This window comes from Microlunatus ginsengisoli (assembly GCF_039537205.1).
GTDB classification, from domain to species: Bacteria; Actinomycetota; Actinomycetes; order Propionibacteriales; family Propionibacteriaceae; genus Microlunatus; species Microlunatus ginsengisoli.
This window is the reverse complement of sequence record NZ_BAABAB010000050.1, coordinates 144,904-201,461: the sequence shown is the minus strand read 5'-3', so window position 1 is coordinate 201,461 and position 56,558 is coordinate 144,904. Positions and strand designations below refer to the sequence as shown.

The following is a 56,558-nucleotide window of genomic DNA, read 5'->3' as shown; positions in this document are numbered from 1 at the left end:
GACTTCGTCGTGCTCGATCGGGAGGCGGACGGTTCGATCGAGATCGGGCCGCGAGAAGGGTTCGGTGGCCCGCAGCCGACCATCATCCTCAGCCGTCGCGAGGAGCCGGAGCCGGGCAAGTCACGGCTGCACCTCGACGTGAACGCCACCGATCGCGATCAGGACGCCGAGCTCGAGCGGCTGCTGTCCCTCGGAGCGCGTCCGGCCGACATCGGTCAGACCGGCGAGGAGCAGTGGCACGTCCTTGCCGACCCCGAGGGCAACGAGTTCTGCCTGTTGCGGGCCAGGCTCAGCCCGCTGTGAGGCGTACCCGATGACCTCATGGATCCTCGGATCCTCTATGGGTCGTCGGATTCCGGACAGGGGATCCGAACTGCTCCAAATCCGAAATCCGGGGGATCGGGAGTGCCGAGGGGGGCACCTGAGCGCTAGGAGCGCTGAAGCCGGGGAATCCTGCGTACCGGCGGCTAGCCGGACTTCGGATCCTAGCCGGAGTTCGGATCCCTTGGGGGCCGTCGGATCCGGTGGACCGGATCCGACGACTCACAGGGGATCCGAGATCTGAGGGGAGGGCGACGCGGTCACGACCCGCGGGGGCCCGGGGGTTCGAGGACGAGTGATTGGCGGCGCGGGTGGACGGTCAGGTAGCGCAGCCCCGCGCGACCGGCGGTGATCTGACGCTGCGAGCGGCGGGGGAGCCAGATCAAGTCACCGGGGTTGAGGTCGACGTAGCCGGATTCGGTCGTCAGCCGGCCGGAGCCGGCGATCACGTGCATCATCACGTCCAGGTCGGGCCCCCAGTGCTTCTGGATGATCGTGCCGGCCGGCAACGCGATCACGTTCGCGTCCAGGTGGCGTTCGGCCGTTTCGAGCTTCCAGATCGCACCGGCCGCGTCGTCGCGGGCGGCTTCGGCCGCTCGGCCGGTGTTGATCAACAACCTCGGCTCGCTCTCGGCGGGAACCGCCATCTCTGCCTCCCGGTCCATTGTCACGATGTCAAACTGTATGAAGTCTCGCCCCGACCGGACGAAGGCTCGAGGCACTCGATCCGGAGCGCGCACCCGGACACCGTGCGGTAGGTCGTGGCGCTCGCGGTCGGCGGGACCGGGTCTGCTGGACTCGCGGCTGACCCCGCGGTCCGGTCACGGACGCCCCGGTGGAGACTCTGGGCAGCGATCGCACGTCCATCCGGCGTACGTGCTGATCGACCGAGGATCCGAAGGAGACCACGATGCAGTCGGTATCGCTGTCCACTCTCGCCGACGAACAGCTGGCCGTTGCCCGGGATGCCCCGGCGAGGCGCGCGGCGCACACTGTTCACGGCGGTCAGGGGTGCGACCTGAGGCAGGCGGTCCTCGCCCTGCTGGCCGGTTGTGAGTTGCGCGACCACGAGAGTCCGGGCGAGGCCACCCTGCAGGTCCTGCGGGGCCAGGTGAAGCTCTCGACCGCCACCGAGACGTGGGAGGGCGGCGCCGGTGACCTCGTCACGATTCCCGCGGGGCGGCACTCGCTGGCCGCGATCGAGGACGCGGCGGTCGTTCTGACCGTAGTCCGGGCGCACTAACCGGCTAAGCCACGGGTCCGGCGCGGGGATCCCTGATTTCGTCCCTCCAGTGCCGGCCACCTCGGCGAATCCGAGGGGGCAGGCGGCGCTGAGGGGAGAGAATCAGGGTCGGCCATCCACGGCCCGGTTCACTGACCAGATATGCCGGCCGGGAGGGGCACGGTCGGGTCACCGCCGGTCGGGTGGTCGCCCGCCGGGCCGCCCCGATCGACCGGGTCGACCTGATCGGCCGACGTAGCCGTGGGTGGGCGCTCCACCAGGCTGAGGACGATCAGCACGATCAGCGCAACGACCAGCGTGGCGATGATCTCGCCGATGCTGAGCGGGCGGAGCAGCAGCAGGGCCGCGGCGGCACCCAGCCCGACGACGGTCTGCACGACCTTGCGCTGGGCGTACAGCCAGTCGCCGACCTTGCCCGTCGTGACGCCGCGCGACTCGGCGGAACCGCGCAGGCTCGCCACGCCGTCGAGATACAGGCCGCGGAGCCGCCGAGGCGCCGCGAACGGGCCGAACATCCAGCCGACGATCGCCACCACCACGGCGAGCACCAGCGTGACCGTCGCGGTGTCCTTCATCGGGGTCACCACGGTGTCGTAGAGCAGCGTCGTGACGTTGGACGGCACCACGCTCGGTGGCAGCGTGGTCAGCAGCACGGCGCGTCCGGTGACGAAACCGGTCAGCAGGACGATCATCCCCAGCGCGAGGCCGACGGCGGCCCAGATCAGGGTCCGGGCCCGCCGCTTGGCGACCAGGACGCCGGCGGTGAGCAGGATGAGCGCGACCCACGGAAGCCAGGTGCCGCCCGCCACGACGGCCCGGTACGCCACCTGGGCCGTCGGCAGGTTCTCCGCCTGCGCGATCGGGATGGTCCGGTTGACGTCAGGGATCCGCGAGGCCACCGTGATGCCGCGATCGATCAGGGACTGCTTGATCTGCGCGATGATCGGCCCGATCTCGATCCCGATGGTGCCGTCGGTCTGCGCCTTGAGCAGGGCATTCGGGTCGTTGCTCAAGGTGGCGGTCAGCTGGGCGTGGCTGACTCGCAAGGCCTCCTGCCAGGCGGTCGCGAAGGCGTCGGAGGCGACGAACGTCTCCACGCCGCGCTGCATTATGGACTCGATCCCCTGGGCGGCCGGCGCCTTCAGCAGGTCAAGCGCCTCCCCGACCCGGGGCCGGACGCCGAGGGACTTGATGCCGTCGATCACCTCGCCGGTGAGGGAGTCGACGTCGATGTTCTTGTTGACGACGTCCATGGTCTGGGCGACGACGTAGGCCTGGACGGCCGGGTCCTTGGCCAGCGGTGCGTACGTCGCGACGAAGTTGTCGGTGTCGGTCAGGGTCGCGCGCGCCCAGCCGGAGACGATGGCGAGCGGGGCGAGGACGCAGCCGAGCACGATCAGGATCACGGCGACGAACGGTCGCCAGCGTCCGGTCTTGCGGGCGGTGTACGTGGAGGCGGCGACGGCGGTCGTGTCCGGCGGAGCGGCGACCCGGTCCCGCAGGACCCGGTTCTCAGCCTCCAGCGCGGCGACGCGCGCCTGCAGATCCGCTGTCGAGATGTCGTCGCCCATGGTGTGACCAGCCTTTCCGGATGACGCCCAGCGCGTTCGTCCCCGATCGTCACACCCTGACACGGCCGTACCACTGCCCACATCAACCTCAACGGGTGATCTTGGGCGGTGCAGGTAGATAGTCCACCTATATGAGTTGATGTTGGGGAATCTCTTGCCCGGCTCATAGCGAGCCGCTTAGGGTGCCGAGAGTGTGGGCCGATCCGGCCCCCGTTCGAAACCAACCAAAAGGGGTTCGAGTTGCGAAAAGCACTGATCGGCGCCTTGGGGGTGAGTCTGACGGCCGGATTCCTGGTCGCCGTCGGCTCTCCGGCGCTCGCCAGTCCGGACGACGGCCACGGGCCGGCCGCCAAACCGGCGACCGCCGTCGTGGACGACCTGCCCAACCCGCTCGAGGACAAGCGCCGGGAGCTCCGCCAGACCGCCGTCTCCGACGTCCTCGCCGGCCGCCGGGACGCGGTCGAGAAGAACGGATCGACCGTCGTCAAGGTGGGAAAGACCAACGCCCCGCTGAGCAAGGCGGACAAGGCGAAGGTCAAGGCGGGCAAGCACGTTGCGCAGCGCAAGCGCGATCAGTACGTCGAGCTCAGCCGGGAGAAGACCGACCGGATCTTCGTCGTGCTGGCCGAGTTCGGCAACCAGCGAGATCCGAACTATCCCGACCAGGACACCGACCCGGACACGCCGGGCCCGACCGTCTTCGACGGGCCGTTGCACAACTCGATCCCCGAACCGGACCGGACCCAGGACAACTCGACGATCTGGCAGGCCGACTACAACGCGGACCACTACCGCCAGCTCTACTTCGGTGAGGGCAAGGGCGTCCAGTCGCTGAAGACCTACTACGAGAAGCAGTCCTCCGGGCGCTACAGCGTCGACGGCGAGGTCACCGACTGGGTCAAGGTGAAGTACAACGAGGCCCGGTACGGACGCAGCGACGGCTACCCCTGCTCGAGCAACGTCTGCTCCAACACCTGGGATCTGGTGCGCGACGCGCTGAACCAGTGGGTCGCCGACCAGAAGGCGAAGGGCCGGACCGACGCCGAGATCACCGCCGATCTCAAGTCCTTCGACCAGTGGGACCGCTACGACTACGACGGCGACGGCAACTTCAACGAGCCCGACGGCTACATCGACCACTTCCAGATCGTGCACGCCGGTGGGGACCAGGCCGACGGCGATCCCTACCAGGGCGAGGACGCGATCTGGTCGCATCGCTGGTACGCGTATGTGAACCAGGCCGGGATCACCGGCCCGGCCACGAACAAGCTCGGCGGCACCCAGATCGGCAACACCGGCATCTGGGTCGGCGACTACACCATCCAGCCCGAGAATGGCGGGCTCTCGGTGTTCGCGCACGAGTACGGGCACGATCTCGGTCTCCCCGATCTCTACGACACCAGCGGGCTCTCGGACGCGTCGACCGCGTGGTGGAGCCTGATGTCGCAGAGCCGGGCCTCCGCCAAGTCCGACCAGGGCATCGGTACCCGGCCGGCGGACTTCGGCGCGTGGGAGAAGCTGCAGCTGGGCTGGCTCGACTACGAGATCGGCGTTGCCGACGACTCCAGGACGTACAAGCTCGGTCCGCACGAGTACAACTCGAAGAACGCGCAGGCCCTGGTCGTCGCGCTGCCGAAGAAGTCGGTGACCTCGCAGCTGGTGCCGCCCTATGCGGGCACGCATACCTGGTGGAGTGGAACCGGCGATGACCTGAACAACTCGATGAGCCGGAGCGTCACCCTGCCGGCGGGGTCTGCGTCATTGACCTTCCAGACGCGGTACGACATCGAGGAGGGCTTCGACTACGCCTACGTCGAGGTCGACGACGGATCCGGCTGGGTGTCCTTGCCCGGCTCGATCACCAACCCGGACCCGAACGTGCACAACGGCATCGACGGGGTGGCCGCGAACTGGGTGAAGGCATCCTTCGACCTGTCGGCGTACGCGGGCAAGACGATCGGCCTGCGGATCCGTTACGTGACCGACGGCGGTGCGGCCGGAAACGACCCGAACCTGCCGAACGGGATCTTCATCGACGATCTCGCGATCACCGCGGGCGGCACGACGGTGTTCAGCGACGGCGCCGAGGACGGGGCCAACGGCTGGACACTGGCCGGCTTCGCGGCCGTCGGCGCCACCCGGACGCTGCAGTACAACCACTACTACATCGCGTCCAACCGGACGTACACCTCCTACGACCGCTACTTGAAGACCGGGCCGTACAACTTCGGTTGGGCGACGACGAGGCCGGACTGGGTCGAGCACTTCCCGTATCAGGACGGCCTGCTCATCTCCTACTGGGACACCTCCCAAAGCGACAACAACCAGGGTGAGCATCCCGGCCAGGGTCTGATCCTGCCCATCGACGCTCATCCGAACCCGATCTATCGGTTGGACGGTGCGGTCTGGCGCAACCGGGTCCAGATGTACGACGCGCCGTTCGGGTTGCAGAAGGCCGACTCGTTCACCCTGCACGTGAACGGGGATCCGAGCTACATCCGTGGCCAGGCGGCGGTGCCGACATTCGACGACACCAAGTCCTACTGGAACGCGAAGATCCCGACGTCGAGCGTGAAGGTGGCCAACGCCGGGGTGCGGCTGCGGGTGCTGGAGCAGAACGGGACCTCGATGAAGGTCCGGCTGGACCAGAGCCCGTCGGTCAGTAGCGCGGTGGCCAAGCGGTGAGCCTCGGCTGAACCAACCCGCAGAAGCGCTGGGGGCGCGTCCCGATTCGATCGGGACGCGCCCTCTGCTTTCCTACGCCGCTCGCAGACACGCGGCTAGATCCAGGAACGCAGCCACATCCGGGCGAGCCACTTCGAGTGGGGCAGCACCTGATCGGTCAGGATCGGATAGAGATAGGCGAAGTTCGCCCCGACCAGGGCGACGTAGGCCCCGGCCAGGATGCCGCCGATCATCCGCCGGTCGGTCGGCTCGTCCGGGCCGAGCAGCCGACCGAGACAGAGCGCGACAGCCATCACCGAGAACGGGATGATCACGATCGCGTAGAAGAAGAACAGCGGGCGAGCCTCGTACTGGAACCACGGCAGCCAGCCGCTGAGCACGCCGACGACCGGGATGCCGAATCGCCAGTCCCGCCCGCCGACCCACAGGATCAGCGCGGCGACCAGGGCGAACACCGCTCCCCACCACAGCGCGGGGGTGCCGATCGCGCTGATCACGCTGAGGCACTTCTCCGGTCCGGCGCAGCCGCCGGTGCCGGGCTGGATGTCGTTGACGGCGTCGATCCCGAGTGGCCGGGCGAGCACCAGCCAGCCGATCGGGTTGGCGCGATAGGTGTGCTGGGCGTTCATGATGAAGCTGCCCGTATGGAAGTTCCAGATGTCGCGCTGGTAGTGCAGGAACGACGCGAATGCGGAGCCCAGGACCCGGGTCGTGGTCGCGTCGGGGTGATCGGCGCCCCAGTGCCGGTCGTAGCCGCCGCTGGTGGCGAACCAGCCGACCCAGGTGAGGACGTACACCGCGGCGGAGAGCACGATCAGCGACACGAACGCCGGCAGCCCGTCCCGCAGCAGGGCGGTGATCGAACGACGGCCGGCCCCGGCCAGCCGGCGGGCGCCGACGTCCCAGGCCAGCGACAGCAGCGCGAACGCCGCCAGGATGTAGAGCGCGTTCCACTTGGTGCCCAGCGCGAGGCCGAAGCACAGCCCCGCGGCGATCCGCCAGGGCCGGACGATCAGCGCCGGGCCGAAGCGTCCGGCCAGGTCCGGCACGCCGGTCGTGGTCAGGTGATCGGCCAGCTTGTTGCGAAACCAGTCCCGGTCGGCCGCGAGGCAGGCCACCGCCGCGATGACGAAGAACGCCAGGAAGATGTCCAGCAGCGCGGTCCGCGACATCACGAAGGCGAGCCCGTCGAAGGTCAGCAGCAGGCCGGCGATGCCGCCGATCAGGGTCGAGCGGGAGACGCGGCGCACCAGCCGGATCGTGATCAGCACCAGCAGCGTGCCGAAGATGAGCGGGCCGACCCGCCAACCGAACGAGTTCATCCCGAACATCGCCTCGCCGGCCGCGATCAGCCATTTGCCGACCGGCGGATGGACGATGAACGAGGCGGCGTCCTTCATCACGTCCACGTTGCCGGCGACGATGGAGGCGTTCGCGTCGTCGGGCCACTGCCGCTCGTAGCCGAACCGGAGCAGCGAGTACGCGTCCTTCGCGTAGTAGGTCTCGTCGAAGACGAGCTTGTTCGGGGTCGCCAGGTTCACGAAGCGGATCGCGAACGCGATCGCGGTGATGCTCAGGGTCACGATCCAGCCGATCAGCCGGTCCGTCAGCGGCGACACCCGGAGGCGGTCGATGGTGCTGCCGACGGGCTCGGGCGGGCGCAGGCTCAGCCGCCGAGTCGCCCGTTCCGCGGCCGCCTCGTCGTCGACAGGTCGCGCCGGCGCGTCGTCGAGGAGCTCGCTGGGCACCGGCACATCTTAGGTGCGGATCATGTGCCCACCGGTGTTGACGCGTTTCTGCCGCTCGAACGCCGATTCGGGCCTGTTTCGGGCATTGGAGACGTTCGAGCGGCGGTTTCGCGTCACCCGGGGTGTTTACGCTCGAGCGCGGCGGCGTACAGGGTGTTCTTCGGGATGCCCGCGGCAGCCGCGATCTCGCCGACCGCCGCCTTGAGCCGGGCACCGTCGGCGACCAGGGCCATCACCTCGTCCACGGCGGTGGTCAGGTCGGTGGGGTCACCGGGTGCGCCGGCGACCACCAGCGTGACCTCGCCGCGGACACCGCCGGCGGCCCAGTCGCGTAGCGCCGCCAGGCCGCCGCGGACGACCTCCTCGTAGGTCTTGGTCAGCTCGCGGCAGACCGCTCCCGGCCGATCCTTGCCGAACGACTCGGCCAGCGCGGCCAGCGTCTCCGCGGTCCGGTGCGGAGCCTCGAAGAACACCATCGTGCGCGGTTCCCGGCCGAGCTCGGCGAGCCGGCGCGCCCGCTCTCCCGACTTACGCGGCAGGAACCCCTCGAAACAGAACCGGTCCACCGGGAGCCCGGAAACCGCCAGCGCGGTCAACACCGCGGACGGACCGGGGACCGCGGTGACCGGGATGCCGGCCTCGACCGCCGCGGCGACCACCCGGTAGCCGGGGTCGGAGACCGACGGCATGCCCGCGTCCGTGACGACCAGCACCCGCGCGCCGTCCTGCAGCGCCGACACCAGCTCGGCGGCCCGGGCCGCCTCGTTGCCGTCGAAGTAGGAGACGACCCTGGCCCGGGTCTGGATGCCGAGGCGGTCCAGCAGGGCGCGCAGCCGCCGGGTGTCCTCGGCCGCGACCACATCGGCGCCGGCCAGCTCGGAGCGCAGCCGCGGCGACGCGTCGTCGACCGACCCGATCGGGGTCGCCGCCAGCACCAGCACGCCGCTCACCCGCTCAGCGTGTCAGATCGGGCAGTCGCCTCGATATCGGAGTAGATCGTCGGTGGTACAACCCGAAGGATCTGCTCCGATCGTCGCTGGCGGTGCTCGGTAGAGTCGCCAGACGTGTCGCGTGAGCTTCCTCGGCTGCCCGAGCCGCTACCCGGGCCGGTGGTCGACACGCACTGTCACCTGGACGCCACCCGCGACTACTCCGGGCTGGAGCCGCAGCGGGCGTTGGAGGACGCGGCCCGGGTCAACGTCAACCGGCTGGTCGAGGTCGGCTGCGACGTGGAGAGCTCCCGCTGGGCGGTCGAGGCCGCGCAGCGCTGGGAGAGCGTCGTCGCGTCGGTGGCGATGCACCCGAACGACGCCGCGCGGCTCGGTCGAGAGGCGCTGCCGGCGGCGCTGGCGGAGATCGAGCGGCTGGCCGGCGAACCCCGGGTGCGCGCGGTGGGGGAGACCGGGCTCGACTTCTTCCGGACCCGTGACGCGGCGGGCCAGGCGATCCAGCGGGACAGCTTCGCCGCGCACATCGCCCTCGCGAAGACACATGACTTGACCCTCGTCATCCACGACCGGGACGCCCACTCCGCCGTCTTGGACGTGCTGGACGCGGAGAGCCCCCCGGAGCGGATCGTCATGCACTGCTTCTCCGGCGACGCGGCGTTCGCGACGCAGTGCCTGGACCGCGGGGCGCACCTCTCCTTCGCCGGGACCGTGACGTTCAAGGCCAACGAGCATCTCCGCGACGCGCTCCGGCTCGCCCCGCGGGACCGGATCGTGGTGGAGACCGACGCGCCCTATCTGACTCCGATGCCGTTCCGCGGCCGGCCGAACGCGTCGTACCTGATCCCGCACACGGCCAGGTTCATGGCCGAGGTGCTGTCGGTCGACCTGACCGAGCTGTGCGGGATGCTCGATGCGAACGCCGAGGCCGCCTTCGGCGGTCCGTGGTGATCTGCCGGTGAGTGCGGAGGGGAGTTGAGGTGGAGTTCAGCGAGGTGCTCCGGCGGCGGCGCAGCGTGCGCCGGTTCGACCCGGAACGGACCGTCGAGGCCGAGGCGCTCGATCGGATCCTGGCGGCCGCGCTGCGTGCTCCGACGGCGGGTCACACGCAGGGGGTGACCCTGCTGGCGCTGGACGGGCCCGATGAGGTGGCCGGCTACTGGCGGGTCACGGCCGGGGAGCCGAGCGAGGCCGACGACCGCTGGCTGCGCGGGATGCGAACCGCGCCGGTGCTGGTCACGGTCTGGACCAGCAAGGCCGCCTACCTCGAACGCTATGCCGAGCCAGACAAGGGTTGGACCGACCGGGACGAGTCGCGATGGACGGCGCCGTATTGGTGGGTCGACGCCGGGATGGCCGCGATGAACGTGCTGCTGGCGGTGGTCGACGAGGGCCTCACCGCGTGCTTCTTCGGGGTTCCGGCCGACCGGCACGACGCGGTTCGCTCGCAGCTGGGAGTGCCGGACGACCAGCTCTGCGTCGGCGTGATCGCGATCGGTCATCGCGCGCAGCAGGCCGGCGATCGCGGGTCGGCGGCCACCCGGCCGAAGCTGGACCCGGACGTACGCATCCGGCGGGGACGCTGGAACTCCGAAAAGCCTGCGCAATAGCACTCCGAGCTGGGATGATGGCAAGAATTTGGGGGGGCGTCACGCGAACCGTTATGATTCCGTGACCGATGCGGCTGGTCCCGGTGACCGTCGTCACACCGATCGGGCCCACCGACGTCAGGCGGGCCCCTGTGGGGAGTACTTGTGCGGAAGATCATCCCGGTAGTTGCTGCCGGAGTCACGGCTCTTGCCGTGGCCGGCGGCACGTTCGGCTACGTGATCGCCAACAAAGATGTCACCGTGGCGGTCGATGGGGCCGCGACCGAGGTGACGACGACCGCCGGAACCGTGGGCGAGGTCCTCGCCGATCAGGGAATCTCGGTCGGAGACCGGGACGTCGTGGCGCCCGCCCTGGACAGCCAGGTCAGCGAGGGCACCCGGATCGCCGTCCAGTTCGGCCGTCAGGTGACGGTCAAGGTCGACGGCAAGCCGCAGACCTTCTGGACCACGGCGACCAGCGTCGACCAGGCACTGACCAGCCAGGGCATCGCGGCGCCGGGGGCCAAGCTGTCCACCTCGCGCAGCACCGCGATCGGCCGCCAGGGCCTCACCTTCGACCTGGCCACCTTGAAGACCGTCACGGTCAAGGCCGGCGGCAATGCCGAGAAGATCCAGACCACCGCGACGACGGTCGGCGAGGCGCTGACCGCGGCGAAGATCACCGTGGACTCCGACGACCTGGTGAGCGCCGATCGCTCCGCGGCGGTGACCGACGGGTCGACCGTCAGCTACACCCGGGTCGATGCGAAGAACGTGACGAAGAAAGAGTCGATCGGCTACCAGACGGTCCGCAAGAACTCCTCGAAGCTCGCCAAGGGCAGCACCGTGGTCGACCAGAGCGGCAAGTCCGGCAGCAAGACCGTCGTCTATCGCGAGGTGCGTCACGACGGCAAGCTCGCGTCCCGGAAGGCCGTCAAGACCACGGTCACGTCGAAGCCCCGGACCCGGATCCTGCTGATCGGGACGAAGAAGAAGTCGTCCTCCTCGTCCTCCGGCTCGAGCGGGGGCAGCGCCCCGGCCGTCGCGTCGGGCAGTGTCTGGGACCGGCTGGCCAACTGCGAGTCCGGCGGCAACTGGCACATCAACACCGGCAACGGATTCTACGGCGGCCTGCAGTTCACGCTCAGCACCTGGCGGGCGTACGGCGGCAGCGGCCTGCCGAGCAACAACAGCCGGGAGCGGCAGATCGCGGTTGCGAAGAAGCTGCAGGCGGCGGCCGGCTGGGGCCAGTGGCCCGCCTGCTCGAGCAAGCTCGGCCTGCGCTGAGGCCCCGTCCGCCCCGAGTTGTCAGAACCTCAGCATGCCCCGGCGTGCTGAGGTTCTGACAACTCCGGCGTCGGACCGCCTAGTCTCGTCTCCCGTGGCGGATACCGGGCTGCTCGACCCATCCTCGGTCCGGGCCCTCGCGGCCGCGCTGAACCTGCGACCGACCAAGCAGCGCGGACAGAACTTCGTCATCGACGCCAACACGGTCCGCCGGATCGTCGCGGCCGCCGGCGTCGGGCCCGACGACGTCGTGCTCGAGGTGGGTCCGGGACTGGGTTCGCTGACCCTCGGCCTGCTGGAGACCGGCGCCCGGGTGGTCGCGGTCGAGATCGACGAGTTGCTGGCCGCCGCCCTGCCCGAGACCGTACGCACCCGGATGCCGGAGCGGGCGGCCGCGCTGACCGTGATCGCGGCCGACGCGATGCGGATCGAGTCGCTGCCGGTCGCACCGAGCGCCGTGGTGGCGAACCTGCCGTACAACGTGGCGGTCCCGATCCTGCTGCACCTGCTGGCACGCTTCGACAACTGGACCCGCGGGCTGGTGATGGTGCAGGCAGAGGTGGCCGAGCGCCTGGTCGCCCGACCCGGCGGCAAGATCTACGGCATTCCGTCGGTCAAGCTCGCCTGGTTCGCCGACTCGGCGTGGGCGGGCAGCGTGTCGGCCTCGGTCTTCTGGCCGGTGCCCAACGTCGAGTCCGGTCTCGTCTCGATCATCCGCCGGCCGGCACCGGAATCGCCGGCCACGCGCGAGCAGGTGTTCGCCGTGGTCGACGCCGCGTTCGCCCAACGTCGCAAGATGCTGCGCTCCGCCCTCGCCGGCACCATCGGCTCGAGCGCGGCCGCGACCGAGGTGCTGCTCGCGGCCGGAGTGGATCCGCAAGCCCGTGGCGAGGTGCTCGACCTGGCCGACTTCACCCGGATCGCCGAGCAGATCGCGGCCCGGGCCCGCCTCGACCGGCACCAGGACTAGCGGGTCCACGAGTGGTCACCTCCGGGGGTTCGTCCGGTCCAGCGCCGCATGGGCGGCGCTCCGCGGCGTTCGCGTCGTCGTCCGTAGAACACCGCTACGACCTCCTCCGCGGCCTTGCGGAGCATCCACCCCAGACACCGCTGGACCCCCGACGAACCTCCGGAGGCAACCACTAGCCTCGACTCGTGGTCTCACCGGTCCCGCCGACGTACGACAGCGTTCGCGTCCGGGTGCCCGCCAAGATCAACCTCGCGCTGAAGGTGGGTCCCCGCCGGCGCGACGGCTTCCACCCGCTGGCGACCGTCTACCACGCCGTGTCGCTGTTCGACGAGGTGACGGTTAATCGTGCGCCGCCCGGCCGGTTCAGCATCACCGTCACCGGCGAGGGGGCCGCGTCGGTGCCGCGCGACGACAGCAATCTCGCACTGCGGGCGGCCCGGCTGCTGGCCACCTCGTTCACCGACGAGTCGGTGGCCGGCGCGCGGATCGAGATCGCCAAGCAGATCCCCGTGGCGGGTGGGCTCGCCGGCGGTTCCGCCGACGGCGCCGCCTCCCTGGTCGGCTGCTCGATGCTCTGGGATCTGGACCTGTCTCCCGAGCAGCTGCGCCGGGTCGCGGCCCTGCTCGGCAGCGACGTCCCGTTCGCCATGCTCGGCGGCACGGCGATGGGCAGCGGTCGCGGCGAGGAGGTGATGCCGGCGCTGGCGCGCGGCACGTTCCACTGGGTGCTGGGCTTCGCGCACCAGGGTCTGTCGACGCCGGCGGTCTATCGTCGCTTCGACGAACTGAACCCGCGTCCGGCCGTGCCGCGGGTGCCGGTGGCGCTGATGGAGGCGCTGCGCGCGGGCGATCCGGAGGCGCTCGGTGCCGCCCTGGACAACGACCTGCAGCCGGCCGCGCTGGACCTGCAGCCCAAGTTGGGACGTACGCTCTCGGCCGGGCTGGAGCTCGGCGCCGTCGGCGCCGTCGTGTCGGGCTCCGGACCGACCATCGCGTTCCTGGCCGGGGACGAGAACGCCGCGGTCGACCTGGCGGTGGCGCTGAGCTCGGAGGGCCTGTGCCGCTCGGTCCGCCGGGCGACCGGGCCGGTGCCGGGCGCCCGGCCGATCTGAGCGCCGGCACCGGCGCCCCCGCTCGCTAGGGTGACCGGGGTGAGCGCCACCGCCCCGATCAAGTTCGTCCGCGCCCTCTCACCGCGCGACCCGCACGAGCCGCACCGGGTCTCGACGCCGCTCGAACTGCTCACCGATCTGTGCTTCGTGGTCGCCGTCGCGCAGGCCTCGGCCGGCCTGCACCACGCCATCGCCGAGGACCACGTCGGGCACGGTCTGATCAGCTTCGGGATCGCGTTCTTCGGGATCTGGTGGACCTGGCTGAACTTCACCTGGTTCGCGTCGGCGTACGACAACGACGACGTGATCTATCGGCTGCTGACCATCCTGCAGATCATCGGCGTGCTGGTGCTGGCGGCGGGCGTCCCGGGCTTCTTCTCCGACGAGTTCGTGCTGCCCGTGGTCGGCTACGTGATCATGCGGATCGCGCTGGTGATCCAGTGGCTGCGTGCCTCCCGCGGCGACCCGCGCACGCGGGAGACCTGCCGGCGCTATGCGCTCGGCCTGGTGGTGGTCCAGCTGCTCTGGGTCGGCTTCTTGTTCGTCCCGCACGAGTTCCAGCTGTTCGTCTTTCTGCCGATCGCGGTGCTGGACATGGCGGTTCCGGTCTGGGCGGAGCGGCGGGGCGAGACGCCCTGGCATCCCGAGCACATCGCCGACCGCTATGCCGCGTTCTTCATCATCGTGCTCGGCGAGTCGATCCTCGCCGCGACGCTGGCCATCCAGGGTGCCTGGACCGACCTCGACCACGCCGCCGACGCGCTTGTCGTGCTGATCGGCGGGGTGCTGATCGTGTTCGGCATGTGGTGGCTCTATTTCGCCCGGGATGCCAGCGCGGTGCTGGAACGGGTGCGTACCCAGGGCACCAGGTTCGAGTACGTCTGGGGGTTCGGCCACTACTTCATCTTCGCCTCGGGGGCGGCGATCGGGGCCGGCCTCGCCGTCCGGGCGGAGTTCTGGGCCCATCCGGACGAGGTCCCGGCGCTGGCCTCCGCTGCCGCGGTGACGATGCCGATCGCGGTCTTGATGACGGCGCTGTACGTCCTCCAGCTGCGCCAGCACGACCGCTCGGCGCGGGCCGCGCTGCCGTTCGCGATCGCCATCGTGCTGACCCTCGCCTGCACGTTCACCAGCTTCCCGGAGCTGTTCGCCGGGATGGTCGTGGTGGCGCTGCTGGTCACCGAGCTCCGCCAGGTGGCGCGCACGTCCGCTCAGTCGGTGCCGGCGCCGGGGTCGTAGCGCAGCAGCAGCCGGCGCAGCGACCCGGCCAGGTCGTCGCACTGCTCGGCGGTGAGCGAGCCCAGGATGCCGTGCTCCGCGCCGAGCAGGTCCGACAGGGCCGCGTCGACGTGTTCGCGTCCGGCCGCGGTGAGCGTGACCAGCACCCCGCGCCGGTCGTCGGGATGCACCGCGCGCGACACCAGCCCGCGCGCCGCGAGCCGGTCGACCCGGTTGGTCATGGTGCCGGAGGTGACCATCGTCTGCCGGACGAGCTGGCCGGGGGTCAGCTGGTAGGGCTCGCCGGCCCGCCGCAGCGCGGCCAGCACGTCGAACTCCCAGGTCTCGAGCTGATGGGCGGCGAAGGCACGGCTGCGCTCCCGGTCCAGGTGGCGGGCCAGCCGGGTGACGCGGGACAGCACCCGCATCGGCTCCACGTCGAGGTCGGGTCGCTCCCGTCGCCAGGCCGCGACGATGTGGTCGACCTCGTCGGGGACGACACCGTCGGGCGGACCCCCATCCGGCCCGTCTGGCGCATCCGGCCCGTCTGGCGCGTCCGGTCCGTCCGGCCCGTCCAGATCGTCCGGCTCGCCGGGGTCGGAGTGGGGCGCGGTCACGAAACGCAGTCTAGGGTCGCGCGGTCGGGTGGCCTCGACGTACACGATGCAGGCCCGGGCGCGCCCGACGTTCGCATACCTCGCGCGACTCTGCACACGATAGTGCTTGTGCGGAGTCGGACAGGGTGTGCGAACTCCGCAAGAGCGGGACCGGCCCGGCTCAGTGCTCGCTCGGGGCGAGGTCGGTGTCGGTCCTCGGCATGGTGGCGGCGAGCGCGACGATGCCCGCGCAGAGCACCGCCGGGATGATCATCGCGTGGTGCAGCCCGAGGTGGTTGACCAGGAAGCCGACCACGGCCGGGCCGGCCAGGAACGCGGCATAGCCGAAGGTGACGACCACCGCCAGCACCCGGCCGCCGCCGATGTGCCCGGCGGAGGCGTACACCTGGGGGGCGATCATGCCGACCCCGAACCCGACCAGCGCCCAGCCGGCCAGCAGGAACGGCAGCCCGCTGACCAGGGTGACGGTCAGGTAGCCGACCGCGGCGCAGGCGCCGCCGAAGCGGACCACCGCGCGCCGGCCGAAACGGGCCACCAGCCGGTCGCCGAGCAGGCGGATGATCACCATGAAGCCGGTCACCGCGACCAGGCCGAGCGAACCGGTGGTCGAGTCGACGTTCGCCACCTCGGTGACGTGCAGTGCCGACCAGTCCGTCGCCGTACCCTCCGACAGGCCGAACGCCAGCGCCATGATCGCGAGCAGCCAGGCGATCCGCGGGATCTTGGTCCGCACACCGTCGACCTTGTGCTGCACGGTCGCCGCCTGCGGGGTGATCCGGACGGCGATCACCAAGACGACGGCGGCGATCGAGGCCAGCGTGATCATCACCGGCGCGACGATCGACCCACCGGTCAGCCCGAACAGGGTCGCCGTGATCAGTACCGAGCCGGCGCCGACGAAGCTGCCGAGCGACCAGAAGGCGTGGAATGAGCTCATGATCGGCTTGCGGCGGGCGGCCTCGACCTGGACGCCCAGAGCGTTCATGGCGACGTCCATCGCGCCGTTGCCGAGACCGATGAAGACCGCACCGAGAACCGCGATCGGAAAGCTGGTGGCCAGCGAGAAGGTCACCGCGGCGGCGATCAGCAGCGGCAGGGCGGCCAGCGAGACCTTGCGGGCGCCGATCGAGTCGGCCAGCCGGCCGCCGATTTGCATCGAGGCGATCCCGGCGAGGCTGCCGCAGAACAGCATGATCGCGATATGGGTGGCGTCGATGCCGACCCGGTCGCGGATCGAGGGAAGCGTGCCGCCGTAGCCGCCAAGGATCATCCCGTTCACCGCGAACAGCACGGTGACCGCCACGGCGGCGCGCGTTCGCGCCAGCGAGGCGGTCAGGTCGGTAGTCGGTGCGAGAGTGGACGTGGAGGTCATCGGCGGGCCCTGAGATCGTGAACTTAATCGTTACAGAAAACTGTACGTGATGGTTGCGCCGTTGGCAATTTCGCGCGCTCCGGCTACGCGCGCCGAGCTTGTCGAGGCGCAGGGGCCGGGTGCCCTTCGACAGGCTCAGGGCACATTTCCGGCTACGTGCGCTGAGCTTGTCGAAGCGCGGTGGTGGTGCCCTTCGACCGGCTCAGGGCACATTTCCGGCTACGTGCGCTGAGCCTGTCGAAGCGCGCTGGTGGTGTCCTTCGACCGGCTCAGGGCACGTTTCGGGGTCAGCGGCGAGTGAGGAGGCGGGGCTTCGGTTCCAGCTTGCTCAAGCCGTTCCAGGCCAGGTTGACCACGTGCGCGGCGACCTCGGACTTCTTCGGGCGGCGGGCGTCGAGCCACCACTGGCCGGTCAGGGCGACCATGCCGACGAGCATCTGGGCATACATCGGGGCGGTCTTCGCCTCCAGCCCGCGGCTGCGGAACTCCGCCACCAAGATCCCTTCCACCTGGGACGCGATGTCGCTCAGCAGGCTGGCGAACGAGCCGGTGGACTGGCCGACCGAGGAGTCGCGGGAGAGGATGCGGAAGCCGTCGGTGTTGCTCTCGATGTAGTCCAGCAGCGCGAGCGCCGCCCGCTCGATCAGCTCCCGCTGCCGGTTCTCCGGGTTGGCGTCGGCCAGCGTCTCGGCGGTCAGCGAGGACAAGATGCCGTCCAGCAGGGTGTTCACCTCGCGGTCCACCACGACCGCGTACAGGCCCTCCTTGCCGCCGAAGTGCTCGTACACGATCGGCTTGCTGACCTGGGCCTTCGCGGCGATCTCCTCGACCGAGGTGCCCTCGTAACCGCGCGCGGCGAACAACTCGCGCGCCACGTCGATCAGCTGCTCGCGGCGCTCCGCACTGGTCATCCGTACCCGCGACGGTCGGCGCGCACGGGTGGGATCTTTCGACGACGTACTGCGTGCGGCGGCCATAGCCTCCCAGTCTCAGCGCTGCGCGCCCGCTCGGCAAACCCGGCGCGGCCGAGCGCGGAGCCGCCGGCATGCGTACGCTGTCGGTTGCGATCGTGCCGTCCGGCGCGGTCGTACGATCCCCGGTTGGTCTGTCGGCAGGGCCCGCCTGACTTTGAATCAGGACTAGCGACGTAGGTTCGACTCCTACCCGGGGAGCGCAGGCCCCGTTCGACCGCTCGAGGAGAAGCCACCGGTGACCGAACCCGACGACTCCGTCCGTTCCTCCTCATCGCAACCGCCGGTGGGCGCCGTCGTCATCCTCGCCGCCGGCGAGGGCACCCGAATGAAGTCGAGCCGATCGAAGCTGCTGCACGAGCTCGGCGGCCACTCGATGCTGAGCTATGCGATCGACGCCGCAACCGCGCTGCAGCCGGAGCGCATCGTGGTCGTCGTCGGGCATCTCCGCGACCAGGTCGAGGCCCACCTGGCCGAGGTGGCCCCGCACGTGATCGTCGCCGTGCAGGGGAGCGACGCCTACGGCACCGGCTATGCCGTCCGCTGCGCGCTCGACGTGCTCGGCGACGTACACGGCGAGGTCGTGGTGACCTATGGCGACGTGCCGCTGCTGACCAGCGAGACGCTGGCGGGCCTGGTCGCGGACCACCGCCGCAGCGCCTCGGCAGCCACCGTGCTCACCGCGAACGTCCCCGACCCGACGGGATACGGCCGGGTCGTGCGCGACGACGACGGCCTGGTCGGCCGGATCGTGGAGCACAAGGACGCCACCACCGATCAGCTCGGGATCAGCGAGATCAACTCGGGCATCTACGTCTTCGCGGCCGAGACCCTGGTCCAGGGGCTGGCCGAGATCACCAGCGACAACGCGTCCGGGGAGTTGTATCTCACCGACGTCGTCACGGTCGCCGGCCGGCACGGCCAGCCGGTGGCGGCCCACCTGATCGACGACCTGTGGCAGACCGAGGGGATCAACGACCGGATCCAGCTCGCCCGGATGAACGCCGAGCTCAACCGGCGGACGCTGGAGAAGTGGATGCGGGCCGGAGTGACCGTGATCGACCCGGCGACCACCTGGGTCCACGCCTCGGTCGACCTGGCCGCCGACGTCACGCTGCACCCGAACACGTCGCTGGAGGGTGCGACCTCCGTCGGTGCCGGTGCGACCATCGGGCCGGACACCACGCTGGTCGACGTGGAAGTCGGAGAGGGCGCCACCGTGATCCGCACCCACGGCTCGCTGGCGGTGATCGGTGCCGGGGCCGGCGTCGGCCCGTTCGCCTTCCTCCGCCCCGGCACCCAGCTGGGGGAGGGCGGCAAGATCGGCACGTTCGTGGAGACGAAGAACGCCCAGATCGGCGCGGGGGCGAAGGTTCCCCACCTGAGCTATGTCGGCGACGCCGTGATCGGCGAGAACGCCAACATCGGTGCCGGGGTGATCTTCGCCAACTACGACGGCGTCACGAAGTCGACCTCGACCGTCGGCCGCGCCAGCTTCGTCGGCAGCAATTCGGTGCTCGCCGCCCCGGTGAACATCGCCGACGGGGCGTACGTCGCCGCCGGGTCCGCGGTGACCAACGACGTCGGCGTCGGGGAGCTCGGGGTGAGCCGTGCCCGGCAGCGGAACATCCCCGGCTGGGTCGTCCGGAAGCGGGCCGGGACCAAGACGGCCGCCGCGGCCGAGGCGGCGGCCGATGAAAGGCTTCACCCATGACCGGTGTCAAGAAGCCCAACGAGAAGCACCTGATGCTGTTCACCGGGCGCGCCTATCCCGAGCTCGCCCGGGAGGTGGCCGATCTGATGGACGTCGAGATCGTGCCGACCCGCGCCCTGAACTACGCCAACTCCGAGATCTACGTCCGGTTCGAGGAGTCCGTGCGCGGCTGCGACGCCTACGTGATCCAGTCCCACGCGGCGCCGGTGAACGAGTGGGTGATGGAGCAACTGATCATGGTCGACGCGCTGAAGCGCGCCTCGGCGAAGCGGATCACCGTGGTCGCGCCGTTCTACCCGTACGCCCGGCAGGACAAGAAGCACGCCGGCCGGGAGCCGATCTCGGCCCGGTTGATCGCCGACCTGTTCCGGGTCGCCGGCGCGAACCGGATCATGTCGGTGGATCTGCACGCAGCGCAGATCCAGGGCTTCTTCGACGGGCCGGTGGATCACCTGTGGGCCCTGCCGGTGCTGTCCAACTACGTAGAGGAGAAGTACGACACCGCGGAGATGACGGTCGTCTCGCCCGACGCCGGCCGGGTCCGGCTGGCCGACATGTGGAGCGATCGGCTGAACGCACCGCTGGCGATCATCCACAAGCGGCGCGATCCGAACGTCGCCAACACCGTCGTCGTGCACGAGGTGGTCGGTGAGGTCGAGGGCCGGGTCTGCCTGTTGGTCGACGACATGATCGACACAGCCGGCACGATCTGCCAGGCGGCGGAAGCGCTGATGGCGCGCGGGGCGAAGTCGGTGCTCGCCGCGGCGACCCACCCGGTGCTGTCCGGCCCGGCGGTGGAGCGGCTCAGGGCAAGCGCATTCCAGGAGGTGATCGTGACCAACACGCTCCCGATCCCGCCCGAGCGCCAGTTCGAGACACTCACCGTGCTGTCCATCGCCCCGTTGATCGCCCGCGCGATCCACGAGGTGTTCGAGGACGGTTCGGTGACCAGCCTGTTCGGCGGCAACGCGTGACATTGGTCGGGCTCGCGCCCTTTTCCGGCGTCGGGCTCGCGCCGCCGGCGCGTTCACCGGCTCGGTTCATCGTTCTTCGCGACGGCGTCGTCTGTGTCCGCGGACTGGCCCTGCCCAGTTCGCCGTCGCTCATCGCTCTTCACTCGCCGGGCGCCGGCTTCAGACGCTCACCCTCCGGGTGCGGGGCGCTCGTCCCTCAGGGCGATCCACGGGATCCGAAGTCTGGGATGGCGCAGCGCGGAACGGCGGGCGACTTTCGTCGGGGCGCGGGCGTGGGCTAAGGTAGACCGGTTGCCTGGGCGAGGGTCGATGCCGACCGTTATCGACAAGGTGAGTTTCGTTCACTCTCCCTGGCGCTCGCCGCATTTCCAGATCTGCAAGTTTCGAGGAGTTCGTTCGTGCCCGAGGTCAAGCTCACCGCCGAATTGCGCACGGAGTTCGGCAAGGGTGCTGCCCGCCGGATCCGTCGCGCCGACAAGATCCCCGCCGTCCTGTACGGCCATGGCACCGATCCGGTGCACATCACCCTGCCCGGCCACGAGACGCTGCTCGCGCTGCGGGTGGCGAACGCGCTGCTGTCGATCGACGTCGACGGCTCGGCCCAGCTCGCGCTGCCGAAGCAGGTCCAGCGCGACCCGCTGAAGCACACCATCGAGCACGTCGACCTGGTCATCGTCCGCCGCGGCGAGAAGGTCACCGTGGACGTCCCGCTCAGCGTCCAGGGCGAGGCTGCCTCCGACACCCTGGTCGTGGTCGATCAGACCTCCATCGCGATCGAGGCCGAGGCGACTGCGATCCCGCAGGAGATCGTCGTCTCCGTCGAGGACCTGCCGGCCGGCACCCAGATCCTGGCCGGCGACCTCCAGCTGCCGACGGGCGCTTCGCTTGCGATCGACGCGGACACGCTGATCGTCAATGTCTCCGCGGCGCAGTCCGCCGAGGCGCTGGAGGCGGAGCTGGCCGAGGCGGAGGCCGAGGCGGGCATCGAGCCGACCGTGGCCGAGGGCACCGAGGCCGCGGAGTCCGAGCGGACCCCCGAGCCGCAGAACGCCTGACCTGCCGCGATAGCTCGGCAGCCGAATCGTGGAGCCGTGGATCGTCGTCGGCCTGGGCAACCCCGGGCCGACGTACGCCGGTCACCGGCACAACGTGGGCTTCCTGGTCGCCGACGAGCTCGCCAAGCGGACGGGTGCGCGGTTCGGTGCCCCGAAGGGGATGCGGGCCGAGGTCGCCGAGGCCCGGCTCGGCCCGCCGCCGGGCGCAGCCCGGCTGGTCCTGGTGAAGTCGCGGACGTACATGAACGACACCGGCGCGGCGGTCTCCGCCGTGCTCGCCTTCTACAAGCTGGCGCCCGACCGGATGATCGTCGTGCACGACGAGCTCGACATCGACCCCGGCCAGCTGCGGGTGAAGTTCGGCGGCGGCGACAACGGGCACAACGGGCTGAAGTCGATCCGTCGCTCGCTCGGCACCGGTGACTTCTACCGGGTCCGGATCGGCGTGGGTCGGCCGCCCGGTCGCCAAGACCCGGCGAACTTCCTGCTGAGCAACTTCCCGGCATCCGCCAAGGCGGACGTCGCGATCGAGGTCGACCGGGCCGCGGACGCCGTCGAGTCGCTGGTGAGCGTCGGGCTCGAACGCACCCAGAGCGCCTTCAACTCCTGACGCCGAACTCCCGACCGCGAACTTTCGACCGTGGGTCCGGGACGGCTCAGGGTGGCCCCGGGATCGGGTTCCAGAAGGCGTCGCCGGGCGACAGCGGACCTCCCCCGACCGGTACGAGCCCGCTGATCGGCCACGGCTGGCCGCCGAGGTCGGGATGCAGCGGAGCCGGCCAGGGCGGCACCGGTGGCCGGACCAGGCCGAGGATCACCGAGACCAGTTCCGCATGCCGCTCCGCCAGCTCCCGGCTGCCCCCGCCGTGGGCGAACCGGTCGCGGGCGAACGCCAGTTCGGTGACCGCCCCCGCGAACGTACCGACCGCCTGCCTCGCCTGCTTGCCGGCCAGCTCCTCCGCCTCGGCGGCCCACCGGCGCCGACCCGACAGGGTGGACAACCAGGCCGCCTCGGGCGGCGTCACCAGCCCGATCCCGACCAGCCCGGGCAGCTGGGCGAGCAACACCTTCTGCTCCCGGTGACGCGCGACCAGGGCCAGCGCGACCGCACCGCCGAACAGCGGCACGAACAGCACGAAGTGCACCAGCAGGCTGGTCGAGTTCCACACCATGTGCAGCAAGATCGCGCCGAGGCAGCCCAGTGCCATGAAGCCGAGCCACGCGTACGTGCCCGGCCGGCGCAGCCCGATGTACAGCCCGATGGCGGTGAGTGAGGTGAAGAGCGGGTGCAGGAACGGCGTGGCCAGCCGGACGATCGCGACCCCGATGGTGCCGTAGATGTCCTCGCCCCGGGCGAGATACAGCACATTCTCGATGAACCCGAACGATGCCCCGACCAGGCCGGCATAGACCAGGCAGTCGATCAGGGTGTTCAGCTCCCGGCGGCGTACGCCGGTGGCCATGATGACCAGGAACGACCCCTTGGCCAACTCCTCCACGATCGGTGCCCGGATCACCGTGGAGACGAAGAAGTCGGTGTCGGCCAGGCTGGTGATCAGGGCGATCACCGCAGCAACACCGCCCCACAGCCAGGCGAACAGCAGCAGCCGCGGCGGCTCGGGCTCCCACCGGTCGAGCCAGAGATAGCAGAGCACGACCACGCCGCAGGCGGCCCCGGAGAGCACGATGCCGATCGTCGCCAGCACCGGATTGGCCACCACGTCGAAGCTCAGCGCGAGCGCGGTGGCGATGCCGGCCAGGATCAGCACCGATGTCGGCACGCCGACCGCCGCCACCGTGCGGCCGAACTGCGGAACGTAGGCCCCGCGACCCGGCGCCGACGTCGGCGGCGGCTGCGTCGGGTTCACGGTCGGCTGCATGCGGTCACCCTAATCGTCGGCTCCGACAGCGGATCGGTCCGCTGGGCGGCGCACCGAGGCCCGTTCGTGCTGTCGGACCCCCCGAGTACGGTTGCCCGGTGACCCTTGCGGGACTCGTCAAGCTCAGTTCTGCCGACCCCACCCTCGCCGAGCTCCGGGGTGCGCTGCGGTCGCATGCCGTGCGCACGCTGGACGTCTCCGCGCCGTCGTCGATGCGGCCGCTGCTGGCCGCCGCGCTGGCCGACGCCACCCCGGACCGGCCGCTGCTGCTGGTGACCGCCACCTATCGCGAGGCCGAGCAGCTCACCGAGGCCTGCCGCTCGTTCCTGCCCGAGGAGACGGTGGCCTACTACCCCGCCTGGGAGACCCTTCCGCACGAGCGGCTGAGCCCGCGCTCCGACACGGTCGGTCGGCGGCTGGCCGTGCTGCGCCGGCTGGCCGGCAACGAACCGGAGGCGGCGCCGCTGCGGGTGATCGTGGCCCCGATCCGGAGCGTCCTGCAGCCGCAGGTCCGTGGCCTGGGCCGGCTGCGCCCGGTGCGGCTGGTGACGGGGGAGGACTTCGACCTGGACGAGCTGGCCGGGGCCTTGGTCGGCGCTGCGTACGTCCGGGTCGATCTGGTCGAGCGTCGCGGCGAGTTCGCGGTCCGCGGCGGCATCGTGGACGTCTTCCCGCCGACCGAGGAGCACCCGGTCCGGATCGACTTCTTCGGCGACACGGTCGAGTCGATCACGTACTTCTCGGTTGCCGACCAGCGATCCCAGCCCGGCAGCTCGCGGTCGGAGGTGATCGCCTCTCCCTGCCGCGAGCTGTTGCTGACCGACCAGGTGAAGGCCCGGGCCGCCGCTCTGATCGAGGACCATCCCGAGCTGACCGACATGCTCGAACGGATCGCGCAGGGCCACGCGGTCGACGGGATGGAGGCGCTGTCGCCCGCGCTGGTGGACGGGATGGAGCTGCTGGTCGAGCTGCTGCCCGCCGGATCGCTGGTGCTGGTCTGCGACCCCGAGCTGGTCCGCGGCCGCGCGCTGGACCTGGTCGCCACCAGTGCGGAGTTCCTGCAGGCGTCGTGGGCGGCCGCCGCCGGCGGCGGCAAGGCCCCGATCGACCTCGGCGCGTCGGCCTATCAGCCGCTCGGCGACGTGCGCGCCACCGCGCTGGCCAACGACCTCGCCTGGTGGACGCTGTCGCCGTTCAGCGCGGGACCGGACGACGTGGCCGAGCCCGCGCCGGCCGCCCCGGTGCGCACCGAGGACGGCGAGATCGTCGACTTCTCTGCCAGGGTGGACACCAGCGGGGTGAGCACGCTCGCGGTCCGGGCCCGGCCGGCTCCGGTCTATCGCGGCGACACCGAGGGTGCCCTGCGCGACATCGCCCGGCTGTCCCACGAACAGTGGCACGTGGTGCTGGTGGCCGAGGGCAAGGGCACCGGCAACCGGATCACCGAGCTGCTCGGCGAGCACGAGGTGCCGGCCCGGTTCGTCTCCGCCCTGGACGGGACCCCGGTGCCCGGGGTAGTGACGGTCACCACCGGCGAGCTCGATCACGGCTTCCTGGTGGACGAGGTCCGGCTGGCCGTGTTCACGACGGCCGACCTGTCCGGCCAGCGCGCTCCGGACAAGTCCGCCCGGGTGATGCCGACCCGCCGGAAGAACCAGATCGACCCGCTCGAGCTGAAGCCCGGCGACCCGGTCGTCCATGATCAGCACGGGGTCGGCCGCTACGTCGAGATGAGCCGGCGCGCGGTGGCCGGCGCGGTCCGGGAATACCTGGTGATCGAGTACGCGCCGTCCAAACGAGGCCAACCCGGCGACCGGCTGTACGTCCCGATGGACGCGCTCGATCAGGTCACCCGCTACGTCGGCGGCGAGAGCCCGACGCTGGACAAGATGGGTGGTGGCGACTGGGCCAAGCGCAAGGGCCGGGCCCGCCGCGCGGTGCGTGAGATCGCCGCCGAGTTGATCAAGCTCTACGCGGCCCGGCAGGCGACTCGCGGCCATGCCTTCTCCACCGACACCACCTGGCAGCGCGAGCTGGAGGACGCGTTCAACTTCGTCGAGACGCCGGACCAGCTGGCCGCGGTCGAGGAGGTCAAGCGGGACATGGAGCAGATCGTGCCGATGGACCGGCTGATCTGCGGCGACGTCGGCTACGGCAAGACCGAGATCGCGGTGCGCGCTGCGTTCAAGGCGGTCCAAGACGGCAAGCAGGTCGCCGTGCTGGTGCCGACCACCTTGCTGGTGCAGCAGCATCACGCGACGTTCGCCGATCGCTATGCCGGCTTCCCGGTGAACGTCGCGCCGATGTCCAGGTTCCAGACCGACGGCGAGATCAAGGCGACGATGGAGGGGTTGGTCGACGGCAAGGTGGACGTCGTCGTCGGCACGCATCGCTTGCTGGGCAGGGAAGTGGCCTTCAAGGATCTCGGCCTGGTGATCATCGACGAGGAGCAGCGGTTCGGCGTCGAGCACAAGGAGCAGCTGAAACGGCTGCGCACGGCGGTGGACGTGCTGGCCATGTCGGCGACGCCGATCCCACGCACGCTGGAGATGGCGATCACCGGCATCCGGGAGATGAGCACCATCACCACGCCGCCGGAGGAGCGGCACCCGGTGCTGACGTTCGCGGGGCCGTACGACGAGGGGCAGGTGGTCGCCGCCATCCGGCGCGAGCTGCTCCGGGAGGGCCAGGTGTTCTACATCCACAACCGGGTGCAGAGCATCGACAAGGTCGCGAAGCGGATCGGCGAGCTGGTGCCCGAGGCGCGGGTGGTCGCCGCGCACGGCCAGATGAGTGAGCAGCGGCTGGAACAGGTGATGGTCGACTTCTGGGAACGCCGCGCCGACGTCCTGGTCTGCACCACGATCGTCGAAGCAGGCTTGGACATCTCGACCGCGAACACCCTGCTGGTCGAGCGGGCCGACCTGATGGGTCTGTCCCAGCTGCACCAGCTGCGCGGCCGGGTGGGACGCGGCCGCGAGCGCGGCTACGCATACTTCCTCTACCCGCCGGACAAGCCGCTGACCGAGACCGCCCATGATCGGCTCGCCACCATCGCCGCGCATACCGATCTCGGGGCCGGCATGGCCGTCGCGATGAAGGACCTGGAGATCCGCGGCGCCGGCAACCTGCTCGGTGGCGAGCAGTCCGGGCACATCGCCGATGTCGGCTTCGATCTCTATATCCGGTTGGTGGGGGAGGCGGTCGCGGAGTTCCGCGGCGACGACACCGAGCCCGAGGCCGAGGTCCGGATCGAGCTGCCGATCGACGCCCACCTGCCGAGCGACTATGTCGAGTCGGAACGGCTGCGGCTGGAGATGTACAAGCGGCTGGCCGAGGTACGCAGCGACGCCGATCTCGCGGCGGTGGCCGAGGAGCTGGTGGACCGCTACGGTCCGATGCCGGCCGAGGTCACGACCCTGCTCGAGGTCGCCCGGTTCCGGGTGCTCGCCCGCTCGGCCGGGCTGGCCGAGATCGTCTCCCAGGGCAACTTCATCCGGTTCGGGCCGGCCGAACTGCTGGAGTCACGTCAGCTCCGGCTGAAGCGGCTCTATCCGGGGGCTGTGGTCAAGGACGTCGCCAAGCACATCCTCGTCCCCCGCCCGCGTGCCGCCACGATCGGCGGTCCGCCGCCCCGCGACGCCGAGCTGCTCGAGTGGTGCGCCGCCGTGGTGAACGCCGTCTTCCTCTCCTGATCGACGCCTCCCGGCTCGCCCTCGCCGGTCGCGTCCCGGTCCGTCACCCCGCGCGGAAACTGTGCAGTTCTCGCAGTTTGTAACGCTTCAGTCCTGCCGGAGGTGCACAGTTTCCGCGGTGGGGAAGTGGGCGGGGCGGCCCCGGCGGGCTGGGCGAGAGCGCCGGCGCGCCGCGGCAGTGGTGCCCGCCCGGCTCCCTTCCCCCGCCCCTACTGATCTTCGGATCCTCTGTGCTGCTCCGGATCCTCTGTAGCGGATCCGAGGTGTCACAGGGGATCCGAAGATTGGCGGTGATGCGGTCGGGCGGGGCCGGGGGCGAGCGTCACGGATGCTCATCGGAAGCACAACAAATCGGGGTGGCTCGGCGTGTCGGGTTGCGGATGTCACGAAAAGGTCACTCAAACCCTTGCGGTGACGCATGTGGCGTCGTTAGGGTCCTGAATGTTCCTGAGGTTTGAGTGATCAATGTGACCTGAGTGGCTGGAGGCCCGGATGAGCGCACGCGGCCGGTGGGGACTGCTGTCAGGTCTGGCCGTGCTGGGTGGTCTGGCCCTCGTCGCCGGTGCCGCGGTGGCTCCCGCCGAGGCCGCAACGACGACCGGCGTCGCGACCACCACGGTGAACATCCGCTCCGGTCCGGGCACCGGCGCCAAGATCGTCGGCGGCCTCGTTCGCGGTCAGCGGATCAGCGTCACCGGCACCGCCTCCACCGGCTGGGTGAAGGTGCGTTTCAACCGCGGCACCGCGTACATGTACGGCGCCTACCTGAACCGGACCGGCAAGAACCTGCCTGCCGGGCCGACCAAGATCACCGTCACCGGCACCAAGATCACTACCGAGAATCTCAACGTCCGCAGCGGTCCGGGGACGACGTACGCCATCGTCGGGTCGCTGGCCGAGGGCAGCGGCGTCACGATCACGGGCACGTTCAAGAGCGGGTTCGCGCAGTTTCGCTACGGCGGATCGCTGCGCTGGGTGTCGCTGAAGTATCTGGCCCGATCCACCGGGAGCACGCGGCCGCCGGCGGCCACGCCGACCCCGAGCAACCGCGGCGAGCGTGCGCTCGCCTTCGCCCGCGCCCAGTTGGGCAAGCCGTACAAGTACGGCGCTGAGGGACCGAACGCGTACGACTGCTCCGGCCTGGCCCAGGCCGCCTGGGCGTCTGCCGGAGTTTCCATCCCGCGGGTGACCACCACCCAGTACAAGTTCGGCAGCAAGGTCGCCAAGGCCGACCTGAGGCTCGGCGACCTGGTCTTCTTCTACGGCCCGAGTCCGAGCCACGTCGGCCTGTACGCGGGTCAGGGCATGATCATCCACGCGCCACGGCCGGGCAAGAAGGTGGAATACACCAAGATCAGCTACATGCCGTACGCCGGCGCCCGCCGTCCGGGCTGACCGGATCGACGCATCGGGCCCGCGATCGCGCTCGACCCTGAGGACCTGCTGACGGTCGCCGGCCCGCCGCCAGACGCGGTCGAAGCGCGAGGCGACAATGGGGCCATGCCGGCGAGCCGGGTCATGATCGTCGAGGACGCCGAGACCATTCGGCTGGCCGTGGCGACCGCTCTGCGCGCCCACGGCCTGCTGGTGACCGCCCTGCCCGACGGTGAGCGGCTGGAGGCCGAACTGGGTTCGGCCCTTCCGGACCTGGTCCTGCTCGACGTGATGCTGCCGGGCCGCGACGGCTTCCGGCTGCTCGAGGTCGTCCGGCAGAGCAGCACGGCGGCGGTGATCATGCTGACCGCGCGTGACACCACCGCCGACCGGGTGCACGGGCTCACCCGGGGAGCGGACGACTACCTGGTCAAGCCGTTCGCGATGGCGGAGCTGCTGGCCCGGGTGGACGCGGTCTTGCGCCGGACCCGGCCCGGCGGCGTGATGCTGAGCGTCGGCGACCTCGAGCTGACCCCCGACGCCGGCCGGGTCCGCCGCGACGACACCGAGATCGAGCTGACCGAGACCGAGCGGCGGGTGCTCGGCTATCTCGCCGCGCACCGCGAGCAGGTGGTCAGCAAGACCCAGATCCTGACCGCGGTGTGGGGCTACGACGGCTTCGACGACAACGTCGTGGAGGTATACGTGTCCTCGCTGCGGCGCAAGTTGGAGGCCGGCGGGCGGAGCCGGCTGCTGCATACGGTGCGCGGTCGCGGCTACCGGCTCGGGGTCGCGTGAGGAACCACCGGCTCGCCGCCGCCTCGGTCCGCACCCGGGTCGCCCTCGGCGTCATCGCCGGCCTCGCGGTGGTGCTCGCCCTGCTCTGCGTCGCCGTCAACGCGATCTTCGTCGCCCAGTCGGAGCGTAACCTCGATGCGCTGCTTGCCGGCCGCCTTCAGCTCGGCCGGCAGCTCGCCCGCACCGGCGTCGGGCCACAACAGATCGTCAACCGGGTCAGCACGACCAGCGTCTCGGCCCAGCTGGTGCTGGCCAACGGGTCCGTGTTCACGGCCGGACCGGCCGGCGGCGAGGTGCGCTCGGCCAGCGCCACCCTGAACACCGGGCCGAACGGTCAGGGACGGGTGGACGGCAGCCGGCTCACGGTCAGCGTCGACATCGGACTGGTCCGCGGCGCGCAGCAGCGGCTGGGTCGGGTGCTGGTCCTCGGCTCGCTGGTCGCGCTGGCCGTCAGCGCCGCGCTGGTGGTGCTCGTCGTGCGGATCGCGCTGCGACCCCTGGACGACGTGGCCGGCCTGGCGCGCAGCATCACCAGCGGGCAACGTGGCGGCCGGCTGAGGCCGGAGCGGACCGATACCGAGATCGGCCAGACCGCGCAGGCGCTGGACGAGATGCTGGACGAGCTGGAGGGCGCCGAGGCCCGGGCGAGGCAGGCCGAGGAGAGCAGCCGTCGGTTCCTGGCCGACGCCGCGCACGAGCTGCGAACGCCGGTCGCGGGGATCCAGGCAGCCGCGGAGACTCTGCTGCACGACGGCTCCACAATGGAGCCGGCCCAGCGCGAGCAGCTGGAGGTGCTGCTGATCCGGGAGGCCCGACGGGCCGGGACGCTGATCTCCGACCTGCTCACCACGGCCCGGCTCGACGCCGGCCTGCGGCTGGAGTCGACGCCGACCTCGCTCGGTGGACTGGCCGCCGCCGAGGCGGAGCGAGCGCGGCTGCTGTTCCCGCAGGCGAGCGTCACCCTGCACGGGGACGTCAAAACCGGAGACATCCCGCCCGGGGACATGCAGCCCGGCGACGTGGTCGTCGGCTGTGACCCGGACCGGATCGGGGGAGTGTTGCGCAACCTGCTGGACAACGCGCTGCGCGCGGCGGGGCCGGCCGGCCGGATCTCGATCGCTGTCACGGCCGACTCGAGCTGGGCGCACGTCGACGTGGTCGACTCCGGTCCCGGCGTGCCGCCGGCCGAGCGGGAGCGGATCTTCGACCGTCTGGTCCGGCTCGACGGCTCCCGCGGGGACTTCGCCGGCGGATCCGGTCTCGGGCTGGCGATCGCTCGTGGCTACGCCCGGGCTCACGGCGGCGACCTGGTCTGCCTGGAGCCGCCGCCGGGCTGGGGAGCGCTGTTCCGGCTGAGCCTGCCTCGCAACGGCTGATCGCCGCGAACCCGAGAATCCGCACCTCGCGGGCGGTTCGCTCACCAGCTCACGCCTGCGGCGACGGGCCGGGCATCGACGAGGGGCGGGTTTTCGGGTCGAGGCCGCCCAGCAGGTGTCGGGTCGAGTCAGCTCAGCAGGCCGTCCACCCGCCGGTCCCAGCCGCCGAGCAGCGGCTCCGGCTCGCTGCCGAGCACCTGCGCCAGCAGCGTCGCGTAGACCGAGCGGAAGTCGAGCCCGGCCTTCAGGTCACCGTCGTCCAGGTCGGTCAGGCTCGGCTCGGCGCCGTAGAAGCCACCGGAGACCCCGCGGCCGAGCACGAACATCGGACCGGCCGTGCCGTGGTCGGTGCCGTCGCCGGAGTTCGCCCTGACCCGCCGGCCGAACTCCGAGTACACCGCGGTCACCACCTGCCGGCCGCGGTCGCTGCCCTGGAGCCGGCGGTAGAACCCGCTCAGCGCGCCGTCCAACTCGGTCAGCAGCCGCTGCTGGGTCGCCCGCTCGTCGGAGTGGGTGTCGAAGCCGCCCAACGACACCGAGTACACCCGGGTCGGCACGCCCAGCTCGATCAGGCTCGCGACCGTCTCGAGCTGGGCGGCCAGCTCCCCCTGTCCGCCCGCCGACGCACCCTTCGACTGCTCGTCGGGATCGGCGTCGGCGCCCCCCGCGGACGGGCTCGGCACGGGCGAGTTCGTCGGACCGGCGGTCCCCCCGGCCGCCGGCCCGAGCACCCGGGCCGCCTGCTGCAGGTCGGCGACGGACTTCGCCACCCGCGCCTGCCACACTCCGTCGCTCGCGGCCGCCCCACCGAGCAACGCCATCGATCGACCGAGCGCGTCCTTGGGCAGCCGCAGCCCGCTGACCGGGAAGGACGCGGCGGCGGTCTTCGCGCCGGCCAGCATCGGCGGGATCAGCGCGTCCAGCGACACCGCGCGCAGCGGATCGTCCCCGCCGGCGTCCAGCCAGCGGCCGAGCCAGCCCGTGGTCGCCGCCGTCTGCGGGGAGGCCGTCTGCCAGATCGCCATCGAGCGGAAGTGGCTCCGGTCGGGATCGGGGTAGCCGACGCCGCGCAGCACGGCGAGCTCCTTGCCGGCCCACAGCTCGTGCAGCCCGGCCAGCCCGGGATTCAGCCCGAGGCCTTCGCCGAGATCCAGCACGTCGGACTCGGCATAGGCCAGCTCGGCCCGGGCCGACGCGTACGCCGGGTCGCCGGCCGGCACCACCGTGTTCAGCCCGTCGTTGCCGCCGTACAGCGTGACCATCACCAGCACGCCGGCGGCGGGGTCGAGCGGGGTCTGCGCGGCCGCGGTGAGCAGGTCGGACCAGCGCACCCGGGTCGCGCCGACGGCCAGCGCGCCCGCGGCGGCCACCCCGCTGAACGCCAGGAAGCGGCGCCGGGTCAGCGGGCTGACCCGGCTGGACAGCGGCTCGTTCATGATCATCACCCCTGCTCGTCGGTGCTCAGGCCGAGACCGTGTACTCCGGCGACACGGCGCCGATCGCTACCGCGGCGGCCGGCTGGTCGGCGACCTGGGCGATCGCGTTCGCCGTCCGGCTCGAGAAGCGGTCCACGCCCAGCAACCGGCGTACGTCGTCGGCCCGGGTCTTGGCCGAGGAGCCGGCCAGCCCGACCGGATCGGCGGCGGCGACCACCAGCCTGGCGGTGTTCATCCGGGCCAGGGCGGCCGCGGTGGTCAGCCAGCCGCCGGCGGCCGGCCAGCCGCCGACGCTGGGCGGCCGGAACGGCAGCTGGCCCATGCCGCGCAGCCCGGCCAGCAACCGCTTGCGCTGCCCGGCGGCCAGCGCCGACGGGCGGACGCCCAGCGACCGGCACAGCCCGACCAGCCACTCCACCGGCTGCTTGACCAGGCTCGTCCCGGTCGCCCGGAACGGCTCGCTCGCGACCATCGCGGCCAGCAGCGCGGTGACATCCCGGCCCGGGCCGTACGCGCTCAGCAACGTGTCGCGCAGGTCCGGACTCGGCGGGGTGTCCGCCGACACCAGCCGGGCCCACAACCGGGACGCGACGAACTCCGCGCTCGCCGGCCGGTCAAGCACGACGGTCACGAAGCCGTCCGCGTCCAGATCGGCGGTGGTACCGAGCACGGTCTTCGCGCCGTCGTCGTGCAGCCGTGGACGGAGCCGCGCGGTGCCGGTCGCGCGATCGACCTTCCAGCCGGTCAGCGCCCGGGCCGCCTCCCGGACGTCGCCCTCGGTGTAGTTGCCGTGGCCGAGACCGAACAGCTCCATGTACTCGCGGGCGAGGTTCTCGTTCGGCGCCGCCGCGGTGTTGTCGTTGCCGTCCAACCAGATCAGCATGGCCGGGTCGACGATCATCGCGTGGGCGAGCGTGCCGAAGTCGCCCGCGCCGAGCCGGCGCATCGTCTCGTTCTGGCCGAGCATCAGGCTCGCGCTTCTGACCTTCTGCACGCTGGTCGCGAAGTGCCCGTGCCAGAACCAGGTCAGCCGTTCCCGGGTCGGCTGGGCGGCCGCCACCAGGCGATCGAGCCACCAGATCGCCAGCGTCGCCTGCTGCTCCCGGAGCTCCTTCCGCCACGCCTTCAGTGCCGCGGCGTCGGGCCGTCCGCCGGCACCCTTCGCCGGCCGCGGCAGCAGCGGTACGTCCGGCGCGGGCGTGGCCGCGACCCCGGCATCGGCGCCGCTCGGGTGCAGCAGCGAGACGGCGATCGCGTCGAAACCGCGGCGCTGTGCGGCGGCCAGCGCGCCGCCGCCGGCGGAGAAGCCCAGCCGGTCGACCAGCCGACGTACCACCGCCGGCTCGCTGAGGTCTGCCATGCCCCCAGGCTCGGCGAACGCCACGGGCAACCGGAAGCGAATCCGGCGAGCCCTCAGCGGATCGACAGGTGCCCGGGCGGGTGGCCGCTCGGGCGCCGCGGGCTCACGTACTATCGCGGGGGCGAGTTCAGCGAGCGAGGGGTGGCAGATGGGACGGTTCGGAGCCTGGTCGATCGGACCGGGCCGCCGGCGGCTGATGGCGACCGGCGCGATCCTGGCCGTGCTGGCCACGTCGGCCTGCGCGCGGGCGAACCCGAGCGTGGTGGCGTACGTCGGCAGCGACGGCCGGGTCACCCAATCCGAGCTCGACACCGCGGTGTCCGGCATCTCGCAGACGCTCCAGCCCGGCCAGAGCGTCCAGGAGTCGGCGGTGGTCAACGCGCTGATCCACGGTGAGATCGCGCAGCAGGTGGCCGCAGCGAACAACATCACCATCACCGACGCCGACCGGGACAAGCTGCTGAAGGGCTCCAACCTCGCGCCGCTGCTGAACATCCCGGACGCGAAGGCGGTCGCCTACGACGTGGCGGACGCTCAGCTCGTGCCGGCCAAGGTGGGCAGCGACGCCTATCTCAAGGCGGTGCAGTCGACGCCGGTGGAGCTGAACCCGCGCTACGGCCAGCTGAACCCGGAGGATCGCACCATCGTCGACGGCAGCACCGGCTCGCTGTCGACGCCCGCACCTGCCGCGGGCGGATGAGCCCGGTCCCGGCGCGGCAGCTGCCGGAGGTCGTCCGGCTGGCCGAGGTGATGTCCACGCTGCGCGACGGCTGCCCCTGGGACGCCCGGCAGACTCACCGGTCCCTGGTGCAATACCTGATCGAGGAGACCGGGGAGACGGTCGAGGCGATCGAGTCCGGCGACGCCGGCCACCTGCGCGAGGAGCTCGGCGACCTGCTGCTCCAGGTCGTCTTCCACGCCGAGATCGCGGCCGAGTCCGATCCCGGGTTCGACCTGGACGACATCGCCGCCGGCATCGCCGACAAGCTGATCGCCCGCCATCCGTACGTGTTCGCGACCGAGGACGCGCCGGCCGACCTGCACGGCAGCTGGGAGCAGCGCAAGGCTCGGGAGAAGGGCCGTACCTCGGTGCTGCAGGGGATTCCCGAGCAGCTGTCCAGCCTGGCCCGGGCGAACAAGATCATCGCGCGGGCGCGGTCGCGGCGGGTGCCGGTCGCGCTGGCGGAGGAGCCGATCGGCGAAGCCGAGGTCGGTACGGAGCTGCTCGCCCTGGTCGCCCGCGCCCAGGCGCGCGGGATCGACCCCGACCAGGCGCTTCGAGACGCGGTCCGGGGGCTGGAGGGTCGGGTCCGGGCGGCCGAATCGGCGGATCAGCCAGGGTGATCCCTGAGGACCGACCGGGGTGTCGCGACGTAGCGTGCCTGGCGTGAGCCAGCCGACGTACCCGTTCTCCCCGAGCCAACGCACGCCCGGCTCGGCAGATCTCCGCCGCGAGGCCGATGCCGCCGTCCAGGCGCGGCGTGAGCTCGGCCCGGACTACGACGACGCGGTCGCCGCCGGGCTGGCCGACAAGGTCGAGCAGCTGGTGGCGTACCGCACGGCGGAGCTGCGAGCCCAGTCGGACCGGCAGCTGGCGGAGTCCGGGGACGAGCGGCTCCGGCGCAACCAGCGGTTCGCGCTGGGCATCGTCTCCCTCGGCGCCGGCGTACCGATCACCGCCATCGCCGCGCTGAACGTCGACCCGGGGGCGCTCGGCGTGCTGATCGGCTGGGCCGGGATCGTCGGCGTGAACGTGGCCGCTGCCTGGAACGGCCGGCGGCGCCCAACCTGACGCGTTCCTACCGCTCGATCGGCCGAATCCGCCGATTCGGGGGCTGATCCGGGATCGAGCGGCGATTTTGCGTCATCGCAGCACCGGTGATCAGTGCGTGACCACTTCGTGACGCACCCGGACGGCCTGTGGGGGCTGGCCACCTCGCGCCGATAGGCTGACGCCGGCAACACTCAGCGGCGCTCGGGAGGATCCCGGCGCCATTTGCGAAAGGCACATGCTCGTGGCCAGTATCGAGTTCGTCGGCGCCCGGGAGATCCTGGATTCGCGCGGCAACCCCACCGTCGAGGTCGAGGTCATCCTCGACGACGGCTCCGAGGGCCGCGCGGCGGTCCCGTCCGGCGCGTCCACCGGTGCGTTCGAGGCAGTGGAGCTCCGCGACGGCGCGAAGCGGTACGGCGGCAAGGGCGTGGAGAAGGCCGTGCTCGGCGTGATCGACCAGCTCGGGCCCGAGGTGATCGGCTACGACGCGAGCGAGCAGCGGCTGGTCGACCAGGCGATGCTCGACCTGGACGGCACCCCGAACAAGGCCAAGATCGGCGCGAACGCGATCCTCGGCGTCTCCCTCGCCGTCGCGCACGCCGCCGCCAACTCCGCCGACCTGCCGCTCTACCGCTATGTCGGCGGACCCAACGCGCATGTCCTCCCGGTGCCGATGATGAACATCGTCAACGGCGGCGCGCACGCCGACTCCGACGTGGACGTGCAGGAGTTCATGATCGCGCCGATCGGCGCGTCCACGTTCCGCGAGGCGCTGGAGTACGGCGCCGGGGTCTACCACGCACTGAAGTCGGTGCTGAAGAAGGAGGGCCTGTCGACCGGTCTCGGCGACGAGGGCGGCTTCGCCCCGAACCTGCCGGCCAACGTGGCGGCGCTGGAGCTGATCGCCAAGGCCGTGGACGCGGCCGGGCTCAAGCTGGGCAGTGACATCGCGCTCGCCCTGGACGTGGCGAGCACCGAGTTCTTCGACGCGGACAAGGGCATCTATCGCTTCGAGGGCCGGGAGCTGTCGGCCGACGAGATGACCGACATCTACACCCAGTGGATCGACGCGTTCCCGATCGTGTCGATCGAGGACCCGCTGGCGGAGGACGACTGGGCGGGCTGGAGCTCCCTGGTCGGCAAGATCGGCGAAAAGATCCAGGTGGTCGGCGACGACCTGTTCGTCACCAACGTGGAGCGGCTGCAGCGCGGGATCACCGAGAAGGCCGCGAGCGCCCTGCTGGTCAAGGTGAACCAGATCGGGTCGCTGACCGAGACCCTGGACGCGGTGACCATGGCCCAGCGGGCCGGTTTCGCCTGCATGATGAGCCACCGCTCCGGCGAGACCGAGGACACCACGATCGCCGACCTCGCGGTCGCGACCAACTGTGGCCAGATCAAGTCCGGTGCCCCGGCCCGCACCGACCGGGTCGCGAAGTACAACCAGCTGCTGCGGATCGAGGAGGACCTGGACGACGCCGCGGAGTACGCCGGCGCGGCTGCGTTCCCGCGGTTCCAGGGCTGAGCGTGCCGGGAGGCCCGCGGCCGACCGCCCGTCCGGGAGCAGGACCCGGACGGGGGCGGGCGCGCGCCCACGGCCAGTCCGCCCGGCACCCCGCCGCGCCGGGTCAGCCCGGTCGTACGTCGGCGGCCGGATCGGTGCCGAAGGATCCGGCGGCAAGCCCGGGCCAGGCCGGTAGGTCGGGCGCTCGCGGGCGCTCGGCCGGGCCGGCGTCCGCGGCCGGCAACGCCGCCAATGCGTCGGCGGCGACGTCGTCCGTGCCGAGCGCGGGCGAGCCGAGCGCGGCGGCAGCGAAGAAGCGGAAGGCGCCGCGGGTCCCGCGGGCCAACCTGACCGGGCGCGCGATCGCGCTCGCCGTGGTGATCCTGGTGCTGGTGATCTCGTACGCCTCCAGCCTGCGGGTGTATTTCGCCCAGGCCCATGAGATCGCCGCGACCAAGGTCGAGATCGCTCAGCGGCAGCAGGCGATCGAGGACCTGCAGGCCGAACGGGCGCGCTGGGACAACCCGGACTATGTCCGGGCCCAGGCGCGGGAGCGTCTGGGTTGGGTCGTCCCGGGCGAGATCGGCTATCGCGTCGTCGACGCGAACGGAAATCCGGTCGGCGGTGGCGAGGAGATCGAGGGCGGCTCGTCCGGCGTCGCGCCGCCGAGCAAGACCGCCTGGTGGACGAAGCTGGAGCAATCGGTCAAGTCCGCCGACCAGCCCGCCCCGGTCGAGAAGAGTGGCCCCCCGACCGTCACGGTGCAGACCAAGCCCGGCGGCTGACCCGGGTCGCGCGGCCCTCTCGGCGCGCCGGCCTCGCCCGTTCCCCGACGGTCGTGATCTGGCGGTTCCTGGTCGCCATCCGGCCGGCCGGCCGCCGACGACGCATGCTCCCTCGTCGCCACGGAGTCTCCCGCCTGCCGCTGGGCATGATCATTCCGGCTCGACGAGGGAGCAACGGTCGTCGACACCGGCCGCCGGGTCGGCGCGCAGAGGCGCGGTCAGCGGCCGGCCGCTACGCGGCGGAGACCGGCGAGGCAGCCGGCCGTAACCACCGCGACCGGGATCAGCAGGGCCAGGGCGAGCCCGTGGTATCCGATCAGCGCAAGAATCGGCCCGGCGAGCGCGCCGCCGGCCGCGCCGGCGAAGTTCATCGTCATGTCGCTGCGCCCCTGGAGCCGCACCCGGTCGGCGGCCGGCGCGGCGTCGCTGAGCAGCGCGGACCCGGCGACCGTCGACGCGCTCCAGCCCAGGCCGAGCAGGATCAGACCGGTCATCACCGCCTCGTGCATGCCGGCGCCGAGAGCGGTGACCAGCGCCGCCCCGAGCAGCAGGGCCTGCCCGATCAGGATGGTCGGGATCCGCCCCAGCCGGTCGGACAGGATGCCGAAGACCGGCGAGAGCGCGAACATGCCCGCGATGTGCAGACTCAGCGTCAGCCCGACGACGGAGAGCGTGGCGCCGCCCTGCACGAGGTGGACAGGGGTCATCGCCATCAGGGCGACCATCGTCGCGTGGCTGAGCGCGACCGCCACGATGGCGAGCCGGACCAGGCCCGGACGGCCGGCCGGTTCGAGCTCGACCTCCCCGTCGGTGCTCGGCGTCTCGGTGACCAGGCCGAGCCGCAGCTCCCGGCTGACCAGCAGCGGGTCGGGCCGGAGGAAGGCGGCGTACGAGGCCGAGGCCAGCAGTTGCGCGATCACCGCGATCACGAAGACGCCGGCCAGCCCCGGCAGGCCGAGCGCCTGACCGAACCGGGCGCCGGGCTCGGCCAGGTTCGGGCCGATCACCGAGCCGATGGTGGTCGACCAGACCACCAGCGACAGGTCCCGACCGCGGGTGGCCGGCTCGGCCAGGTCGGTCGCGGCGAACCGGGACTGCAGCGCGGCCGCCGTCGCGGCGCCGGCCGCCGCCAGGCCGAGGAACAGCAGCAGCACCTGGCCGACGGTGATCCCGACGATGCAGAGCCCCAGGCCGGCGGCCGCGATCAGGGCGGCGGTGCTGAGCGAGATGCGCCGGCCGCGGCGGTCGGCCAGCCTGGCCAGCGGCACGGCCAGCAGCGCGGCCCCGAGGGTGCTCATCGTGGCGGCCATTCCGGACCACGACTCGCCGGCCAGGTCGCTCGCGGCGAGCGCGCCGACCGAGAGAGCGGCTCCGGTGCCCAGGCCACCGAGGATCTGGCCGGCCGCCAGCATGCCGAGGGTGCGGTGCCGCAGCCGGCCTAGCTGCAGGTCGCTGCTGGTGGTCGCCGTCACGAGGTCTGAGCGTAGGCGACGCCGCCGACAATCGCCGCGGCCGGCGACCCGCCCGAGGACGCGACCCGCTTCCGCCCAACCGCCGCGACCCGCCCGAGGACGCGAAAGTGTGCGGAAGCGGCAGCGTGAATCGTTTCAGACCTGCGAGATCTGCACACTTTCCGGGTGGGGAAGCGGTCGGTGGGGAAGCGGGGTCGGTGGGGAAGCGGGGTCGGTGGGGAAGCGGGGTCGGGCGAGCGCGAGTCAGGAGTCGCGGAGGAGCCAACCGGCGGCCTGGCGGAGCAGCCGACGATGGCCCGCGTGCTCGTACGTCGCGGCCGTGTGGCCGAGCCCGTCGTAGACCGCGCGCCGGCCGCCCGCGGTCTCCAGCGCCCAGATCACCGGGTGCGACCGGCCGTCGTGCTCGTGCTCGTACAGCACCGAGACGCCGGGTTCGGTCGCCAGATAGCTGTACCGCTCGTCGTCGAGCTCGAGGTCGCCGACTCCGGCGGCCACCGGATGTTGCGGTGCCACGGTTCGGACCAGAGCCGGCCCGAACGGTGGGTGCATCGTGGTGCCGCGGACCCATCGGCCGCCGATCGCCGGCGACCAGTCCGGCTCGGTGGTGAAGGTGGTCGCCGCCGTATGGACCGCCAGCACCGGACCGCCGCGCCCGACGTACGTCCGCAGTCCGGCGATCGCCGCCGCCGACGCCGGCGCGGGTGCACCGTCGGTCGGGTTGCCCACGTTGACCACCAGCAGGTCCGTCGCCGCCAGGTCCGCCAGGCCGCGCTCGACGTCGTCCTCGATCGACACCTCGCGGCCGCCGGCGGCGAGGACGCCGGCCAGCGCGGCGGATGTCGCGGCGAAGTCGTGCCAGGGGTCGGCGTAGCGACCCGCGCCCGACAGCACCAGCACCCGCATCCTGCTCGACCTCCGCTCCGCTCGGCGACCGGGCGGTTCGCCGTCCTCTCTACCATCTGCGAAACCGCACCCGCGTACCGGCGGTCCGTGGTCCACTGGTCCTCCAGACTCGCCACCCAGAGGAGCAGCATCGCGATGAGCAATCGCGTCATCGTCGCCGGCGCCGGCATCGTCGGCCTGGCGACGGCCGCCGAGTTGGCCCGGCGCGGCAACCGGGTCACCGTGCTGGAGAAGGAGACGGTGATCGCGGCCCACCAGACCGGTCGCAACTCCGGCGTCATCCACTCGGGGCTCTATTACGCACCGGGCAGCCTGAAGGCCCGGCTCGGCACCGCCGGCGCGCGATCGATGCGGGACTTCGCCGCCGAGCACGGGGTGCCGGTCGACATCTGCGGCAAGCTGGTGGTCGCGACCCGGGAGGACCAGCGTCCCGCCCTGCAGAAGCTGTGCGAACGCGGCCGGGCCAACGGCGTACCCGTCCGGATCGTCGACCCGGCCGAGGCGGCCGAGTTCGAGCCGTACGTCCGGTGCGTCGCCGCGCTCCGAGTCGAGTCCACCGGCATCGTGGACTACCGCGCGGTCTGCGACGTCCTGGTCCGGCAGATCCGCGAGCACGACGGGGAGGTGCGGCTGGGCGCACCGATCACCGGCATCGCCGCGGACCCGACCGGTGTCGTGATCGGCACCACCGAGGGCGAGCACCGGGCCGAGGAGTTCGTCAACTGCGCCGGGCTGCAGTCCGACCGGCTGGCCCGGCTGGCCGGGCTGGAGCCCGACGTGCGGATCGTGCCGTTCCGGGGTGAGTACTTCGAACTCGGGCCTGACCAGGTGCATCGCGTCCGCGGACTGATCTATCCGGTGCCGGACCCGACGCTGCCGTTCCTCGGGGTCCACCTCACCCGGATGATCCACGGCGGTGTCCACGCCGGCCCGAACGCCGTGCTCGCGCTGGCCCGCGAGGGCTATCGCTGGCGGACCGTCCGGCCGCGCGACGTCGCCGACTACCTGCGCTGGCCCGGGCTCTGGCAGCTCGGCAAGCGGTATTGGCGGACCGGTGCGGAGGAGGTCCTGCGCTCCGCGTCCCGGGCCCGCTTCCTGGCCAGCCTGCGCGAGCTCGTCCCCTCACTCCCCGACGACAGCCTGCTGCCCGCCCCGGCCGGCGTGCGGGCTCAGGCGCTGCGCCGCGACGGGTCGCTGGTCGAGGACTTCCTGTACGTCCGCGGGCCGCGGCAGATCCACGTGCTGAACGCGCCGTCGCCGGCGGCCACCGCGTCGTTGGAGATTGGGCGCGCGATCGCCGATGAGCTGGTCGCGGCGCGCTAGTCGGTAGTGGCATGCGCAGACTCGTGGCGGTGGAGAACATCTCGCTCGACGGGGTGATGCAGGCCCCGGCCGGGCCCGAGGAGGACACCCGGGACGGCTTCCCGTACGGCGGCTGGGCGGCCGAGCTGATGGCCGCCGACCCGGATGCGGCGCGCGCGTCGCTGGACCAGCAGGGCGGCCGGAGCACCGCGATGCTGTTCGGGCGACGGACGTACCTCCAGCTGGTCGGGCACTGGCTCACCACCGCCGAGCCCAATCCGTTCACCGAGATCCTGCGGAACACCCCGAAGTACGTCGCCTCCCGCACTCTGTCCGAACCGCTGCCGCACCCGAACTCGATCCTGCTGCCCGGCGACGCGGTCGAGGCGGTGGCGGCGCTGAAGGCCGACGGCGAGGGCGACCTCGTGGTCCTCGGCAGCGGGGTGCTGCTGCGGGACCTGGCCGCGGCCGGCCTGGTCGACTCGTACGTGCTGACCATCCTGCCGGTCGTCCTCGGCCGCGGCGCCCGGCTGTTCGGCGACACCCACGCCCGGCTGCGGGTGACCTCGAGCCGGACCACGGCGACCGGCATCGTCGTCGCGACGTACGAGGTCGCCGATCAGTAGGGTGGGCCCCCGGACCTCCGCCGAGTTGTCAGGTTCTCAGCGAGCTATAGCTCGCTGAGAACCTGACAACTCCGCGGAGATGGGGCGAAAGGGACACGCCGGGTGAGCACGATCGAGCCGATGACCGCCGCCGACGAGGCGACGATCGCCGCTCAGCTCGGGCGCCCTCCGCGCGGCGTGCTCGGGATCGCGTGGCGCTGCCCGTGCGGCCGGCCCGGGGTGGTGGCGACCGCGCCGCGGCTGCCCAACGGCACCCCGTTCCCGACGACGTACTACCTGACCTGTCCGCGGGCCACCGCCGGCTGCTCCACGCTGGAGGCCGGCGGGACGATGGCGGCGATGACCGACCGGCTGGGTGACGACGCCGACCTCGCCGCCGGCTACAGCCGGGCCCACGAGTCCTACCTGGCCGACCGGGAGCGGCTCGGCGGCGAGGACGTACCCGAGATCGCCGGGGTGTCCGCCGGCGGGATGCCGGAGCGGGTGAAGTGCCTGCACGCGCTGCTCGGTCACGCCCTGGCGGCCGGGCCGGGGGTCAACCCATTGGGGGACGAGACCCGGGACGCGCTCGGGGAGTTCTGGCGCCGGCCCTGCCTCGTGGACTGAGCCCAGCGTGAACCGGACCGTCGCCGCGGTGGACTGCGGCACCAACTCGCTGCGGATCCTGATCGCCGACCCGGCGCCCGACGGCGGGCTGATCGAGCGGGTTCGGCGGACGGAGATCGTCCGGCTCGGCCAGGGCGTCGACGCCACCGGACGGTTCGCGGACGAGGCGTTGAGCCGCACGTTCGCGGTGCTCGACGACTACGCGCACCTGCTGGCGGCGTATGGCGTCGGATCCGGGCGGATCCGGATGGTGGCGACCTCGGCGGCGCGCGACGTCGCCAACCGGGACGCCTTCTTCGCCGGCGTCCGGCACCGGATCGGCGTCGTCCCCGACGTGATCAGCGGCGTCCGGGAGGCGCGGCTGTCCTATGTCGGCGCGCTCGGCTCGGCAGCCGTTCGGGACGCGCTCGGCGAGGAGCCGGTGCTGGTCGTGGACATCGGCGGCGGCTCGACGGAGCTGGTGATCGGCACCGGCGACGGCGAGATCGCCGGATCGGTGTCGCTGCCGATGGGGTCCGTCCGGCTGACCGAGCGGTTCTTGCCGAGCAGCCCGCCGGCCGCGGCGGAGCTGGCGGCGGCCACCGGCTTCGTGGACGGCCTGCTCGACGACTGTGGGCTCGAGCTCGGCCGGGTGCGCAGCGCGGTCGGGGTGGCCGGGACCGTCGTGACGCTGGCCTGGCTGGCCGGTGCGGCGCCGGCGGACCAGGCGCGGATGCCGGGCGCGGTGATCTCCCGGGCCGCGCTGGACGCCGTGGCAAAGAGTCTCGCTGCCCGATCGGCGGAGCAGATCCGGGCCGTCCCCGGCATGCATCCCGGCCGCGCGGACGTGATCACCGCGGGCGCGCTGATCGCGGACCGGATCGTGCGCCGGCTGGCCGCGACGGGCCTGGTGGTGAGCGTCGCCGACATCCTCGACGGGGTGGCACTGGAGATCGTCAGCGACGCCGGTTGACTCGGCAGCTCCCACCCGGCGCGGGATGACAGAATCCCTCGGTGACCTACCTCGCCATCACCGTGCTCGGCCACGACCGCCCGGGCATCATCGCCCAGACCGCCGAGGTGCTGGCCGAGGCCGGGATGAACCTCGAGGATTCCTCGATGACGCTGCTCCGCGGCCACTTCGCGATGACCCTGATCTGCTCCGGCGACGCCGCGGCCGGCGCGGTAGCGAGCGCGCTGGCGCCGCTGGAGGCCGACGGCTCGCTGACCGTGAGCGTACGAGAGATGCCGCCGGAGCCGGAGAACGTGCACACCGGCAGCCCGTACCTGGTCACCGTGCACGGCGCGGACCGGCTCGGCATCGTCGCCCAACTCGCCGGGGTGGTGGCCGACGCGGGCGGCAACATCACCGACCTGACCACCCGGCTCGCCGCCGGCTTGTACGTCCTGGTCGCCGAGGTCGACCTGCCTACCGACGTCGCGGTGGCCGAGTTGCAGTCGACCCTGGCCGAGGTCGCCGCCGGCCTGGGCGTGGAGGCCGGGCTGCGCCCGATGGAGCGCGACGAGCTGTGACCCTGGAGCTACCGCCGCTGCCGCCGGGGCGGGTCCGAGACGTCGTCCGCGCGCCCGACCCGGTGCTCTCCCGGCCCGGTCCCGACCTCGACCCGACCGACCCGGAGACGGTCCAGCTGTGCGCCGACCTGGTCGCGACCATGCGAGTCTCGCCGGGCTGCGTCGGGCTCGCCGCACCGCAGGTCGGGGTCACGGGCAAGGCGTTCTGCGTGGACGTCAGCGCGCATCCGAAGACCCGGACCAGTCACGGCCTGATCGTGCTGGTTAATGCCGTGGTGATCGAGTCGAGCCGGAACGACAAGGCCCGCGAAGGGTGCATGTCGGTGCCCGACCTGACCGGCGACGTCAAGCGGGCGAGCCGGCTGACCCTGCGCGGCCGGCTTCCGCTGACCGGCGAGACGGTCGAGCTCAGCACCGACGCGTTCGAGGCGCGAGCGCTGCAGCACGAGATCGACCACTGCGACGGCTATCTGTTCATCGACCGGGTCGCCGGGGCGCACGCGCTGCACGCGCGCAAGGTGTATCTGGCCGGTCCGGACGGGCCGCCGCCCGACTGAGCTCTGCGGAACGGTCGCGGGTCCGGCGCTGAGATCGCGTCCCGAGTAGCGTTGAGGGACTATGAGCCGCCGAGAGCCTCGCCGCCCTCGCAGCGGCTGGCACTTCCTCACCGCGCGGGTCGCCGCGCACGACCGGGCGACCCGTCCGGCCGCACGGCGACGGATGCTCAGGGCGCTCGGTCTCACCGTGCTCGCCGCCGTGCTCGCGCTCCCGTTCGCCCTGGCCTGGGGCGTCGCGCACGCCCGGGTGGACGACTACCTGGGACCGCATCGCGCGGTGATCACCACGGACTTCTCCGCCAGCGTCGAGATCGACCTCGGGCCGCTCGGCAACGCCTACCTGCCCAGCCCGGCCGCGCCGATCGGCGTGACGATCGCCATCGGTGGGGTCGGCGGAACGGTCGCCGGGAACTCGCTGTTCAGCGACGAGACCCTGTCGGCGTACGCGGCCCTGTACGCCGATCCGGAGGAGGTGATCACCGGCATCACCGAGCGGGTCGTGCAGAGCGTGATCGTGCACACGGCCCGGGCCGAGCTGGTGATCATGCTCGCGGTGGCGATCTGGCTGCTCCGCCGCCGGTTGCTGGCGCCGGGGCTGGTCCGGCAGATCTCCCGCCGCCGGGTGATCATGATCTGGGCCGGCGTCTCGGTGCTCGTGGTGGGCTCGGTGCTCGCGCCGACCCCCGCCCCGCCGACACCGCGGATCCCGGTCGAGGTGAATGTCGCCGGCGCCCACCTGGACCTGAGCGTCGACAACCTGTTGCTGTCCAGCCTGCTCACCCGGGGCATCTCCGGCGTCGAGCTGCTCAGCGAACGGCAGCTGGCCAGCGTTCAGGCGTACGTCGACACGGCCACCGCCAGCCTGTCCACCCAACTGACCCGGATCCCGAAACCGCTCGCCGGCGAGACGATGCTGTTCGGCTACAGCGACCTGCACTGCAACCAGGCGACGACGACCCTGATGGAACGGTTGGTCGCGGTCACCGACCCGAGCGTGGTGCTCAGCTCCGGCGACGACACCGTGCACGGCACGGCGGCCGAACGCGGCTGCATCACCCGGGAGGTGGGGATCGCCGGTGGACGCCCGCTGCTGGTCTCGCCCGGGAATCACGACTCGGCGGTCACCGCGCAGCAGATGAGCGCCGCCGGCATGATCGTGATGAACGGCAAGCCGGTCAAGGTGGCGCAGGCCGGGATCACGGTGCTGGGCGACACCGATCCCGAGCACAACATCCCGTTCAGCGTCGACCGGGTGATGACCCGGCCCGAGACCGAGGAACAGCTCGGGCAGCGGCTGGTGAGCGTGGCGACCGCATCGCCGGTCGACGTGATCATGGTGCACCAGCCGGCCGCGTCGGCGCCGATCATGGCAACGCCGGACCTGCCGGCCCGGCTCGTGCTCTGGGGGCACATGCACGCGCAGGCCGGGCCGTATGTGGTCAAGCACGCCGACGGCAGCTGGACCGTCGGCATGCAGCAGGGGACCGCCGGCGGGGTCAAGCAGCCGACGATCACCTCGTTCAGCACGCCGTTCTCACCGCCGCTGGTCCGCGCCGACTGCTACTTCTACTTCCGCGACAACGCCACCGGACTGATCACCTCGGTCCAGCCCGTGCACTTCCAGACCGACGGAACGGTCGAGATCGCCGCCCGGATCGAGACCGGCCGGCTCGGCGAGATCCCGACCGAGACCCTCGAGCGGCTCCGCGGTTCCACCCCCAGCCCGACCCCCGAACCCGCCCGCTGAGCAGCTGCCTGCCGAGGCCCGCCCGCTGAGCGCCCGCCCTCGCGTTTCCGCCGTCCCCCGTCCTCCCGAGACCCCCCGTCATCCCGTCCCACCCAGACCGGAAACTGTGCAGCTCTTGCAGTCCGCCCCGGCGTGTCGCTGCAAGACGCGCACAGTTTCCGGGGGAGGGCGGAGGGGCGGGGCGCGCACTAGGATCGGGCGGACGTACGCGCCCCCGTAGCCCAATCGGCAGAGGCAGGCGGCTTAAACCCGCTCGAGTATGGGTTCGAGTCCCATCGGGGGCACTGTTCCGGTCCGCGCCGTTCCGATCGCTGCCATCATCGTCACCATGAGGCAGCGCCGGACATGAGGACGAGCGCTCGGCTGTCGGCGACGACGTTCGGGCTCGCCATGCTCTGCGCCTCGCTGTGGTGGAGTGCCTTCACCACCATGACGCTGCTGCACGACGACGCGAAGTTCGTGCACGCGCTCGGCGCCGTGCTCGACTCGCCGCCGGTGCGATCGGCCGTGGCCGACTGGGTCACCGACGCGGTCGACGCCGCCGGCGGTGCGTCCGGGCGCGACCTGCGGGCCAACCCGGTGCTGTCCGCTCTTCACAAGGCGCTGGCCTCGGACCGCGCGGTCGGCCCGCTGACCGACGCCGTGGTCGCGGTCGTGCTGCCGGCCCGGAACGCGGCGGTCGCCCAGCTGGACGCGAAACTCGAGCCGAAGAAGGACGTCCGGCTGGATCTCGCGCCGGTGTTCAAGGCGGCCGGCATCAGCCTCGACAAGAAGTCTGCGGCGGCGCTCGGGCTGACCGTGACCAAGCACTCGGCCAGCGTGCCGCTGCTGACCGGCCAGCAGCTGGACACGCTGCAGCGGCGCTACGACCTTGCCCTGCTGGCCGAGACCTGGGCCGGCTGGGCGGCGCTGGTCCTGCTGGCGGTCTCGGTGGCGACCTCGGCCAAGCCGCTGCGCACGCTCGCCATCGCGTGCGGCGCGCTGGCGCTGCTCGCCGTGGTCGCGCCGTGGCTGCTCGGCCGAGTGGCCGGCTGGCTCGGCAGCGGCGACCTCGGCCCGCTGCTCACCCCGGTGGTGGCCACCACCCGGCAGGCGATCGGGCCGTACACGCTGCCGGCGCTGATCGTCGGCCTGGTCGCCGCCCTCGGCTTCGGCGCCGCCCAGTTCGCCCTGACCCGGCAGGCTCACAGCCGAAACAAAGGCGCCTTCCGCGACGTTCAGTAGAATGGAACCCGGTGCACCGCCGGGTGCCCGTCATCAGGAGGAACATTCACCATGTTGCGCAGTTCGAACCCCATCCTCTCCAAGAAGGATGCGTTCACACCCGCAGCACCCCAGTACGGTCAGAATCAGTACGGCCAGAATCCCTACGCCCAGAATCCCTACGGCCAGACCGATCCGAACGCCCAGCAGTACGGTTACGCACCGTTCGGTGCGCCGGCGCAGACCGAGGGTCGGATGACCCTGGACGACGTGATCACCAAGACCGCTGTCGTGATGGGCCTGCTGGTGATCTCGGCCGCGCTGTCGTGGTGGCTGATCCCGGTCCAGCTGACCTACGGCGCGCTGATCCTGTCGTCGCTGGTCGGCTTCGTCACGGTGCTGCTCGTCTCGTTCCGCCGGAACGTGTCCCCGCCGCTGATGTTCCTGTACGCCGTGATCGAGGGCGTCTTCATCGGCATGATCAGCAAGCTGTTCGAGCAGTGGTATCCGGGCATCGTGGTCCAGGCCGTGATCGGGACGTTCGTGGCCGCCGGGGTGACGCTGGCGACGTACAAGATCTTCCGGATCAAGGTGACGTCGAAGTTCCGCAAGATCGTCATCATCGCGACCATCGCCTACGCGATCACGCTGTTCGTCAACTTCATCATCTCGCTGTTCATCCCCGGCATCGGGCTGCGGATGGGCATGCTCGGGCTGCTGGTCTCCGCCATCGGCGTCACTCTCGCGGTGCTGAACCTGATCCTGGACTTCGACTACATCGAGCAGGGCATCGCCATCGGGGCCCCGGCCAAGGAGTCGTGGCGGGCCGCGTTCGGACTGACCGTGACCATGGTCTGGCTGTACGTCGAGATCCTGCGGATCCTGTCCTACCTCCGCAGGTAGTCGACTCGCCTCGTCGAGAGAGCCGCTCACCCCGCCGGGGTGGGCGGCTCTTCGCTGTCTGCGGCCGAGCCGACGGCGGCCAGCACCAGCGGATCGGAGCAACCGGCGGCGAAGCCGTCGATCCGGCGCTCGATCTCGCGCTGCAGCAGCACGGTGCCGATCCGCTCGGCCAGCGGCGCCAGCCACGCCGGCCGGCAGCCGAAGTTGTAGCGCCAGGTCGCCAGGGTGTGGCCCGGGTCGCCGGCGAGCGGCTCGAAGCGCCAGCCGCCGCCCATCTTGGCGAAGAACCAGGGCCCGCGTTCCATCGCGAATCCGACCGACGTCGGCGGCCGGAACGAGACGTAACGGCTGACCATGGTCAGGCCGAACCGCTGCCGGGTCCGGGTTCGCACCCCTTTCGCCGCGGCGGTGGCGCCGTCCAGGTGGTACTGCTCGACGATGAACCGGTCCCAGCGCAGCCGGGTCACCCCGGTTGTCTGCGAGATCGCGAACGCCACCTCCGGCGGAACCGGGACGACGCGCTGCGCTTCGACGGTCGGCACCGCACCATCCTCTCTCCCGTGAGGTTCGGGTTCGGTCGGCGAGCCAACGGGGGAGACCATTGACGCCTAGCGTTCCGATGCCTAGCATTGCGAGGTATGAGAGGGGAGATGCTCAAGGGTCACCTGGACATGCTGATCCTGTCGGTGCTCGCCCGCCGGCCGCGGCACGGTTACGCCATCATCGAGGACCTTCGGGCCACCAGCCGGGACGCGCTCGACCTGCCCGAGGGGACGCTGTATCCGGCGCTGCACCGGTTGGAGCGGGCCGGCCTGGTCGCCGGCACGTGGTCCGAGGCGAGCGGGCGACGGCGCAAGTCCTATGCCCTGACGCCGCTCGGAATGACCACCCTGACGGAGGAGAGACGCACCTGGACGCGTTTCTCCGCCGCCGTCGGCGCCGTGCTCGAGGAGGTGCCGTGGCCGAGCATCTCGTGACATCCGCCCAGCCGCTGGACGACTATCTCGCCGCGCTGCGCCGACGGCTCGGTGGGCGGCCGGACCGCGACGATCTCGTGGCGGAGATCGAGGACCATCTGCGCGAGTCGGTCGAGCGGGGGTGCGAGCACGGTCTCGACCGGGTGCAGGCCGAGTTCCAGGCGATCGACCGCCTGGGTGAGGCCCGGGCGCTGGCGCGCCGGCTGTGCCGCCTGCCGGCCCGACTCTCGGCGGGCGGCCCGTGGGGCCGGGCGTCCGGTCGGATCGCGACGATCGCCGCGCTCTGGTGGCCGGCCGTCGCGCTGACCTACCTGGCCATGGCGTTCGACCCGACCGAGAGCCCGGTGCTCTACCAGACCTGGTGTGCACTGACCGCCGTCGGGATCGCCCTGGCCGCGACCACGCTGTTCCTGGTCTCGGCGGCCAGCGTGCGGCGCCGTCTGGTCGTGCTCGTGCTCGCGTTGCCCGCGGCGGTCGGGGTGGCCTGGCAGGCCTGGGGCGAGGTCGGCTGGTTCTGGCCACTGCCGACCCTCCTGGTGGCCGTTCTCGCTCTCGGGCTGCAGGCCGTTCCGGCCGCGCGGCTGCTGGTCGGTCGGCTTCCCCTGGTCGTGCTGGCTGCCGGGTGGCTGCTCGGCGCGGCCCTGGCGATGGCGACGCCCTACGTCCGGCTCGGCCCGATGGACAGCTACGGCTATGCGATCCTGCCCGCCCTTCTGGGCTTCGGCCTGGGCGCCTGCGCCACCGTGCTCTCCCTCGGCGTGCTCGCGGCCCGGGTCTCGTGGCGGTGCCCGGCGACCACGACGGGGTGACTGTCGCATTTCGGGCGCTCGATCGGCTGCCGGCCGCGAAATCGGCCCGGATCGCCGTTCGAGCGCCCGTTTTGCGTCACCGAGGAGGGGCAATACTGAGCGAGTGGAATACGTCGAGTCGCTGATCGATCTGGTCGGGAACACCCCGCTGCTGAGGCTGTCCCGGACCACCGACGGTGCGAAGCCGCTGATCCTGGCCAAGGTGGAGTATCTGAATCCCGGCGGCTCGGTGAAGGACCGGATCGCGGTGAAGATGATCGAGGCGGCCGAACGCGAGGGCAAGCTGAGGCCCGGCGGCACGATCGTGGAGCCGACCAGCGGAAACACCGGCGTCGGCCTGGCGATGGTCGCGCAGGCGAGGGGCTACCGGTGCGTCTTCGTCTGCCCGGACAAGGTCAGCGAGGACAAGCGCAACGTGCTGGCCGCGTACGGTGCCGAGGTCGTCGTCTGCCCGACCGCCGTCGAGCCGGAACACCCGGACTCCTACTACTCCACCTCCGACCGGCTCGTGCGCGAGATCGACGGCGCCTGGAAGCCGGACCAGTACTCCAATCCGAACAATCCCCTCAGCCACTACGAGTCGACCGGGCCGGAGATCTGGGCGCAGACCGAGGGCCGGATCACCCACTTCGTCACCGGGATCGGGACCGGCGGGACGATCAGCGGAACCGGCCGGTTCCTGAAGGAGGTCTCCGGCGGCCGGGTCCAGGTGATCGGCGCCGACCCGTCCGGCTCGGTCTACTCCGGCGGGGACGGCCGGCCCTACCTGGTCGAGGGTGTCGGGGAGGACTTCTGGCCGGCCAACTACGACAAGTCGGTCTGCGACCGGGTGATCGAGGTCTCCGACGCCGACTCCTTCGCCATGACCCGCCGGCTCGCCCGCGAGGAGGCGCTGTTGGTCGGCGGCTCGGCCGGGATGGCGGCCGCGGCCGCGATCCGGCTCGGGCACGAGCTGGACGACCCCGATGCCGTGATCGTCGTGCTGCTGCCCGACTCCGGCCGGGGCTATCTCACGAAGGTGTTCAGCGATGCGTGGCTGACCCGCTACGGGTTCGCACCGCGGCCGGGCAACGACGTACGCGTGGTGGGGGACGTTCTCCGGGAGAAGTCCGGGGACCTGCCGTCGCTGGTGCACACCCACCCCGGCGAGACGATCGCCGAAGCGGTCGAGATCCTGCGCGAGTACGGCGTCTCGCAGATGCCCGTGGTTCGCGCCGAGCCGCCGGTGATGGCCGCGGAGGTGGTCGGCTCGGTCAGCGAACGCGGCCTGCTCGATGCCCTGTTCGCCCACCACGCCCGGCCCGCCGATGCCGTCGAGTCGGTGATGGAGGCGCCGCTGGCGATGCTCGGCGCGACCGAGCCGGTGGGCGACGCCGTCGCGCTGCTGGAGGACGCCGATGCCCTGCTGGTGCTGGACGACGGCAAGCCGGTCGGTGTGCTCACCCGCCAGGACCTGCTCGGCGACATCGGCTAGCGGAACGCCCGCGAGCCCGGACGGCGGCCCGGAGTGACTGCCGGCCCGGCGCCAACTCGCCTACCGGCGGCACGACAGCACAAATATGTCTTGCCAATCCGGCCGATCCCGATTGAAGTCTGACCATGAGGTTGCGCGACTTCGCCCCCGGCGACCTGGCCGAGGGCATCCACGGCCCGTCGCACGAGGGCACGGGGTGGGGACCGCGCGGCGGCGGTGACGGGTGGCAACGCACGCTGGTCGCGGAGGACTGCGGTGACGTGCTCGGGATGGGCACGATGCTGGTGTCGAACGTGCATCGCGAGTCCTACTACTGCGAGGTCCAGGTCGAGCCGGAGGCACGGCGGGAGGGCGTCGGGCGCGCGTTGTTCGACGCGCTGCTCGCCTGCACGCCGACGCCGTACCCGGTGCTGACTCGGGCGATGAGCTCGCAGCCGGCCCGCGAGGCGTTCGCCCGCGCGATGGGCTTCGAGGTGCTGATGCGATGCCCGTCGCCGCAGCTGCACCCGAGCTCGCTGGCGACCGCGCACTGGATCGAGCAGCACCCGGTCCCTCCGGGCGTCCGCGTGGTGCCGGCCAGCGAACGCAGCTACGAGGAGTTCCTGGACGCCTGGGTCGACCTGTACGTCTGGATCCACGAGGAGTGGTCGCCGACCGTCGACCGGGCGATCGTGCACCAGCTGTTCGCGGCGTCGGGAATGGCCGAGGTGGACTTCGAGCTGACCAGGGTCGCCATCGTCGACGGCCGGATCGCGGCCCTGGCCTGCGTCCTGCCCGACCCCTGGGACAACCGGTCGTTCCTGGTCACCGAGACGGTCCGGCGCCGGCTCGGCAACGGCACCGACATCCTCGCAGCCACCATCGGGTCGGCCCTGCAGGCGTGCGCCGAGCGCGGGATCACGTTCGTCGAGTTCGACGGCCACGTGGTCGATCCGCACTACTACCCGCTGGCCCAGACCCTGCCGATCACCGGGTCCGACCCGCTGCTGGTGATGCGGCACCCGGGCCGGAACGGTGCCGAGCGGAGCTCAGCCGACCTGCGCCGGCCCGTCCTGGCCGGCGATCAGCTCCGGTAGCAGCGTCCGCCAGCCCACGGTCCAGGCCACCCGACGCCACCGCGTCAGGCCCACCCAGCGCGCGCTCGCGGTGGTCCCGTCGACGTCCAGCACCCGCGGCCGGGTGGGCGCCGGGCAGTCCGCCCGATAGACCAGGCGGACCGCGTGGAAGTCCTGCACGACGCCGCGCGGACTGCGCCCGATCCAGTGCGAGGACTGCACGGCGGCCAGGGCGCCGAGCACGATCCGCTGGTTGGTCTCCTCGGCGGTCTCGCGAAGGACCGCGTCGGCCGGCTCCTCGCCGTCCTCGATCCCGCCGCCGGGCAGTCCCCAGCGGCCCGGCGACGCGGTCCGCGCGGAGAACTCGGTGGCCAGCAGACCGCGAGCCGACCGGACCAACGCGTACGCGGCCACGCGCTGGCGCAGCTCGGGCTCGATCCCGGTGAGGTCGAGTCCGGGGTCGTGCCCCCGCGGCGGTACGTCCGGTGCCGCTTCGTCGCCGGCCGGCCGGACGATCCAGCGCACCACGAGTTCGCCGTCGTCGTCCCGGCGCGCGTCGACCGGGCGGGTCAGCAACAGCCCGGCGCCGTACGCGGCCGCGTCCGGGTGCTCCCCGTGCCCCAGCGGACGGTCCAGCAGGACCGCTCCGCCCGCCTCGTCCACCCCGAGCATCCGCACGGCTGCCATCCTGCACCCGCCCCGGCGACAACTCAGGGCCGGCGGGGGAGGGCAGCGCGGCGAGCACGGTGCCGATCGGCAGAGTTGTCAGAATCTCGGCACGCTCCGGCGTGCTGAGATTCTGACAACTCACCCGGAGTGGTGAGAACATCGATCTGCGAGTCCCGACGTCTGGAAGAAGGATTCATGTCGAGCACACCCAGCACCCGGCCCGCCTTCGAGATCGATCGCAGCAAGCTCAACTCAGGGCTGGTCCTGCTCTGTGTCGGCGGCGTGTTGTGGTTGGTCGGCGCGGTCGTCTCGGCGATGACCGTATTCAGGGCCGGCCGGCAGTGGGTCGACCAGTGGGAGGAGTCTCCCTCGGAGATGGCCGCCCGCCGGTTCGATCAGTTCAAGGCCGCCGCGGCCGCCGGCTCCAAGGCCTGGCGCGAGCAGGAGCACTGACCGCTCCCGCGCGGCGGGGGGTCACCACCACAGCCGGGTGGCCGACGACCCGTCGTCGTAGCGGACCGTGAAGCCGATCGGGCTGAGCGACCAGCTGTAGCCGGTCACCACCCGGCCGTACGCGTCCGAGGAGCCGATCGGCGCGGCGGCTCGCAGTTGCTCGCAGCCGAGCTGCGCGATCAGGGCCGTACCGAAGACGATCGCGGCCAGCAGCATGCCGACGAGCGCCCGGCGACGGCGGCTCGAGGCCGCGACGACGCGCGGCATCGTGACGGTCGGGATCGGGGTCCGGCTGGGCGAGTCGGTGGCGGTCGGCATGACTACGATCCTGCGCCCCGGCGACCGCCTCGCGCATCAGCCGCAAAGACGATTCGGGATCAGCCCAGGGACGTACCCCGGAGGTTCTCGGGGGTCAGCTCAGGGACGTACGCCCGGTCGGCCCCACCCGTGCGGTGGTCAGGGCCGGATCGCGCTGATCAGCACGAATCCGGCCGGCAACGGCACTCCGTTGCCGTCGAAGCGCCGGGTGAAGTCGGTGACCAGCGCCTGTCGCACCTCGGCGACCGCTTCGGCCGGCAGACCGTCCAGTAGTCCCGCGACCGGGCCGCCGCGGAGGACGTCGTCGGCCGCCGACTCCACCGTCCGGGCGCCGCCGAGATAGACCACCCGGTTGTCCACCCGGGTGCCGATCTCCCGCCAGCCCGCGGCGCCGAGCACCTCGGCCACCCGCCCGGCGTCGCCGAGACTGAACATGGTCCCGTCCGAGGCCATCGGCACGAAGTCGATGCCGAGCCGGTCCAGAGTGGTCGTCGCGATCACGTACGGGACACCGAACAGCCCGGTCGCCTCCCGCCGGCCCCAGGTGGCCATGGCCAGCCGGCCGCCCGGCCGGACCGCGTCGTGCAGCCGGGTGAACGACGCCACCGGGTCGGCGAAGAACATCACCCCGAACCGGGAGATCACCACGTCGTACGCCGCCGCCGGGAAGCCGTACGTGCTCACGTCCCCGACCAACCACTCGATCTCGGCAATCGGTACGGTCCGCTTCGCTGCCTCGATCATCGCCGGCAGCACGTCGATCCCGGTCACCCGTCCGCCGGGCTGGACCGCGGCATGGGCCTCGGCGGTGGTCGGTCCCGAGCCGACGCCGACGTCCAGCACGTGTTCGCCGGGGTGCAGGTCGGCCACCTCGAACAGGGCCTCGGTGATCGGCGCCAGCTGGCGCTCGCGGATCTCCGCGCCCGCCAGCCAGGACGCCGCTCTGGCCTCGTCCCACTCCAGAGTCCCGGGTTGTTCGGTGCTGCTGCTCATGGTGCGTCCTCTCCGGATCCCGTTCGAATCAGGTCGTCGGCGTGGGCGAAGTCGCCGTCGAGATAGCGCTGGAGCACCGGCCCGACGGCGGCGGTGAGCGCCTCGGCCGACGGTCCCACCGCCGCCGGCAGCTCGATCAGATAACGGGCGGTGAACAGCCCGAGCAGGTGCGAGGCGACCAGCCCGGCGCGGAGCTCAGCCTCCGCCGGCGGCACGTCCATCGCTGCCAGCACCCGGCCCATCAGCTCGGTGGTGGCGAACTCGCGCATCGTCCGGGTCATGGCCGGATCGGCGATGATCGAGCGCAGCCCCGCCGCCAGCGCGGGCCGGGCGTCGGACTCCCAGATCGCCAGCACGGTGCCCACCAACCGCTCGCCGAAGCCGTCGATACCCGGCTCCAGCAGCCGGTCGAAGATGTCGGGAAGCGGCACCGGCAGCGCGACGGTGGCCAGGAACAGCTCCTGTTTGCTGCCGAAGTAGTGGTGCACCAGTGCCGCGTCGACCTCGGCCTCGGCGGCGATGGCACGGATCGAGGTGGCGGCGAAGCCCTTGGCGGCGAACGCCTCACGGGCGGCGGCGAGGATGGCGCCGCGGGTGTCCTGATTGCCCGGGCGCCGGCCCGCCCTGGACGAGCTCTTCGGCGCCGCTGGCACGATGATCAGTCTCGCACGGCGCGGTGCCGGCCGGCCCGCGGCGTTTCGCTGGAGCGGCCGGGCCGGCCGGGTAGGTTTCTGCTCATGTCCGCCGGACCGGAGCCCCTCGCATGATCCTCGTGCTCGCGTACGTCGTGATCGGCTTGGCGCTGGTCTCGGTGGTCTGGGGTCTGGTCACCGCGATCGCGAACAAGCCTCCGGGCAAGGCGCAGCTGCTGTATGCGGCCGGGGTCGAGGTGATCGTGCTGGTGCAGAGCGTGATCGCCGTGGTCGCCATGATCGGCGGCTTCCGGCCGGCCGAGTTCGCGACCACGATCGGTTACCTGATCGGGATCGTCGTGCTGATCCCGCTGGCCTGGTTCTGGGCGAACGTGGAACGGACCCGGTTCTCAGGTGTGGTGCTTGCGGTGGCCGCCGCGGCGGTCGCGGCGATGACCCTCCGGTTGCTCGTGCTCTGGACGCCGGCGTGAGCGGTGAGCTTCGGCCGGAGCCGGTCGACGGGCAGGTCGCGCCCGCACCGCGCCGGACCAATCGGGGCGCCGGCCGCGCGCTGATCGCGGTGTACGGGTTGTTCGCGCTGGCCGCGACGGCCCGGGCCGCGGTCCAGATCGCCACCGATTTCGCCGAGGCGCCGCTGGCGTACCTGCTGTCCGCGTTCGCGGCCGTCGTCTACATCGTCGCGACCTTCACCCTGGGTCGCGGCACGCCGCGGGCCCGCCGGGTCGCCATGGTCGCGGTGATCATCGAGCTGGTCGGCGTGCTCACCGTCGGCACCCTCAGCGTCCTCGACCCGGAGGCGTTTCCGCGGGCGACGGTGTGGTCGATCTACGGCATCGGCTACGGGTTCGTGCCGCTGATCCTGCCGATCCTCGGCCTGATCTGGCTCTACCGCACCCGACCCGTGGCGTAGAAGTCCCGCGAGTTGTCAGGTTCTCAGCGCGCTATAGCGC

At 71.5% G+C, this 56,558-nt stretch carries 55 protein-coding genes and 2 tRNA genes (1 of these 57 running past the window's edge); 40 read left to right on the top strand and 17 right to left on the bottom strand.

Going from position 1 to position 56,558, the window contains the following annotated elements; all coding sequences use genetic code 11:
- Positions 1-303, top strand: the 3' portion of a protein-coding gene (locus ABD747_RS24290) for a VOC family protein (RefSeq protein WP_425562579.1). The gene continues 78 nt to the left of window position 1, outside the view; only the last 303 of its 381 coding nucleotides appear in the window; its start codon lies beyond the left edge, outside the window; it ends in the stop codon at positions 301-303.
- A gap of 278 nt (positions 304-581) precedes the next feature.
- Here the strand turns inward: ABD747_RS24290 and ABD747_RS24285 are convergent, their stop codons facing one another.
- On the bottom strand, positions 582-992 hold the full coding sequence (locus ABD747_RS24285) for a cupin domain-containing protein (protein ID WP_344809565.1): 411 nt from the start codon (positions 990-992) through the stop codon (positions 582-584).
- Positions 993-1,231: 239 nt separating this feature from the next.
- On the opposite strand from ABD747_RS24285, the gene ABD747_RS24280 reads away from it, so the two are divergent.
- Positions 1,232-1,564, top strand: coding sequence for a cupin domain-containing protein (locus ABD747_RS24280; RefSeq protein WP_344809563.1), 333 nt, complete (start codon positions 1,232-1,234; stop codon positions 1,562-1,564).
- A gap of 128 nt (positions 1,565-1,692) precedes the next feature.
- Here the strand turns inward: ABD747_RS24280 and ABD747_RS24275 are convergent, their stop codons facing one another.
- Entirely contained in the window at positions 1,693-3,135 is a 1,443-nt protein-coding gene (locus ABD747_RS24275; protein ID WP_344809561.1) for a hypothetical protein, read from the bottom strand.
- Positions 3,136-3,375: 240 nt separating this feature from the next.
- On the opposite strand from ABD747_RS24275, the gene ABD747_RS24270 reads away from it, so the two are divergent.
- Positions 3,376-5,820: an immune inhibitor A domain-containing protein gene (locus tag ABD747_RS24270; RefSeq protein WP_344809559.1), complete on the top strand. Its 2,445-nt coding sequence runs from the start codon at positions 3,376-3,378 to the stop codon at positions 5,818-5,820.
- A gap of 95 nt (positions 5,821-5,915) precedes the next feature.
- Here ABD747_RS24270 and ABD747_RS24265 read toward each other — a convergent pair whose 3' ends face one another.
- Positions 5,916-7,490, bottom strand: coding sequence for a dolichyl-phosphate-mannose--protein mannosyltransferase (locus tag ABD747_RS24265; RefSeq protein ID WP_425562581.1), 1,575 nt, complete (start codon positions 7,488-7,490; stop codon positions 5,916-5,918).
- 191 nt (positions 7,491-7,681) lie between these two features.
- Complete coding sequence (rsmI, locus tag ABD747_RS24260; RefSeq protein WP_344809557.1) at positions 7,682-8,518, bottom strand: 16S rRNA (cytidine(1402)-2'-O)-methyltransferase; 837 nt, start codon at positions 8,516-8,518, stop codon at positions 7,682-7,684.
- 114 nt (positions 8,519-8,632) lie between these two features.
- Here rsmI and ABD747_RS24255 point away from each other — a divergent pair, with 114 nt between their 5' ends.
- From ABD747_RS24255 to ABD747_RS24230, 6 genes are all read left to right on the top strand, one after another.
- Complete coding sequence (locus ABD747_RS24255; protein WP_344809555.1) at positions 8,633-9,466, top strand: TatD family hydrolase; 834 nt, start codon at positions 8,633-8,635, stop codon at positions 9,464-9,466.
- Positions 9,467-9,495: 29 nt separating this feature from the next.
- Positions 9,496-10,125 (top strand): nitroreductase family protein, encoded by a 630-nt coding sequence (locus ABD747_RS24250; protein WP_344809553.1) that lies wholly within the window; start codon positions 9,496-9,498, stop codon positions 10,123-10,125.
- A gap of 144 nt (positions 10,126-10,269) precedes the next feature.
- Entirely contained in the window at positions 10,270-11,391 is a 1,122-nt protein-coding gene (locus tag ABD747_RS24245; protein ID WP_344809551.1) for a ubiquitin-like domain-containing protein, read from the top strand.
- 94 nt (positions 11,392-11,485) lie between these two features.
- A complete protein-coding gene (rsmA, locus tag ABD747_RS24240; protein WP_344809549.1) occupies positions 11,486-12,361 on the top strand; it encodes a 16S rRNA (adenine(1518)-N(6)/adenine(1519)-N(6))-dimethyltransferase RsmA in 876 nt (291 codons plus the stop codon).
- Positions 12,362-12,546: 185 nt separating this feature from the next.
- A complete protein-coding gene (locus ABD747_RS24235; RefSeq protein WP_344809547.1) occupies positions 12,547-13,473 on the top strand; it encodes a 4-(cytidine 5'-diphospho)-2-C-methyl-D-erythritol kinase in 927 nt (308 codons plus the stop codon).
- Between the two features lie 39 nt (positions 13,474-13,512).
- Entirely contained in the window at positions 13,513-14,712 is a 1,200-nt protein-coding gene (locus ABD747_RS24230) for a low temperature requirement protein A (RefSeq protein WP_344809545.1), read from the top strand.
- Here the strand turns inward: ABD747_RS24230 and ABD747_RS24225 are convergent.
- The 3 genes from ABD747_RS24225 to ABD747_RS24215 form a co-directional block, all read right to left on the bottom strand.
- Positions 14,685-15,167: a MarR family winged helix-turn-helix transcriptional regulator gene (locus ABD747_RS24225; protein WP_344809693.1), complete on the bottom strand. Its 483-nt coding sequence runs from the start codon at positions 15,165-15,167 to the stop codon at positions 14,685-14,687. The two genes, ABD747_RS24230 and ABD747_RS24225, sit on opposite strands and share 28 nt — an antisense overlap.
- 301 nt (positions 15,168-15,468) lie before the next feature.
- Entirely contained in the window at positions 15,469-16,680 is a 1,212-nt protein-coding gene (locus tag ABD747_RS24220; protein ID WP_344809543.1) for an MFS transporter, read from the bottom strand.
- A gap of 287 nt (positions 16,681-16,967) precedes the next feature.
- A complete protein-coding gene (locus tag ABD747_RS24215) occupies positions 16,968-17,591 on the bottom strand; it encodes a TetR/AcrR family transcriptional regulator (RefSeq protein ID WP_344809541.1) in 624 nt (207 codons plus the stop codon).
- 182 nt (positions 17,592-17,773) lie between these two features.
- On the opposite strand from ABD747_RS24215, the gene ABD747_RS24210 reads away from it, so the two are divergent.
- The 5 genes from ABD747_RS24210 to pth all read left to right on the top strand — a co-directional run bounded on the left by ABD747_RS24210 (position 17,774) and on the right by pth (position 22,004).
- A tRNA-Gln gene (locus ABD747_RS24210) sits at positions 17,774-17,852 on the top strand.
- Positions 17,853-17,889: 37 nt separating this feature from the next.
- Positions 17,890-19,365, top strand: a complete 1,476-nt coding sequence (glmU, locus tag ABD747_RS24205; RefSeq protein WP_344809539.1) for a bifunctional UDP-N-acetylglucosamine diphosphorylase/glucosamine-1-phosphate N-acetyltransferase GlmU — start codon at positions 17,890-17,892, stop codon at positions 19,363-19,365.
- Between the two features lie 32 nt (positions 19,366-19,397).
- A complete protein-coding gene (locus ABD747_RS24200; RefSeq protein ID WP_344809691.1) occupies positions 19,398-20,339 on the top strand; it encodes a ribose-phosphate diphosphokinase in 942 nt (313 codons plus the stop codon).
- Positions 20,340-20,737: 398 nt separating this feature from the next.
- Positions 20,738-21,394, top strand: coding sequence for a 50S ribosomal protein L25/general stress protein Ctc (locus ABD747_RS24195; RefSeq protein ID WP_344809537.1), 657 nt, complete (start codon positions 20,738-20,740; stop codon positions 21,392-21,394).
- 28 nt (positions 21,395-21,422) lie between these two features.
- The gene (gene pth, locus ABD747_RS24190; RefSeq protein WP_344809535.1) at positions 21,423-22,004 is read left to right on the top strand and encodes an aminoacyl-tRNA hydrolase; all 582 of its coding nucleotides are present in this window, start codon (positions 21,423-21,425) and stop codon (positions 22,002-22,004) included.
- Positions 22,005-22,050: 46 nt separating this feature from the next.
- On the opposite strand, the gene ABD747_RS24185 is transcribed toward pth, so the two are convergent.
- Positions 22,051-23,274: a PrsW family intramembrane metalloprotease gene (locus tag ABD747_RS24185; RefSeq protein WP_344809533.1), complete on the bottom strand. Its 1,224-nt coding sequence runs from the start codon at positions 23,272-23,274 to the stop codon at positions 22,051-22,053.
- A 98-nt stretch (positions 23,275-23,372) separates the two neighbouring features.
- Here ABD747_RS24185 and mfd point away from each other — a divergent pair, with 98 nt between their 5' ends.
- The 4 genes from mfd to ABD747_RS24165 all read left to right on the top strand — a co-directional run bounded on the left by mfd (position 23,373) and on the right by ABD747_RS24165 (position 30,517).
- Complete coding sequence (gene mfd, locus ABD747_RS24180) at positions 23,373-26,969, top strand: transcription-repair coupling factor (protein WP_344809531.1); 3,597 nt, start codon at positions 23,373-23,375, stop codon at positions 26,967-26,969.
- A 492-nt stretch (positions 26,970-27,461) separates the two neighbouring features.
- Positions 27,462-28,364 carry a C40 family peptidase gene (locus tag ABD747_RS24175; RefSeq protein WP_344809528.1) on the top strand — a complete coding sequence of 301 codons (903 nt, stop codon included), beginning with the start codon at positions 27,462-27,464 and terminating at the stop codon, positions 28,362-28,364.
- Positions 28,365-28,469: 105 nt separating this feature from the next.
- Entirely contained in the window at positions 28,470-29,141 is a 672-nt protein-coding gene (locus ABD747_RS24170; protein WP_344809526.1) for a response regulator transcription factor, read from the top strand.
- Positions 29,138-30,517, top strand: coding sequence for a HAMP domain-containing sensor histidine kinase (locus ABD747_RS24165; RefSeq protein WP_344809524.1), 1,380 nt, complete (start codon positions 29,138-29,140; stop codon positions 30,515-30,517). Before ABD747_RS24170 ends, ABD747_RS24165 begins: the two co-directional genes overlap by 4 nt.
- 128 nt (positions 30,518-30,645) lie before the next feature.
- On the opposite strand, the gene ABD747_RS24160 is transcribed toward ABD747_RS24165, so the two are convergent.
- On the bottom strand, positions 30,646-31,959 hold the full coding sequence (locus ABD747_RS24160; RefSeq protein ID WP_344809522.1) for a DUF1501 domain-containing protein: 1,314 nt from the start codon (positions 31,957-31,959) through the stop codon (positions 30,646-30,648).
- A gap of 19 nt (positions 31,960-31,978) precedes the next feature.
- A complete protein-coding gene (locus ABD747_RS24155) occupies positions 31,979-33,313 on the bottom strand; it encodes a DUF1800 domain-containing protein (protein ID WP_344809520.1) in 1,335 nt (444 codons plus the stop codon).
- Between the two features lie 148 nt (positions 33,314-33,461).
- On the opposite strand from ABD747_RS24155, the gene ABD747_RS24150 reads away from it, so the two are divergent.
- The 5 genes from ABD747_RS24150 to ABD747_RS24130 all read left to right on the top strand — a co-directional run bounded on the left by ABD747_RS24150 (position 33,462) and on the right by ABD747_RS24130 (position 37,376).
- Entirely contained in the window at positions 33,462-34,013 is a 552-nt protein-coding gene (locus tag ABD747_RS24150) for a SurA N-terminal domain-containing protein (RefSeq protein ID WP_344809518.1), read from the top strand.
- Positions 34,010-34,657, top strand: a complete 648-nt coding sequence (locus ABD747_RS24145) for a nucleoside triphosphate pyrophosphohydrolase (RefSeq protein ID WP_344809516.1) — start codon at positions 34,010-34,012, stop codon at positions 34,655-34,657. Before ABD747_RS24150 ends, ABD747_RS24145 begins: the two co-directional genes overlap by 4 nt.
- A gap of 43 nt (positions 34,658-34,700) precedes the next feature.
- A complete protein-coding gene (locus tag ABD747_RS24140; protein WP_344809514.1) occupies positions 34,701-35,105 on the top strand; it encodes a hypothetical protein in 405 nt (134 codons plus the stop codon).
- Positions 35,106-35,328: 223 nt separating this feature from the next.
- A complete protein-coding gene (gene eno, locus ABD747_RS24135) occupies positions 35,329-36,612 on the top strand; it encodes a phosphopyruvate hydratase (RefSeq protein ID WP_344809512.1) in 1,284 nt (427 codons plus the stop codon).
- A gap of 134 nt (positions 36,613-36,746) precedes the next feature.
- Positions 36,747-37,376: an FtsB family cell division protein gene (locus ABD747_RS24130; RefSeq protein ID WP_344809510.1), complete on the top strand. Its 630-nt coding sequence runs from the start codon at positions 36,747-36,749 to the stop codon at positions 37,374-37,376.
- A gap of 218 nt (positions 37,377-37,594) precedes the next feature.
- On the opposite strand, the gene ABD747_RS24125 is transcribed toward ABD747_RS24130, so the two are convergent.
- Positions 37,595-38,848, bottom strand: a complete 1,254-nt coding sequence (locus ABD747_RS24125) for an MFS transporter (protein ID WP_344809508.1) — start codon at positions 38,846-38,848, stop codon at positions 37,595-37,597.
- Between the two features lie 243 nt (positions 38,849-39,091).
- Positions 39,092-39,751: a ThuA domain-containing protein gene (locus tag ABD747_RS24120; protein WP_344809506.1), complete on the bottom strand. Its 660-nt coding sequence runs from the start codon at positions 39,749-39,751 to the stop codon at positions 39,092-39,094.
- A 135-nt stretch (positions 39,752-39,886) separates the two neighbouring features.
- Here ABD747_RS24120 and lhgO point away from each other — a divergent pair, with 135 nt between their 5' ends.
- The 10 genes from lhgO to ABD747_RS24070 all read left to right on the top strand — a co-directional run bounded on the left by lhgO (position 39,887) and on the right by ABD747_RS24070 (position 48,207).
- On the top strand, positions 39,887-41,074 hold the full coding sequence (gene lhgO, locus ABD747_RS24115; protein ID WP_344809504.1) for an L-2-hydroxyglutarate oxidase: 1,188 nt from the start codon (positions 39,887-39,889) through the stop codon (positions 41,072-41,074).
- An 11-nt stretch (positions 41,075-41,085) separates the two neighbouring features.
- Complete coding sequence (locus tag ABD747_RS24110) at positions 41,086-41,679, top strand: dihydrofolate reductase family protein (protein WP_344809502.1); 594 nt, start codon at positions 41,086-41,088, stop codon at positions 41,677-41,679.
- Positions 41,680-41,799: 120 nt separating this feature from the next.
- Positions 41,800-42,285 carry a DUF501 domain-containing protein gene (locus ABD747_RS24105; protein WP_344809689.1) on the top strand — a complete coding sequence of 162 codons (486 nt, stop codon included), beginning with the start codon at positions 41,800-41,802 and terminating at the stop codon, positions 42,283-42,285.
- A gap of 7 nt (positions 42,286-42,292) precedes the next feature.
- Complete coding sequence (locus ABD747_RS24100; RefSeq protein WP_344809500.1) at positions 42,293-43,237, top strand: Ppx/GppA phosphatase family protein; 945 nt, start codon at positions 42,293-42,295, stop codon at positions 43,235-43,237.
- Between the two features lie 41 nt (positions 43,238-43,278).
- On the top strand, positions 43,279-43,797 hold the full coding sequence (locus tag ABD747_RS24095) for a glycine cleavage system transcriptional repressor (RefSeq protein ID WP_344809498.1): 519 nt from the start codon (positions 43,279-43,281) through the stop codon (positions 43,795-43,797).
- Positions 43,794-44,354 (top strand): peptide deformylase, encoded by a 561-nt coding sequence (locus tag ABD747_RS24090; RefSeq protein WP_344809496.1) that lies wholly within the window; start codon positions 43,794-43,796, stop codon positions 44,352-44,354. Before ABD747_RS24095 ends, ABD747_RS24090 begins: the two co-directional genes overlap by 4 nt.
- Positions 44,355-44,415: 61 nt before the next feature.
- Entirely contained in the window at positions 44,416-46,101 is a 1,686-nt protein-coding gene (locus ABD747_RS24085) for a metallophosphoesterase family protein (RefSeq protein ID WP_344809494.1), read from the top strand.
- Between the two features lie 210 nt (positions 46,102-46,311).
- Positions 46,312-46,385 (top strand) — tRNA-Leu (locus ABD747_RS24080).
- A gap of 61 nt (positions 46,386-46,446) precedes the next feature.
- Entirely contained in the window at positions 46,447-47,325 is an 879-nt protein-coding gene (locus ABD747_RS24075; RefSeq protein ID WP_344809492.1) for a hypothetical protein, read from the top strand.
- A gap of 51 nt (positions 47,326-47,376) precedes the next feature.
- Complete coding sequence (locus ABD747_RS24070) at positions 47,377-48,207, top strand: Bax inhibitor-1/YccA family protein (RefSeq protein ID WP_344809490.1); 831 nt, start codon at positions 47,377-47,379, stop codon at positions 48,205-48,207.
- A gap of 26 nt (positions 48,208-48,233) precedes the next feature.
- On the opposite strand, the gene ABD747_RS24065 is transcribed toward ABD747_RS24070, so the two are convergent.
- Positions 48,234-48,749 (bottom strand): SRPBCC family protein, encoded by a 516-nt coding sequence (locus ABD747_RS24065; RefSeq protein ID WP_344809488.1) that lies wholly within the window; start codon positions 48,747-48,749, stop codon positions 48,234-48,236.
- A 96-nt stretch (positions 48,750-48,845) separates the two neighbouring features.
- Here ABD747_RS24065 and ABD747_RS24060 point away from each other — a divergent pair, with 96 nt between their 5' ends.
- From ABD747_RS24060 to ABD747_RS24045, 4 genes are all read left to right on the top strand, one after another.
- On the top strand, positions 48,846-49,184 hold the full coding sequence (locus ABD747_RS24060; protein ID WP_344809486.1) for a PadR family transcriptional regulator: 339 nt from the start codon (positions 48,846-48,848) through the stop codon (positions 49,182-49,184).
- A complete protein-coding gene (locus tag ABD747_RS24055; RefSeq protein WP_344809484.1) occupies positions 49,166-49,993 on the top strand; it encodes an HAAS signaling domain-containing protein in 828 nt (275 codons plus the stop codon). Before ABD747_RS24060 ends, ABD747_RS24055 begins: the two co-directional genes overlap by 19 nt.
- A gap of 103 nt (positions 49,994-50,096) precedes the next feature.
- A complete protein-coding gene (locus tag ABD747_RS24050; protein WP_344809482.1) occupies positions 50,097-51,467 on the top strand; it encodes a cystathionine beta-synthase in 1,371 nt (456 codons plus the stop codon).
- Positions 51,468-51,592: 125 nt separating this feature from the next.
- Complete coding sequence (locus ABD747_RS24045) at positions 51,593-52,543, top strand: GNAT family N-acetyltransferase (protein ID WP_344809480.1); 951 nt, start codon at positions 51,593-51,595, stop codon at positions 52,541-52,543.
- On the opposite strand, the gene ABD747_RS24040 is transcribed toward ABD747_RS24045, so the two are convergent.
- The gene (locus tag ABD747_RS24040) at positions 52,496-53,209 is read right to left on the bottom strand and encodes an NUDIX hydrolase (protein ID WP_344809478.1); all 714 of its coding nucleotides are present in this window, start codon (positions 53,207-53,209) and stop codon (positions 52,496-52,498) included. The genes ABD747_RS24045 and ABD747_RS24040 overlap by 48 nt on opposite strands.
- Before the next feature lie 177 nt (positions 53,210-53,386).
- Here ABD747_RS24040 and ABD747_RS24035 point away from each other — a divergent pair, with 177 nt between their 5' ends.
- Complete coding sequence (locus ABD747_RS24035) at positions 53,387-53,644, top strand: hypothetical protein (protein ID WP_344809476.1); 258 nt, start codon at positions 53,387-53,389, stop codon at positions 53,642-53,644.
- Between the two features lie 21 nt (positions 53,645-53,665).
- Here the strand turns inward: ABD747_RS24035 and ABD747_RS24030 are convergent, their stop codons facing one another.
- The 3 genes from ABD747_RS24030 to ABD747_RS24020 form a co-directional block, all read right to left on the bottom strand.
- A complete protein-coding gene (locus ABD747_RS24030) occupies positions 53,666-53,962 on the bottom strand; it encodes a hypothetical protein (protein WP_344809474.1) in 297 nt (98 codons plus the stop codon).
- Between the two features lie 138 nt (positions 53,963-54,100).
- Positions 54,101-54,955, bottom strand: a complete 855-nt coding sequence (locus ABD747_RS24025) for a class I SAM-dependent methyltransferase (RefSeq protein ID WP_344809472.1) — start codon at positions 54,953-54,955, stop codon at positions 54,101-54,103.
- On the bottom strand, positions 54,952-55,608 hold the full coding sequence (locus tag ABD747_RS24020) for a TetR/AcrR family transcriptional regulator (RefSeq protein WP_344809470.1): 657 nt from the start codon (positions 55,606-55,608) through the stop codon (positions 54,952-54,954). The genes ABD747_RS24025 and ABD747_RS24020 overlap by 4 nt, the downstream gene beginning before the upstream one ends.
- A 110-nt stretch (positions 55,609-55,718) precedes the next feature.
- Between ABD747_RS24020 and ABD747_RS24015 the strand changes: the two genes are divergently transcribed.
- Positions 55,719-56,078, top strand: coding sequence for a hypothetical protein (locus tag ABD747_RS24015; protein ID WP_344809468.1), 360 nt, complete (start codon positions 55,719-55,721; stop codon positions 56,076-56,078).
- Positions 56,075-56,518: a hypothetical protein gene (locus ABD747_RS24010; RefSeq protein WP_344809466.1), complete on the top strand. Its 444-nt coding sequence runs from the start codon at positions 56,075-56,077 to the stop codon at positions 56,516-56,518. Before ABD747_RS24015 ends, ABD747_RS24010 begins: the two co-directional genes overlap by 4 nt.
- Positions 56,519-56,558 lie beyond the last annotated feature (40 nt).

What these genes read in the sequence shown, in the direction of transcription:
- ABD747_RS24280 (WP_344809563.1), top strand. Translation starts at nt 1,232, where the DNA reads ATGCAGTCGGTATCGCTGTCCACTCTCGCCGACGAACAGCTGGCCGTT.
- ABD747_RS24275 (WP_344809561.1), bottom strand. Translation starts at nt 3,135, where the DNA reads ATGGGCGACGACATCTCGACAGCGGATCTGCAGGCGCGCGTCGCCGCG.
- ABD747_RS24220 (WP_344809543.1), bottom strand. Translation starts at nt 16,680, where the DNA reads ATGACCTCCACGTCCACTCTCGCACCGACTACCGACCTGACCGCCTCG.
- ABD747_RS24215 (WP_344809541.1), bottom strand. Translation starts at nt 17,591, where the DNA reads ATGACCAGTGCGGAGCGCCGCGAGCAGCTGATCGACGTGGCGCGCGAG.
- ABD747_RS24200 (WP_344809691.1), top strand. Translation starts at nt 19,398, where the DNA reads ATGCTGTTCACCGGGCGCGCCTATCCCGAGCTCGCCCGGGAGGTGGCC.
- ABD747_RS24185 (WP_344809533.1), bottom strand. Translation starts at nt 23,274, where the DNA reads ATGCAGCCGACCGTGAACCCGACGCAGCCGCCGCCGACGTCGGCGCCG.
- ABD747_RS24175 (WP_344809528.1), top strand. Translation starts at nt 27,462, where the DNA reads ATGAGCGCACGCGGCCGGTGGGGACTGCTGTCAGGTCTGGCCGTGCTG.
- ABD747_RS24170 (WP_344809526.1), top strand. Translation starts at nt 28,470, where the DNA reads ATGCCGGCGAGCCGGGTCATGATCGTCGAGGACGCCGAGACCATTCGG.
- ABD747_RS24160 (WP_344809522.1), bottom strand. Translation starts at nt 31,959, where the DNA reads ATGATCATGAACGAGCCGCTGTCCAGCCGGGTCAGCCCGCTGACCCGG.
- ABD747_RS24155 (WP_344809520.1), bottom strand. Translation starts at nt 33,313, where the DNA reads ATGGCAGACCTCAGCGAGCCGGCGGTGGTACGTCGGCTGGTCGACCGG.
- ABD747_RS24150 (WP_344809518.1), top strand. Translation starts at nt 33,462, where the DNA reads ATGGGACGGTTCGGAGCCTGGTCGATCGGACCGGGCCGCCGGCGGCTG.
- ABD747_RS24145 (WP_344809516.1), top strand. Translation starts at nt 34,010, where the DNA reads ATGAGCCCGGTCCCGGCGCGGCAGCTGCCGGAGGTCGTCCGGCTGGCC.
- ABD747_RS24120 (WP_344809506.1), bottom strand. Translation starts at nt 39,751, where the DNA reads ATGCGGGTGCTGGTGCTGTCGGGCGCGGGTCGCTACGCCGACCCCTGG.
- lhgO (WP_344809504.1), top strand. Translation starts at nt 39,887, where the DNA reads ATGAGCAATCGCGTCATCGTCGCCGGCGCCGGCATCGTCGGCCTGGCG.
- ABD747_RS24110 (WP_344809502.1), top strand. Translation starts at nt 41,086, where the DNA reads ATGCGCAGACTCGTGGCGGTGGAGAACATCTCGCTCGACGGGGTGATG.
- ABD747_RS24105 (WP_344809689.1), top strand. Translation starts at nt 41,800, where the DNA reads ATGACCGCCGCCGACGAGGCGACGATCGCCGCTCAGCTCGGGCGCCCT.
- ABD747_RS24085 (WP_344809494.1), top strand. Translation starts at nt 44,416, where the DNA reads ATGAGCCGCCGAGAGCCTCGCCGCCCTCGCAGCGGCTGGCACTTCCTC.
- ABD747_RS24075 (WP_344809492.1), top strand. Translation starts at nt 46,447, where the DNA reads ATGAGGACGAGCGCTCGGCTGTCGGCGACGACGTTCGGGCTCGCCATG.
- ABD747_RS24070 (WP_344809490.1), top strand. Translation starts at nt 47,377, where the DNA reads ATGTTGCGCAGTTCGAACCCCATCCTCTCCAAGAAGGATGCGTTCACA.
- ABD747_RS24060 (WP_344809486.1), top strand. Translation starts at nt 48,846, where the DNA reads ATGAGAGGGGAGATGCTCAAGGGTCACCTGGACATGCTGATCCTGTCG.
- ABD747_RS24045 (WP_344809480.1), top strand. Translation starts at nt 51,593, where the DNA reads ATGAGGTTGCGCGACTTCGCCCCCGGCGACCTGGCCGAGGGCATCCAC.
- ABD747_RS24040 (WP_344809478.1), bottom strand. Translation starts at nt 53,209, where the DNA reads ATGGCAGCCGTGCGGATGCTCGGGGTGGACGAGGCGGGCGGAGCGGTC.
- ABD747_RS24035 (WP_344809476.1), top strand. Translation starts at nt 53,387, where the DNA reads ATGTCGAGCACACCCAGCACCCGGCCCGCCTTCGAGATCGATCGCAGC.
- ABD747_RS24030 (WP_344809474.1), bottom strand. Translation starts at nt 53,962, where the DNA reads ATGCCGACCGCCACCGACTCGCCCAGCCGGACCCCGATCCCGACCGTC.
- ABD747_RS24025 (WP_344809472.1), bottom strand. Translation starts at nt 54,955, where the DNA reads ATGAGCAGCAGCACCGAACAACCCGGGACTCTGGAGTGGGACGAGGCC.
- ABD747_RS24015 (WP_344809468.1), top strand. Translation starts at nt 55,719, where the DNA reads ATGATCCTCGTGCTCGCGTACGTCGTGATCGGCTTGGCGCTGGTCTCG.